This is a genomic window from Actinoplanes sp. G11-F43 (genome assembly GCF_050589265.1).
Lineage (GTDB): Bacteria > Actinomycetota > Actinomycetes > Mycobacteriales > Micromonosporaceae > Actinoplanes.
The window spans coordinates 282887-339824 of record NZ_JBNZCE010000003.1; the positions used below are offsets into that span (position 1 = coordinate 282887).

Annotated in this window: 55 protein-coding genes and 1 riboswitch (2 of these 56 cut by a window edge); of the genes, 47 read left to right on the plus strand and 8 right to left on the minus strand. The window is 71.0% G+C overall.

Going from position 1 to position 56938, the window contains the following annotated elements; genetic code table 11:
* The 7 genes from alaS to ACQ0O7_RS03215 all read left to right on the plus strand — a co-directional run.
* Positions 1 to 290 carry the end of an alanine--tRNA ligase gene (gene alaS / locus ACQ0O7_RS03185; protein ID WP_430780208.1) on the plus strand. Its footprint begins 2392 nt before the window's first position, so the window shows 290 of its 2682 coding nt (coding positions 2393–2682); the start codon falls outside the window, past its left edge; the stop codon is at positions 288 to 290.
* 226 nt (positions 291 to 516) lie between these two features.
* Positions 517 to 978 carry a Holliday junction resolvase RuvX gene (gene ruvX, locus ACQ0O7_RS03190; protein WP_430780209.1) on the plus strand — a complete coding sequence of 154 codons (462 nt, stop codon included), beginning with the start codon at positions 517 to 519 and terminating at the stop codon, positions 976 to 978.
* Between the two features lie 12 nt (positions 979 to 990).
* The gene (gene mltG / locus ACQ0O7_RS03195; RefSeq protein ID WP_430780210.1) at positions 991 to 2157 is read left to right on the plus strand and encodes an endolytic transglycosylase MltG; all 1167 of its coding nucleotides are present in this window, start codon (positions 991 to 993) and stop codon (positions 2155 to 2157) included.
* Positions 2158 to 2298: 141 nt separating this feature from the next.
* Positions 2299 to 3480, plus strand: a complete 1182-nt coding sequence (gene mltG, locus ACQ0O7_RS03200) for an endolytic transglycosylase MltG (protein ID WP_430780211.1) — start codon at positions 2299 to 2301, stop codon at positions 3478 to 3480.
* Positions 3481 to 3533: 53 nt separating this feature from the next.
* Positions 3534 to 4433: a shikimate dehydrogenase gene (locus ACQ0O7_RS03205; protein ID WP_430780212.1), complete on the plus strand. Its 900-nt coding sequence runs from the start codon at positions 3534 to 3536 to the stop codon at positions 4431 to 4433.
* A gap of 66 nt (positions 4434 to 4499) precedes the next feature.
* Entirely contained in the window at positions 4500 to 5678 is a 1179-nt protein-coding gene (aroC, locus tag ACQ0O7_RS03210; protein WP_430780213.1) for a chorismate synthase, read from the plus strand.
* The gene (locus ACQ0O7_RS03215) at positions 5678 to 6181 is read left to right on the plus strand and encodes a shikimate kinase (protein WP_430780214.1); all 504 of its coding nucleotides are present in this window, start codon (positions 5678 to 5680) and stop codon (positions 6179 to 6181) included. The genes aroC and ACQ0O7_RS03215 overlap by 1 nt, the downstream gene beginning before the upstream one ends.
* Positions 6182 to 6334: 153 nt before the next feature.
* Here the strand turns inward: ACQ0O7_RS03215 and ACQ0O7_RS03220 are convergent, their stop codons facing one another.
* The gene (locus ACQ0O7_RS03220; protein WP_430780215.1) at positions 6335 to 7045 is read right to left on the minus strand and encodes a Clp protease N-terminal domain-containing protein; all 711 of its coding nucleotides are present in this window, start codon (positions 7043 to 7045) and stop codon (positions 6335 to 6337) included.
* 43 nt (positions 7046 to 7088) lie between these two features.
* On the opposite strand from ACQ0O7_RS03220, the gene aroB reads away from it, so the two are divergent.
* The 4 genes from aroB to nusB all read left to right on the plus strand — a co-directional run bounded on the left by aroB (position 7089) and on the right by nusB (position 9688).
* On the plus strand, positions 7089 to 8189 hold the full coding sequence (gene aroB / locus ACQ0O7_RS03225) for a 3-dehydroquinate synthase (RefSeq protein ID WP_430780216.1): 1101 nt from the start codon (positions 7089 to 7091) through the stop codon (positions 8187 to 8189).
* A complete protein-coding gene (gene aroQ, locus ACQ0O7_RS03230) occupies positions 8186 to 8605 on the plus strand; it encodes a type II 3-dehydroquinate dehydratase (RefSeq protein ID WP_430780217.1) in 420 nt (139 codons plus the stop codon). The genes aroB and aroQ overlap by 4 nt, the downstream gene beginning before the upstream one ends.
* Before the next feature lie 91 nt (positions 8606 to 8696).
* Positions 8697 to 9254, plus strand: a complete 558-nt coding sequence (efp, locus tag ACQ0O7_RS03235) for an elongation factor P (protein ID WP_430780218.1) — start codon at positions 8697 to 8699, stop codon at positions 9252 to 9254.
* Positions 9254 to 9688 carry a transcription antitermination factor NusB gene (gene nusB / locus ACQ0O7_RS03240; RefSeq protein ID WP_430780219.1) on the plus strand — a complete coding sequence of 145 codons (435 nt, stop codon included), beginning with the start codon at positions 9254 to 9256 and terminating at the stop codon, positions 9686 to 9688. The genes efp and nusB overlap by 1 nt, the downstream gene beginning before the upstream one ends.
* A 140-nt stretch (positions 9689 to 9828) precedes the next feature.
* On the opposite strand, the gene bldD is transcribed toward nusB, so the two are convergent.
* Positions 9829 to 10317, minus strand: coding sequence for a transcriptional regulator BldD (gene bldD / locus ACQ0O7_RS03245; RefSeq protein WP_014446326.1), 489 nt, complete (start codon positions 10315 to 10317; stop codon positions 9829 to 9831).
* Positions 10318 to 10630: 313 nt separating this feature from the next.
* Between bldD and pyrR the strand changes: the two genes are divergently transcribed.
* From pyrR to ribH, 24 genes are all read left to right on the plus strand, one after another.
* Positions 10631 to 11191 carry a bifunctional pyr operon transcriptional regulator/uracil phosphoribosyltransferase PyrR gene (gene pyrR, locus ACQ0O7_RS03250; RefSeq protein ID WP_430780220.1) on the plus strand — a complete coding sequence of 187 codons (561 nt, stop codon included), beginning with the start codon at positions 10631 to 10633 and terminating at the stop codon, positions 11189 to 11191.
* The gene (locus ACQ0O7_RS03255) at positions 11188 to 12096 is read left to right on the plus strand and encodes an aspartate carbamoyltransferase catalytic subunit (protein ID WP_430780221.1); all 909 of its coding nucleotides are present in this window, start codon (positions 11188 to 11190) and stop codon (positions 12094 to 12096) included. The genes pyrR and ACQ0O7_RS03255 overlap by 4 nt, the downstream gene beginning before the upstream one ends.
* Positions 12093 to 13364, plus strand: coding sequence for a dihydroorotase (locus ACQ0O7_RS03260; protein ID WP_430780222.1), 1272 nt, complete (start codon positions 12093 to 12095; stop codon positions 13362 to 13364). The genes ACQ0O7_RS03255 and ACQ0O7_RS03260 overlap by 4 nt, the downstream gene beginning before the upstream one ends.
* Positions 13361 to 14467 (plus strand): glutamine-hydrolyzing carbamoyl-phosphate synthase small subunit, encoded by a 1107-nt coding sequence (carA, locus tag ACQ0O7_RS03265; protein ID WP_430780223.1) that lies wholly within the window; start codon positions 13361 to 13363, stop codon positions 14465 to 14467. The genes ACQ0O7_RS03260 and carA overlap by 4 nt, the downstream gene beginning before the upstream one ends.
* Before the next feature lie 5 nt (positions 14468 to 14472).
* Positions 14473 to 17790, plus strand: a complete 3318-nt coding sequence (gene carB / locus ACQ0O7_RS03270) for a carbamoyl-phosphate synthase large subunit (RefSeq protein ID WP_430780224.1) — start codon at positions 14473 to 14475, stop codon at positions 17788 to 17790.
* Positions 17787 to 18815 (plus strand): quinone-dependent dihydroorotate dehydrogenase, encoded by a 1029-nt coding sequence (locus ACQ0O7_RS03275; protein ID WP_430780225.1) that lies wholly within the window; start codon positions 17787 to 17789, stop codon positions 18813 to 18815. Before carB ends, ACQ0O7_RS03275 begins: the two co-directional genes overlap by 4 nt.
* Positions 18812 to 20086: an adenosylmethionine--8-amino-7-oxononanoate transaminase gene (locus tag ACQ0O7_RS03280; protein ID WP_430780226.1), complete on the plus strand. Its 1275-nt coding sequence runs from the start codon at positions 18812 to 18814 to the stop codon at positions 20084 to 20086. Before ACQ0O7_RS03275 ends, ACQ0O7_RS03280 begins: the two co-directional genes overlap by 4 nt.
* A 48-nt stretch (positions 20087 to 20134) precedes the next feature.
* Positions 20135 to 20965 carry an orotidine-5'-phosphate decarboxylase gene (pyrF, locus tag ACQ0O7_RS03285; protein WP_430780227.1) on the plus strand — a complete coding sequence of 277 codons (831 nt, stop codon included), beginning with the start codon at positions 20135 to 20137 and terminating at the stop codon, positions 20963 to 20965.
* A 184-nt stretch (positions 20966 to 21149) separates the two neighbouring features.
* A complete protein-coding gene (gene mihF / locus ACQ0O7_RS03290; RefSeq protein ID WP_043528493.1) occupies positions 21150 to 21467 on the plus strand; it encodes an integration host factor, actinobacterial type in 318 nt (105 codons plus the stop codon).
* 32 nt (positions 21468 to 21499) lie between these two features.
* Entirely contained in the window at positions 21500 to 22087 is a 588-nt protein-coding gene (gmk, locus tag ACQ0O7_RS03295; protein WP_430780334.1) for a guanylate kinase, read from the plus strand.
* 13 nt (positions 22088 to 22100) lie between these two features.
* Positions 22101 to 22364 (plus strand): DNA-directed RNA polymerase subunit omega, encoded by a 264-nt coding sequence (gene rpoZ, locus ACQ0O7_RS03300; RefSeq protein WP_430780228.1) that lies wholly within the window; start codon positions 22101 to 22103, stop codon positions 22362 to 22364.
* Between the two features lie 138 nt (positions 22365 to 22502).
* Positions 22503 to 23708 (plus strand): bifunctional phosphopantothenoylcysteine decarboxylase/phosphopantothenate--cysteine ligase CoaBC, encoded by a 1206-nt coding sequence (gene coaBC / locus ACQ0O7_RS03305; protein WP_430780335.1) that lies wholly within the window; start codon positions 22503 to 22505, stop codon positions 23706 to 23708.
* Between the two features lie 60 nt (positions 23709 to 23768).
* Positions 23769 to 24959 carry a methionine adenosyltransferase gene (metK, locus tag ACQ0O7_RS03310; protein ID WP_430780229.1) on the plus strand — a complete coding sequence of 397 codons (1191 nt, stop codon included), beginning with the start codon at positions 23769 to 23771 and terminating at the stop codon, positions 24957 to 24959.
* 128 nt (positions 24960 to 25087) lie between these two features.
* On the plus strand, positions 25088 to 25651 hold the full coding sequence (locus ACQ0O7_RS03315) for a histidine phosphatase family protein (protein WP_430780231.1): 564 nt from the start codon (positions 25088 to 25090) through the stop codon (positions 25649 to 25651).
* Between the two features lie 352 nt (positions 25652 to 26003).
* The gene (locus ACQ0O7_RS03320; RefSeq protein WP_430780232.1) at positions 26004 to 28526 is read left to right on the plus strand and encodes a primosomal protein N'; all 2523 of its coding nucleotides are present in this window, start codon (positions 26004 to 26006) and stop codon (positions 28524 to 28526) included.
* A gap of 91 nt (positions 28527 to 28617) precedes the next feature.
* Positions 28618 to 29190 carry a peptide deformylase gene (gene def, locus ACQ0O7_RS03325; RefSeq protein ID WP_430780233.1) on the plus strand — a complete coding sequence of 191 codons (573 nt, stop codon included), beginning with the start codon at positions 28618 to 28620 and terminating at the stop codon, positions 29188 to 29190.
* Between the two features lie 4 nt (positions 29191 to 29194).
* Positions 29195 to 30121 (plus strand): methionyl-tRNA formyltransferase, encoded by a 927-nt coding sequence (gene fmt / locus ACQ0O7_RS03330; RefSeq protein WP_430780234.1) that lies wholly within the window; start codon positions 29195 to 29197, stop codon positions 30119 to 30121.
* On the plus strand, positions 30118 to 31587 hold the full coding sequence (locus ACQ0O7_RS03335) for an RsmB/NOP family class I SAM-dependent RNA methyltransferase (RefSeq protein WP_430780235.1): 1470 nt from the start codon (positions 30118 to 30120) through the stop codon (positions 31585 to 31587). Before fmt ends, ACQ0O7_RS03335 begins: the two co-directional genes overlap by 4 nt.
* A 52-nt stretch (positions 31588 to 31639) precedes the next feature.
* The gene (rpe, locus tag ACQ0O7_RS03340; RefSeq protein ID WP_430780236.1) at positions 31640 to 32311 is read left to right on the plus strand and encodes a ribulose-phosphate 3-epimerase; all 672 of its coding nucleotides are present in this window, start codon (positions 31640 to 31642) and stop codon (positions 32309 to 32311) included.
* A 57-nt stretch (positions 32312 to 32368) separates the two neighbouring features.
* Positions 32369 to 33364 (plus strand): GGDEF domain-containing response regulator, encoded by a 996-nt coding sequence (locus ACQ0O7_RS03345; RefSeq protein WP_430780237.1) that lies wholly within the window; start codon positions 32369 to 32371, stop codon positions 33362 to 33364.
* A 74-nt stretch (positions 33365 to 33438) separates the two neighbouring features.
* Positions 33439 to 33613: riboswitch (FMN riboswitch) on the plus strand.
* 134 nt (positions 33614 to 33747) lie between these two features.
* Entirely contained in the window at positions 33748 to 34800 is a 1053-nt protein-coding gene (ribD, locus tag ACQ0O7_RS03350; RefSeq protein ID WP_430780238.1) for a bifunctional diaminohydroxyphosphoribosylaminopyrimidine deaminase/5-amino-6-(5-phosphoribosylamino)uracil reductase RibD, read from the plus strand.
* Positions 34801 to 34845: 45 nt separating this feature from the next.
* Positions 34846 to 35445: a riboflavin synthase gene (locus tag ACQ0O7_RS03355; RefSeq protein ID WP_430780239.1), complete on the plus strand. Its 600-nt coding sequence runs from the start codon at positions 34846 to 34848 to the stop codon at positions 35443 to 35445.
* Positions 35438 to 36643 carry a bifunctional 3,4-dihydroxy-2-butanone-4-phosphate synthase/GTP cyclohydrolase II gene (locus ACQ0O7_RS03360; RefSeq protein ID WP_430780240.1) on the plus strand — a complete coding sequence of 402 codons (1206 nt, stop codon included), beginning with the start codon at positions 35438 to 35440 and terminating at the stop codon, positions 36641 to 36643. Before ACQ0O7_RS03355 ends, ACQ0O7_RS03360 begins: the two co-directional genes overlap by 8 nt.
* Positions 36644 to 36688: 45 nt before the next feature.
* Positions 36689 to 37165: a 6,7-dimethyl-8-ribityllumazine synthase gene (gene ribH, locus ACQ0O7_RS03365; protein ID WP_430780241.1), complete on the plus strand. Its 477-nt coding sequence runs from the start codon at positions 36689 to 36691 to the stop codon at positions 37163 to 37165.
* Positions 37166 to 37216: 51 nt separating this feature from the next.
* Here the strand turns inward: ribH and ACQ0O7_RS03370 are convergent, their stop codons facing one another.
* From ACQ0O7_RS03370 to ACQ0O7_RS03380, 3 genes are read right to left on the minus strand one after another with little or no spacing between them, the layout of a single operon-like run.
* Entirely contained in the window at positions 37217 to 37957 is a 741-nt protein-coding gene (locus ACQ0O7_RS03370) for an amino acid ABC transporter ATP-binding protein (RefSeq protein WP_430780242.1), read from the minus strand.
* The gene (locus ACQ0O7_RS03375; protein ID WP_430780243.1) at positions 37958 to 38797 is read right to left on the minus strand and encodes an amino acid ABC transporter permease; all 840 of its coding nucleotides are present in this window, start codon (positions 38795 to 38797) and stop codon (positions 37958 to 37960) included.
* A complete protein-coding gene (locus ACQ0O7_RS03380) occupies positions 38794 to 39672 on the minus strand; it encodes an ABC transporter substrate-binding protein (protein ID WP_430780244.1) in 879 nt (292 codons plus the stop codon). The genes ACQ0O7_RS03375 and ACQ0O7_RS03380 overlap by 4 nt, the downstream gene beginning before the upstream one ends.
* Positions 39673 to 39749: 77 nt before the next feature.
* Between ACQ0O7_RS03380 and ACQ0O7_RS03385 the strand changes: the two genes are divergently transcribed.
* The 9 genes from ACQ0O7_RS03385 to pheT all read left to right on the plus strand — a co-directional run bounded on the left by ACQ0O7_RS03385 (position 39750) and on the right by pheT (position 47647).
* On the plus strand, positions 39750 to 40013 hold the full coding sequence (locus ACQ0O7_RS03385; protein ID WP_430780245.1) for a phosphoribosyl-ATP diphosphatase: 264 nt from the start codon (positions 39750 to 39752) through the stop codon (positions 40011 to 40013).
* 43 nt (positions 40014 to 40056) lie between these two features.
* The gene (gene hisG, locus ACQ0O7_RS03390) at positions 40057 to 40899 is read left to right on the plus strand and encodes an ATP phosphoribosyltransferase (protein ID WP_430780246.1); all 843 of its coding nucleotides are present in this window, start codon (positions 40057 to 40059) and stop codon (positions 40897 to 40899) included.
* 1 nt (position 40900) lies between these two features.
* A complete protein-coding gene (locus tag ACQ0O7_RS03395; protein ID WP_430780247.1) occupies positions 40901 to 41344 on the plus strand; it encodes a PH domain-containing protein in 444 nt (147 codons plus the stop codon).
* A 388-nt stretch (positions 41345 to 41732) separates the two neighbouring features.
* Positions 41733 to 42347 (plus strand): translation initiation factor IF-3, encoded by a 615-nt coding sequence (gene infC, locus ACQ0O7_RS03400; RefSeq protein WP_430780248.1) that lies wholly within the window; start codon positions 41733 to 41735, stop codon positions 42345 to 42347.
* A gap of 54 nt (positions 42348 to 42401) precedes the next feature.
* Entirely contained in the window at positions 42402 to 42596 is a 195-nt protein-coding gene (gene rpmI, locus ACQ0O7_RS03405; protein ID WP_043528306.1) for a 50S ribosomal protein L35, read from the plus strand.
* 40 nt (positions 42597 to 42636) lie between these two features.
* Positions 42637 to 43029: a 50S ribosomal protein L20 gene (rplT, locus tag ACQ0O7_RS03410; protein ID WP_183226626.1), complete on the plus strand. Its 393-nt coding sequence runs from the start codon at positions 42637 to 42639 to the stop codon at positions 43027 to 43029.
* 68 nt (positions 43030 to 43097) lie between these two features.
* Positions 43098 to 43871 carry a TrmH family RNA methyltransferase gene (locus ACQ0O7_RS03415; RefSeq protein ID WP_430780249.1) on the plus strand — a complete coding sequence of 258 codons (774 nt, stop codon included), beginning with the start codon at positions 43098 to 43100 and terminating at the stop codon, positions 43869 to 43871.
* A gap of 229 nt (positions 43872 to 44100) precedes the next feature.
* Entirely contained in the window at positions 44101 to 45162 is a 1062-nt protein-coding gene (locus tag ACQ0O7_RS03420; RefSeq protein ID WP_430780250.1) for a phenylalanine--tRNA ligase subunit alpha, read from the plus strand.
* Between the two features lie 4 nt (positions 45163 to 45166).
* A complete protein-coding gene (gene pheT, locus ACQ0O7_RS03425; RefSeq protein WP_430780251.1) occupies positions 45167 to 47647 on the plus strand; it encodes a phenylalanine--tRNA ligase subunit beta in 2481 nt (826 codons plus the stop codon).
* 134 nt (positions 47648 to 47781) lie between these two features.
* Here pheT and ACQ0O7_RS03430 read toward each other — a convergent pair whose 3' ends face one another.
* From ACQ0O7_RS03430 to ACQ0O7_RS03440, 3 genes are all read right to left on the minus strand, one after another.
* Complete coding sequence (locus tag ACQ0O7_RS03430; protein ID WP_430780252.1) at positions 47782 to 48525, minus strand: DUF4253 domain-containing protein; 744 nt, start codon at positions 48523 to 48525, stop codon at positions 47782 to 47784.
* Between the two features lie 10 nt (positions 48526 to 48535).
* Positions 48536 to 48937 (minus strand): hypothetical protein, encoded by a 402-nt coding sequence (locus tag ACQ0O7_RS03435; protein WP_430780253.1) that lies wholly within the window; start codon positions 48935 to 48937, stop codon positions 48536 to 48538.
* Positions 48938 to 49166: 229 nt separating this feature from the next.
* A complete protein-coding gene (locus ACQ0O7_RS03440) occupies positions 49167 to 49922 on the minus strand; it encodes a GNAT family N-acetyltransferase (RefSeq protein WP_430780254.1) in 756 nt (251 codons plus the stop codon).
* Between the two features lie 356 nt (positions 49923 to 50278).
* On the opposite strand from ACQ0O7_RS03440, the gene ACQ0O7_RS03445 reads away from it, so the two are divergent.
* The 3 genes in view from ACQ0O7_RS03445 to ACQ0O7_RS03455 are tightly spaced (each overlapping or abutting the next) and all read left to right on the plus strand, a layout consistent with a single transcriptional unit that may run on beyond the window.
* Positions 50279 to 53536 carry a DUF4132 domain-containing protein gene (locus ACQ0O7_RS03445; RefSeq protein ID WP_430780255.1) on the plus strand — a complete coding sequence of 1086 codons (3258 nt, stop codon included), beginning with the start codon at positions 50279 to 50281 and terminating at the stop codon, positions 53534 to 53536.
* Positions 53533 to 54657 carry an ATP-binding protein gene (locus ACQ0O7_RS03450; protein WP_430780256.1) on the plus strand — a complete coding sequence of 375 codons (1125 nt, stop codon included), beginning with the start codon at positions 53533 to 53535 and terminating at the stop codon, positions 54655 to 54657. Before ACQ0O7_RS03445 ends, ACQ0O7_RS03450 begins: the two co-directional genes overlap by 4 nt.
* Positions 54654 to 56938, plus strand: the 5' portion of a protein-coding gene (locus ACQ0O7_RS03455; protein WP_430780257.1) for a DUF5682 family protein. Its footprint extends 157 nt past the window's final position; the window shows 2285 of its 2442 coding nt (coding positions 1–2285); it begins with the start codon at positions 54654 to 54656; its stop codon lies off the right edge, out of view. Before ACQ0O7_RS03450 ends, ACQ0O7_RS03455 begins: the two co-directional genes overlap by 4 nt.

A 56938-nucleotide genomic window follows, 5' to 3' on the forward strand; every position in this document is an offset into this window, starting at 1 on the left:
CGGCCGGCAACGACGTGCGTACCCTCGCGCAGGAGATCCGCGGCAAGATCGACGCCGCGCGTCCCGCGGTGGTCGCGGTGACCGCCCGGTCGAACGGCAAGGCGTCGCTGATCGTGGCGATCAACGCGGCGGCCAGGAGCCGGGGGGTGTCGGCGCAGGATCTGGTGAAGTCGGCGCTGTCCGGCCGGGGTGGCGGCAACGCCGATCTGGCGCAGGGCGGCGGTGTCCCGGCGGATCAGGCGCCGGTTCTGCTGGCCGCGATCGAGAAGGCGATCGCGGATCTGTCCTGAGGACTATTATCGAAGGGCGCTCCGGTTTTCCGGGGCGCCCTTGTTTTTCACCCGAAGTGATCATCCGATTCGTTTGTGTGTGCCGTTTCTTAGCGGAGCTTTAGGCCTTGACCGGGCTGCGGCGGCACCGTGGATGATGCGGTTAAGCTCTTGGCGCGATCGGCTGGGGCGATCATCCAAGCGTTGGGTACGGGAGGCGCGTGTTGGTGCTGTGCGGGTTGAAGGCGTGACTCAGCGTTTCGCTCGGGGCGTCCGCCTGGGGGTGGACGTGGGGCAGGTGCGTGTCGGGGTGGCCAAGTGCGACCCGGACGGCATTCTGGCGAGCCCGGTGGTGACCGTGCCGCGGGACCGGGAGACCGGTGACGACGGCACGCCGAAGGACATGACGGAGCTGGCCCGGCTGGCCGCCGAGTACGAGGCGGTCGAGGTCGTGGTCGGTTTGCCGGTGGCGCTCAACGGGCGTGAGGGTGTGGCGGCCGGCCACATCCGGGCGTATGTGGAGCGGCTCGGCCCGGTGCTCGCGCCGGTGCCGGTGCTGCTGACCGATGAGCGGATGTCGACCGTCGTGGCCAGCCGGAGACTGTCCGAGCGAGGCGTCAAGGGAAAGCGTCAGCGTGCGGTCGTGGACCAGGCGGCGGCCGTGGAGATCCTGCAGAGCTGGCTCAACGCGCAGCGGAGGCAGACTTAATTGATCGGCGAGATGGAAGATCTCAAGTACGAGGACAACCCGGATCCGGGCCGCTGGCGACATCGGAAGAAGAGCGCCGGGCGTACGGCTCTGGTGTTCGTCATGGTGTTGGTGCTGTTCGGGGTGCTGGGTGGCGGCGGATGGTTCGCCTACGACCGGTACGGCTCGAAGTTCCTCGCCGCGGACTGGGACGGCCCGGGCTCCGGCGAGGTGGTGGTCGAGGTCAAGCCGGGTGACGGCGGCTCGGCGATCGGCGCCACGCTGGAGTCCAAGGGCGTGGTGAAGAGCGCGCAGGCCTTCGTCAACGCTGCAAAGGACAACTCCGACAGTCAGAACATTCAGGTTGGATCGTACAAGCTCCGCAAGGAGATGAAGGCGACCGACGCGCTGGCGATGTTGCTGGACCGCAAGAACATGACCATCAACGGGGTGACCATCCCCGAGGGCTGGACCAAGATGCAGGTCTTCGACGCGTTCGCGAAGGCGACCGGCATCGAGTACGAGGAGTTCGAGAAGGCCGCCAAGGACATCTCGAAGCTCGGGGTCGGCGCCGAGTGGCTGAAGCGCAAGGACGGCAAGAAGGTCGACAAGTCCAACATCGAGGGCTTTCTCTACCCGGCCACCTACGAGCTGCAGGACGGCTGGACCGCGACCGACATCCTCAAGGCGATGGTCAAGAACTTCAACGCCGAGATGAAGAAGCTGAACTTCGCCGAGACCGCCGAGGAGAAGTTCAACATCTCGCCGTACGAGGCACTGGTCGCCGCGTCGATCACCCAGGTCGAGGCGCTGCTGCCGGAGGACATGGGCCCGGTGTCCCGGGTGCTCTACAACCGGGCGTACTCCGGCAACTTCCCGTGCGGCTGCCTGCAGCTGGACAGCACCGTCAACTACTGGCTGCGGCTGCAGGGCAAGGAGGGCAAGTCCTCCGAAAAGCTCACGATCGACGAGATGCACGGCGAGGACAACCCGTACCGGTACAACGCGCCCGGCATGTCGATCGGCCCGATCAGCAACCCCGGCGAGATCGCCCTCAAGGGTGCGCTCGACGCCAAGAAGAGCCCGTACTTCTTCTTCGTGACGGTCAACGAGAAGGGCGCCATGGCGTACGGGAAGACGTTCGACGAGCACAACAAGAACATTCAGGAAGCGTGTAGAAACGGCATCCCGATCTGTTAGCACCCCGGATGGGTGCCGGTGGTCGGCCGGAGTTGCTCCGGTCGGCCGCCGCCGTTAGGCAGGTTCAGGGGTGGGCGGCGAGGCATCGATGTGGGTATCGTGCCCGTCAGTGCTGATGCGGCCGCGTCGGAGGCAGGCGACATGATCGATGAACTGGACGTGGCGTTCGAAGAGGACGCCGAGCGTGGTGGGGCGGAGCGTGATCGCCGCCCGAAGAAGGGCCGTGGCCGGTCCGCGATCGCCATGGTCATGACGCTGCTGTTGTTCGGCGTTCTGGGCGGTGGTGTCTATTTCGGCTACACCAAGGTGGCCGGGTTCTTCGTCGCCGCCGACTACGACGGTGGCGGCAGCGGCCCGGTCGAGGTGACCATCGCCAAGAACTCGTCGCTCACCGAGATCGGCAACACGCTGGTCGAAGCGGATGTGGTGAAGAGCACGAAGGCGTTCCTGAACGCCGCCGACGCCGAGCCGCGCGCCAAGAACATCCAGTCCGGGACGTATGTGTTGCGCCGTCAGATGGCCGCAGCCCAGGCCGTGACGCAGCTGCTCGACCCGAACACCCGGCTGATCAAGGGCGCCACCGTGCCGGAGGGAAAGACCGCCAAGCAGACCTACGAGCTGCTGGCCAAGGCCACCGGGATCCCGGCGAAGGACTTCGAGGAGGCCGCGAAGGACCCGGAGGCGCTCGGCGTGCCGGACTGGTGGTTCAAGCGCAACGACGGCAAGCAGGTGGCCAAGAGCGCGGAGGGCTTCCTCTTCCCGGACACCTACGAGTTCGACCCGAAGGCCGACGCCAAGCAGGTGCTGCGCACGATGGTGGAGCACTTCCTCACCGTCACCGGCGAGATCGGGTTCGCCGACGAGGTGCAGAAGAACCTGGGCGTCTCGCCGTACGAGGCTCTGATCGTGGCATCGCTGGCACAGGCCGAGGCCGGCACCGCCAAGGACCTGCCCAAGGTGGCCCGGGTCGCCTACAACCGGGCGTACAAGAAGAAGATGCCGTTGCAGTTCGACGTCACCACGAACTACTGGCTGGAGCTCAACGGCAAGAAGGCCAAGCACTCCGGCAAGCTGACGCTGGACGAGATGCGGGACCCGAAGAACCCGTACAACTCGGAGACCCAGATCGGCCTGCCGATCGGCCCGATCAACAGCCCCGGCAAGGCGGCCCTGTCCGGCGCGATGAAGCCGCCGACGGCGTCCTGGCTGTTCTTCGTCGCGGTGGACAAGAAGGGCAACTCGGCGTTCGCCACCACCGATGCCGAGCACGAGAAGAACAAGGACAAGGCCTGCGACAACGGGATCCCGCTGTCCGACTGCTGACCCCGGGGTGTGGGTGAGGGCACCGGACGGGCGTCCACCCGTAGAGTGAGGCCGTGCAGAAGCCCGAGGAGACTTTGCCGACCGCCGGCACGCAGCCGGCCGCGAGGAAGGCCGCCGTGTGCGGCAAGCCGATCGCGCACTCGCTCTCGCCCTTCGTCCACACCGCCGGATTCGCCGCGGCCGGCCTGACCGGCTGGACCTACACCTCGATCGAGTGTGCCGAGTCCGAGCTGCCCGATCTGGTCGCCGGTCTCGGCCCGGAGTGGGCCGGCCTGTCGCTGACCATGCCCCTCAAGGAGGCGGCGCTGCGGCTGGCCGGCTCCGCCTCGCCCCTGGCCATCGCGGTGGGCTGCGCCAACACCCTGGTCCACCAGCCGGACGGCTCGTGGCACGCGGACAACACCGACGTCCCCGGCATGGTCCACGTGCTGCGCGACGCCGGGCTCGGACTGAGTCGCGGCCGGCACGCGGTCAAGGAGGCGCCGCCACGGATCACCGTGCTCGGCGGGGGCGGCACGGCGCGCGCCGCGCTGGCCGCCGCGGCCGAGCTGGGCGCCGAGACGGTCAACGTGGTGACCCGCCGGGCCGAGGCCCGGGAGGAGCTGGGCCCGGTCGCGGTGGCCCTCGGGCTCACCCTGGTCGGGGTGTCCTGGCCGGAGGCGGCCGGGGCCTTCGACGCCGACGCGGTGATCTCCACGGTGCCCAAGGGGGTCGCCGACGACCTGGCCGGCCGGGTCACCTGGAAACCCGGGAGTGTGTATTTCGACGCCCTCTACGACCCGTGGCCCACCCCGCTGGCCGCCTCGGCGCTCCAGCACGCGGTCACCGTGGTCTCCGGGCTGGACCTGCTGCTGGCCCAGGCGCTCGGCCAGTTCCAGCAGTTCACCGGTCTGCCCGAGGCACCCGAGGAAGCCATGCGCGCGGCGCTGGAACAGGCGGCCCGCAACAGGTGACGTCCGCTGGGCGGGATGGTGGCGGCCACCCGCCGGCCGGCCGGGACGCCGTGCCAGACTGGTGCCGTGTTGCGCTGGCTGACTGCAGGTGAATCCCACGGACCGGCGCTCGTCGCGATGCTGGAGGGTGTTCCCGCCGGTGTCGAGGTGACGAGCGCGGACATCACCCGTGATCTCGTACGCCGCCGTCTCGGCTACGGCCGCGGCGCCCGGATGAAGTTCGAGCAGGACGAGCTCGAGATCATCGGTGGTATCCGGCACGGGGTGACCCTGGGCTCACCGGTGGCGCTGCGGGTCGGCAACAGCGAGTGGCCCAAGTGGGAGACCGTGATGGCGGCCGACCCGGTGGACCCCGGCGTGCTCGCCGCCCAGTCGCGCAACGCCGCCCTGACCCGGCCCCGGCCCGGCCACGCCGACCTGGCCGGCATGCAGAAGTACGGGCATGCCGACGCCCGCCCGGTCCTGGAGCGCGCCAGCGCCCGGGAGACGGCGGCCCGGGTCGCCGTCGGGGTGGTCGCCAAGCAGCTGATCAAGCAGGCGCTCGGCATCGACATCGTGTCGCACGTGATCGAGCTGGGCTCGGTCGCCGCCAAGCCCGGTGTCATCCCGGTGCCGGACGACTTCGACCGGATCGATTCCGACCCGCTGCGCTGTCTGGACCCGGAGGCCAGCGCGCGGATGGTGGCCGAGGTGGACGCCGCGAAACAGGACGCGGACACCCTCGGCGGCATCGTGGAGGTGCTGGCGTACGGCGTACCGCCGGGTCTCGGATCCCATGTCCAATGGGACCGCAAGCTCGACGCCCGCCTGGCCACCGCCTTGATGTCGATCCAGTCGGTCAAGGGTGTGGAGATCGGTGACGGGTTCACCCAGGCCCGCTCGCGCGGCTCGGTCGCCCACGACGAGATCGTCCCGACCGACGCCGGCGTCAAGCGGGTCACCGACCGGGCCGGCGGCCTGGAGGGCGGCATCACCAACGGTGAGCCGCTGCGGGTGCGCGCCGCCCTCAAGCCGATCTCCTCGCTGAACCGGGCGCTGCAGACCGTCGACATCACCACCGGCGAACCGGCCACCGCGATCAACCAGCGCTCCGACGTCTGCGCCGTCCCGGCCGGCGCGGTGGTCGCCGAGGCGATGGTCGCCCTGGTGCTGGCCGAGGCGGCGACCGAGAAGTTCGGTGGTGACTCGGTCGCCGAGATCCGCCGCAACCTCGCGTCGTACCTCGACCACCTGATCATCCGCTGATGGCCCCGGTCGCGGTCTTCGTCGGCGTGATGGGCGCCGGCAAGACCACCGTCGGCCAGGCCGTCGCGGCGGAGCTGGGCGTCGAGTTCGCCGACACCGACCTGATCATCGAGGCGCGGGCCGGCAAACCGATCCCGGAGATCTTCGTCGACGAGGGCGAGGACGCGTTCCGCGCGATGGAACGCGAGACCGTCGCGTCGCAGCTGGAGACGTTCGGCGGGGTGCTCGCGCTGGGCGGCGGCGCCGTCCTCGACGAGGGCACCCGAAAGCTGCTCGCCGCGCACACGGTCGTGTACCTGTCGGTGGAGTTGACCGACGCGATCAAGCGGGTGGGGCTGGGCGCCGGCCGTCCGCTGCTGGCCCTGAACCCGCGGGCCACCCTGAAATACCTGCTGGACCAGCGCCGCCCTCTCTATCTGGAGGTGGCCACCCACACGGTGACCACCGACGGCCGCACCGAGCCGGACGTCACCGCCGAGGTCGTACGCCTCCTCAAGACCTGACCCGGTTCGGTGTGGTCGTCGTGGAGTTCGACGTCTTCGCTCCGTCCCACTCGTGTCGGCCCGCTCGCGCCGTAATGCGCCACGCCGGCGGATTCCGGGCCGATTGTGGTGACGTGCGGTTCGATCCGCGCCGGAAGGCGGCACGCGCACTGGTCAGTTGACCTTGCTCTCCAGGGCGTCCAGGCGTTCGAGGATCGAGGCGAGCAGGGCGGCGGGGGAGTTCGCGTCGTTGGGGCCGTTCGTGTTCGCCGCCCGGAGGTGGGCGTATCCCTCCAGGGCCGCCGCCACCGTGCGCCGGGCGGACTTGCCGTCGACGGCGCGGGAGCGGAGCAGGGCGCCGGCCGCGCCGTCCGGTTCGGCGGCCAGGCCGATCAGCAGGTGTTCGCAGCCGACGTAGTTGTGGCCCAGGCCGATCGCCTCGCCGACCGCCAGTTCCAGCGCGACCGCGGCCGGGTCGCTGAACCGCAGCGTGCCGTCGGTGACAGACGGTTCGGACGTGGCCGGTGCGGTGAGTGACGACGGGGCCACGTCCATCGCGGTGAGCAGCCGCAACGAGAGGTTGTGGCCCTCGGCCAGCATGCCGTGCAGCAGGTCCCCGGTGGTGACCGGGCCGGTGGTGGCCGAGCCGGCGGCCCGGTCGGCGGCCAGGGTGATCGCGGTGACCAGACGTGCGGTGAAACTGGGCAGTTGTTCGGTCAGCCGGTCCGGGTCGAGGTCGAGGTCGGTGAGGACCGCCTGGCGGATCGTGGTGATCCGGCGGACCGCCTGCTCCAGGGCGCGCTGGCAGATCGGCGAGACGGGCAGCCCGGTGTCGCGGACCGCTTCGGCGAGATCGTCGGGCAGGTAGACGTTGATTTTCGGCATGCCATCATGTGTAACCCTGATGGGGTTATCTGTCTATAACCCCATGAAGCCCGACTGTCGTACGAATAGGGTGTATCCCGTGGTGACGCGGATTCCGGTGACGGGTGACCGTCCATATGACGTGGTCGTGGGCCGAGGGCTCGCCGACGAACTGCCCGTGATGATCGACGGCGCGGCCCGGGTGGCGGTCCTGCACCCGCCGACGCTGCGTGAGCGCGCCGAGGCGGTGGCGAAGTCGGCGGGGGCGGCGACGGTGGTGCCGATCGAGGTGCCGGACGCCGAGGCGGGCAAGACGGTCGAGGTCGCGGCCCGGTGCTGGGACGCGCTGGGCGCCGCCGGATTCACCCGGACGGATGTCGTCGTCGGTGTCGGCGGCGGCGCGACCACCGACCTGGCCGGTTATGTCGCGGCCGCCTGGCTGCGCGGGGTGCGCTGGGTGCCGGTGTCCACGTCGGTGGCCGGCATGGTCGACGCGGCGGTCGGTGGCAAGACCGCGGTGAACATCGCGGCCGGCAAGAACCTGGTGGGCGCCTTCCACCCGCCGGCCGGGGTGATCTGCGATCTGGACGCGCTGGACACACTGCCCGCCGAGGACGTGGCGGCCGGCCTGGCCGAGGTGGTGAAGGGCGGTTTCATCGCCGATCCGCGGATCCTGGAGCTGGTCGAGGCGGATCCGGCGCGGGCCCTCGATCCGCGCGGTGACGTGCTGCGGGAGCTGATCGAGCGCAAGATCCGGGTCAAGGCGGACGTGGTCGGGGTGGATCTCAAGGAGTCCGGGCTGCGGGAGATCCTGAACTACGGGCACACCCTGGGGCACGCGATCGAGCGCCGCGAGCGGTACTCCTGGAAGCACGGGCACGCGGTCGCGGTCGGCATGATCTTCGCGGCCGAGCTGGGCCGGCTCGCCGGGCGGCTGGACGCGGCCACCGCCGATCGGCACCGGGCCGTTCTCGCGGCGATCGGCCTGCCCACCTCGTACGACGAGGATGCCTGGGAGGAACTGCTGCCCGCGATGCGCGTCGACAAGAAGGCGCGGGCGGCGACCTTGCGGTTCGTGGTCCTGGACGGCCTGGCGAAGCCGGGTGTGCTGACCGGGCCGGACGAGGAGCTGTTGCGCGAGGCGTACGCGGCGGTGGCCCGGTGATCTACGTGCTGAACGGGCCGAACCTGGGCCGGCTGGGTCTGCGGGAGCCGGGTGTCTACGGTTCGGCGACCTATCAGGACCTGGTGGACATGTGCCTGGGGGTGGGCGAGGCGCTGGGTGTGACCGTGGAGGTGAAGCAGACCAACGCCGAGCACGAGATGCTGGAGTGGCTCTACCAGGCCGCCGACGAGGGTGCCGACGTGGTGCTGAACCCGGGCGCCTGGACCCATTACAACTACGCGGTCCGGGACGCCTGCGCGATGCTGCGGGGCAAGCTGGTCGAGGTGCACATCTCGAACGTGCACACCCGGGAGGAGTTCCGGCACCACTCGGTGATCTCGGCGGTCGCCACCGGGGTGATCGCGGGTCTCGGTTTCGACGGTTATCGGCTTGCTCTGGAGCACATCGCGCGGTAGGCCCGATTCGCTCCGGGTGCCGTCACGCCGGTAGAGTGGTTCGGTCACCGATTCGCGTCACGATCGTCGCTCTGGATTAAAAAGGTAGGACATGGCTTCCACCAACGACCTGAAGAACGGCCTGGTTCTCAACCTCGACAAGGAGCTGTGGTCCGTCGTTGAGTTCCAGCACGTCAAGCCGGGTAAGGGACCTGCCTTCGTCCGGACCACGCTGAAGCACGTGCTGTCCGGCAAGGTGGTCGACAAGACCTTCAACGCCGGCACCAAGGTCGAGACGGCGACCGTGGACAAGCGGACGATGCAGTACCTGTACCAGGACGGCGAGGACTACGTCTTCATGGACCTGGACACCTACGAGCAGATCCACGTCCCCGGCGCGACCGTCGGTGACAACGCCAACTACCTGCTGCCCGAGGCCGAGGTCACGGTCGCGCTGCACGAGGGCGTGCCGCTCTACATCGAGCTGCCGACCAGCGTCTTCGTCGAGGTCACCTACACCGAGCCGGGTCTGCAGGGCGACCGCTCCACCGGCGGCACCAAGCCGGCCACCATCGAGACCGGCGCCACGGTCAACGTCCCGCTCTTCATCACCACCGGTGAGAAGATCAAGGTCGACACCCGCGACGGCCGCTACCTCGGCCGCAGCTGATGGCCGAAGGTCCCAAGAAGGAACGGCTCGCGCGGCGTAAGGCCCGCAAGCGTGCGCTCGACGTCCTCTTCGAGGCCGACCTGCGTGACCTGCCGCCGAGCCAGGTCCTTCTCACGTACCTGGACCGGATCGCCAAGCCGCACCCCGAGCACCTGGAGTACTCGAAGACTCTGATCGACGGTGTCGCCAAGCACCTCGACCGGATCGACGAGCTGATCGCCAGTTACGCCGAGGGGTGGACCATCGACCGGATGCCCACCGTCGACCGCAACCTGGCCCGGATCGCCGTCTACGAGCTGCTGTTCGAGGCGGATGTGGACGACCCGGTGGCGATCACCGAGGCGGTCGAGCTGGCCCGGGAGATGTCGACCGACGACAGCCCGCGCTTCCTCAACGGACTGCTGGACCGGATCGCCGCGTTCGCCACCCGCTGACTACTCGCTGACAGGCCCGAAAAGGCCCGCTCAGCCCTCCGAAGAGGCCCGAATCTGTTGGTTCGGGTCTCTTTGCATACACGAAAGCCCGCGTCGGGAGACGCGGGCTTTGCGGGGGGCGCTACTGGGTGTTGCTGAACTCAGCTGGCGAAGAACGCGCGCGGGTCGGCCACCAGGACGCCCTGCTCGGTCAGGCGCTCGATGAGGCCGGACGGCGAGATGTCGTAGACGATGGCGAGCGCGCGCAGGTCGTCGGCCCGGATGGACAGCACGCGACCGTTGTAGTCACCGCGCTGCTGCTGGATGGCCCGGGCGTAACGAGCCACGTAGGCGAGGTCCTCGCCGGTGGTGTCGTACAGCTTCTCCAGGTCCAGAACGATCTTGTTGGTGGCCTCGAGCCGGATGCCACTGCCGTCGGGCAGCAGCTCGGAGACGGGGACACGGTAGAAGTCGGCCAGTTCGGCCAGACGGGACACGGTTACCGCGCGGTCACCACGCTCGTACGAGCCCACGACGACCGCCTTCCAGCGGCCGTTGGACTTCTCTTCGACGCCCTGCAGGGACAAGCCCTGCTGCTGGCGGATGGAGCGCAGGCGAGCGCCCAGCGACTTGGCGTACTCAGACGGCATATGGACACTCCCGGTACTGTGGCTGGACCGTGAAGGTTCTTTCCTCACGGATCGCTACGCTGCGTGACGGTACGGAGTTTGCGACCGCCGGTCAAGTGTTGGTTACCGATGAGTCGCGCGGTCCCGCACCAAAGTTACCGGCTGTATCCCTAGTCGCGTTGATTTGTCCGCTCTGCTCCAGTCAGCCACGTCACCATGGTCAACGCCGGGGCCGCTGGTAACGTAGCGTCAGCCATCGGGTCTTCCTCTCACCGAGTGACCCGACCGACATCCTTTAACGACCCGTCCCGTGAGGCGGGGAAGGAGGTCCGCCGTGGCGCAGCCACGCGCAGACGCGCCCAGCAAGATCATTCTGGAGGGGTCCGACCTGCATCGGGTCGTCGACCGCATCGCACACCAGATCCTGGAGAAGACCTCCGGCGCCACCGGCACCGTGCTGCTCGGCATCCCCACCCGGGGTGTTCCGCTCGCGCACCGGCTCGCCGCCCGGATTCACGCGTTCGAGGGCGTCGAGGTCCCGGTCGGCTCCCTCGACATCACGCTCTACCGCGACGATCTGCGCCTCAAGGCCACCCGCGCGCTCGGCCGCACCGAGCTGCCGCCGGGCGGCATCGACGGCCTGCGGGTCATCCTGGTCGACGACGTGCTCTTCTCCGGCCGCTCGGTGCGCGCCGCGCTGGACGCTCTGCAGGACCTCGGCCGGCCCAGCTCGGTGCAGCTCGCCGTGCTGGTCGATCGCGGTCACCGGCAGTTGCCGATCCGCGCCGACTACGTGGGCAAGAACATCCCCACCGCGCTCAGCGAGAGTGTCAAGGTCGGCCTCACCGAGACCGACGGGGCCGACGAGGTCCGCCTGATCGGAGGCCTCGGATGATCAAGCACCTGCGCTCCGCCGCCGACCTCGACGCGGCCACCGCCACCCTGATCCTGGACACCGCGGGGGAGATGGCGGCGCTCTCCGGGCGGGAGGTCAAGAAGCTTCCCGCGCTGCGCGGGCGGACCGTGGTCAACCTCTTCTACGAGGACTCCACCCGCACCCGGATCTCGTTCGAGGCGGCGGCCAAGCGGCTCTCCGCCGACGTGATCAATTTCTCCGCCAAGGGCTCCAGCGTCTCGAAGGGCGAGAGCCTCAAGGACACCGCGCTGACCCTGCAGGCGATGGGCGCCGACGCGGTGGTCATCCGCCACTCGGCCAGCGGCGCCCCGCACCGGCTGGCGAACTGGGTGGAGGGCTCGGTGGTCAACGCCGGCGACGGCACCCACGAGCACCCGACGCAGGCTCTGCTGGACGCGTACACCATGCGGTCCCGCCTGGGCCGTCTCGACGGTCTCAAGGTCGCCGTCGTCGGGGACGTGCTGCACAGCCGGGTGGCCCGCTCCAACATCCTGCTGCTGTCGACGCTCGGCGCGCAGGTGACCGTGGTCGGCCCGCCCACCCTGATCCCGCTCGACCTCACCGAGAAGGCCCAGGTCAGCTACGACCTGGACGCGGTGCTGCCGGACAGCGACGTGGTGATGATGCTGCGCGTGCAGACCGAGCGGATGCAGGACTCCTACTTCCCGTCGGCCCGGGAGTACAGCCGCCGGTACGGGCTCGACGCCCCCCGGCTGGCGAGGATGCCCGAGCACGCGATCGTCATGCACCCCGGTCCGATGAACCGGGGCATGGAGATCGCGCCCGAGGTCGCCGACTCACCCCGTTCCACCATCGTCGAACAGGTCGCCAACGGCGTCAGCGTCCGGATGGCCGTCCTCTACCTGCTGCTGGGAGGCAAGTGATGGCGTACCTGCTCAAGGGCGTCTCGATCCTCGGCGCCGCGCCGACCGATCTCTTCATCAAAGACGGCGTGGTCGCCGCTTATGACGAAAAATCCGACAACCAGGTCATCGATGCCACCGGCCTGGTCGCCCTGCCCGGACTGGTGGACGTGCACACCCACCTGCGCGAGCCGGGCCGCGAGGACGCCGAGACCGTCGACACCGGCTCCCGGGCCGCGGCCCTCGGCGGCTACACCGCGGTCTGCGCGATGGCCAACACCTCGCCGGTCGCCGACACCGCCGGCGTGGTCGAGCAGGTCTGGCGCCTGGGCCGGGAGGCCGGGCTGGTCGACGTGCAGCCGATCGGCGCGGTCACCGTCGGCCTGGCCGGCAAGCAGATGGCCGAGCTGGGCGCGATGGCCACCTCCGCGGCCAACGTGCGGATCTTCTCCGACGACGGCTTCTGCGTCGCCGACCCCAAGCTGATGCGCCGTGCCCTGGAGTACGTGAAGGCGTTCGACGGGGTCATCGCCCAGCACGCCGAGGAGCCCCGGCTCACCGAGGGCGCCCAGATGCACGAGGGCGAGGTCAGCACCCGCCTGGGCCTGACCGGCTGGCCGGCCGTCGCCGAGGAGGCGATCATCGCCCGGGACGTGCTGCTCGCCGAGCACGTCGGCAGCCGTCTGCACGTCTGCCACGTCTCCACCGCCGGGTCGGTCGAGGTGCTGCGCCAGGCCAAGGCCCGCGGCGTCCGCGTCACCGCCGAGGTCACCCCGCACCACCTGCTGCTCACCGACGAACTCGCGGCCGGCTACGACCCGGTCTTCAAGGTCAACCCACCATTGCGTACGCGTACCGACGTCGAAGCCCTCCGCCAGGCGCTGCGCGACGGGGTGATCGACGTGGTGGCCACCGACCACGCCCCGCACGCCGTGCAGGACAAGGAGTGCGAGTGGTCGTACGCCCGTCCCGGCATGCTCGGCCTGGAGACCGCCCTGCCGATCGTGCTGAGCGTCTTCGGCCCGGACTGGGACCTGATCGCCGACCGGATGTCGATCGCACCGGCCCGCATCGCCGGGCTGACCGGGCACGGCGGTGACCTGACGAAGCCGGGCACCCCGGCCAACCTCACGCTGGTGGACCCCTCGGTGCAGCGGGTCGTCGACCCGTCCGAGCTGGCCAGCCGCAGCCGCAACACGCCGTACGCCGGCATGACCCTGCCCGGTCGCATCGTCGCGACCTTCCTGCGGGGCGAGGCCACGGTTCTGGACGGAAAGGCAGTCAAGTGACCAAGGCGATCCTCGTCCTCGAAGACGGTCGCACGTTCCACGGCACCTCCTACGGCGCCGTCGGTGAGACGTTCGGCGAGGCGGTGTTCACCACCGGCATGACCGGCTACCAGGAGACACTGACCGACCCGTCGTTCCACAAGCAGGTGGTGGTGCAGACCGCACCGCAGATCGGCAACACCGGCGTCAACGCCGAGGACGACGAGTCGGACCGGATCTGGGTCTCCGGCTACGTGGTCCGCGACCCGGCCCGCCGCCCGTCCAACTGGCGCTCCACCGGTGACCTCGGTGACCGGCTGGCCGCCGAGGGGATCGTCGGCATCAGTGGTGTGGACACCCGCGCCCTGACCCGGCACCTGCGCGAGCGGGGCGCCATGCGGGTCGGCATCTCGTCGCTCGATCTTGATGGTGCGGCGCTGCGGCAGCGGGTCCTGGCCCAGCCGCAGATGCTCGGCGCCGACCTGTCCGCCCAGGTCACCACGGGTTCGCCCTATGTGGTCCAGGCCGAGGGCGAGCACCGCTACACGGTCGCCGCGCTGGACCTGGGCATCAAGCGCAACGTCTCCCGCCGCCTGGCCGCCCGCGGTGTCACCACGCACGTCTTCCCGGCCTCCTCCTCGATCGAGGACCTGCTCGCGGTCAGCCCCGACGCGGTGTTCTTCTCGCCCGGCCCGGGTGACCCGGCCACCGCCGACGGCCCGGTCGCGCTGGCCCGCGAGGTGATGCGCCGCCAGGTGCCGCTGTTCGGCATCTGCTTCGGCAGCCAGATCCTCGGCCGCGCCCTCGGCTTCGGCACCTACAAGCTGGGTTACGGTCACCGCGGCATCAACCAGCCGGTGCTCGACAAGACCACCGGCAAGGTCGAGGTGACCAGCCACAACCACGGGTTCGCGGTGGACGCCCCGATCGGGCAGCGCGTCGACACCGAGTTCGGTGGCGTCGAGGTCTCGCACGTCTGCCTCAACGACGACGTGGTCGAGGGGCTCCGGGGCCTGGAGGTCCCGGCGTTCACCGTCCAGTACCACCCCGAGGCCGCCGCCGGCCCGCACGACGCCGACTACCTGTTCGACCGCTTCGTCGAGCTCGTCGAGAAGAAGGGCTGAGTTCAGTGCCGAAGCGCGAGGACATCAAACACGTGATGGTGATCGGGTCCGGCCCGATCGTCATCGGCCAGGCCTGCGAGTTCGACTACTCCGGCACCCAGGCCTGCCAGGTGCTGCGCTCCGAGGGCATCCGGGTCTCGCTGGTCAACTCCAACCCGGCCACCATCATGACCGACCCGGAGTTCGCCGACGCCACCTACGTCGAGCCGATCACGCCCGAGTTCGTCGAGCTGGTCATCGCCAAGGAGCGGCCGGACGCGATCCTGCCGACGCTGGGCGGGCAGACCGCGCTGAACACCGCGATCGCCCTGCACGAGGCCGGCGTCCTGGAGAAGTACGGCGTCGAGCTGATCGGCGCCAACGTCGAGGCCATCCGCAAGGGCGAGGACCGGCAGCTCTTCAAGGACATCGTGGCGCTGGCCGGTGGCGAGACCCCGCGCTCGCGGGTCTGCCACTCGATCGAAGAGGTCCGCGACACGGTCGCCGAGATCGGCCTGCCGGTCGTCGTCCGGCCGTCGTTCACCATGGGCGGCCTGGGCTCCGGCATGGCGCACACGCCTGAGGACCTGGAGCGGATCGCCGGCGCCGGCCTGGCCGCGTCCCCGGTCACCGAGGTCCTCATCGAGGAGAGCGTGCTCGGCTGGAAGGAGTACGAGCTCGAGCTGATGCGCGACAAGCACGACAACGTCGTGGTCGTCTGCTCGATCGAGAACATCGACCCGATGGGCGTGCACACCGGCGACAGCGTGACGGTGGCCCCGGCCATGACGCTCACCGACCGGGAGTACCAGAAGCTGCGCGACCTGGGCATCGCGGTGCTGCGTGAGGTCGGCGTGGACACCGGTGGCTGCAACATCCAGTTCGCGATCAACCCGGACGACGGCCGGATGATCGTGATCGAGATGAACCCGCGGGTGTCCCGCTCGTCGGCGCTGGCGTCGAAGGCCACCGGCTTCCCGATCGCCAAGATCGCGGCGAAGCTGGCCATCGGCTACACCCTGGACGAGATCCCGAACGACATCACCCTCAAGACCCCGGCCGCCTTCGAGCCGGCGCTGGACTACGTGGTGGTGAAGATCCCGCGGTTCGCGTTCGAGAAGTTCCCCGGCGCGGACAAGGAACTCACCACCACGATGAAGTCGGTCGGTGAGGCGATGAGCCTGGGCCGCAACTTCGCCGAGGCGCTGAACAAGGCGATGCGCTCGATGGAGACGTCGGCGGCCGGTTTCTGGACTCATGCGGATGATTCGGATTCTCTGCCGGAGGTTCTCGAAGCGCTCCGGACGCCGCACGACGGCCGCCTCTACACCGTGGAGAAGGCGCTGCGGCTGGGCGCCACCGTCGAGCAGGTGCACGAGGCGTCCGGGCGGATCGACCCCTGGTTCCTGGACGAGATCAAGGCCCTGGTCGACCTGCGGGCCGAGATCCTGGCCGCGCCGGTCCTCGACGAGGAGCTGCTGCGCCGGGCCAAGCGCTCCGGGCTCTCCGACAAGCAGATCGCCGGGCTGCGCCCGGAGTTCGCCGGCGAGGACGGGGTCCGCGCGCTGCGGCACCGGCTCGGGATGCGGCCGGTCTACAAGACCGTCGACACCTGCGCGGCCGAGTTCCAGGCGAACACCCCGTACCACTACTCGTCGTACGACGAGGAGACCGAGGTCGCGCCGAGCGACCGTCCGAAGGTGATCATCCTGGGCTCCGGCCCGAACCGGATCGGCCAGGGCATCGAGTTCGACTACTCGTGTGTGCACGCGGTCCAGGCGCTGCGGGGCGTCGACTACGAGACCGTCATGGTCAACTGCAACCCGGAGACGGTGTCCACCGACTACGACACCGCCGACCGGCTCTACTTCGAGCCGCTGACCTTCGAGGACGTCCTCGAGGTGTTCCACGCCGAGGACAGCTCCGGCAAGGCGGCCGGCGGTCCCGGTGTGATCGGCGTGATCGTCCAGCTCGGCGGGCAGACCCCGCTCGGCCTGGCCAACCGGCTCAAGGCGGCCGGCATCCCGATCGTCGGCACCAGCCCCGAGTCGATCGACCTGGCCGAGGACCGTGGCCTGTTCGGCGCCCTGCTGGCCGACAACGATCTGCGCTCGCCGGACCACGGCACCGCCACCAGCTTCCCCGAGGCCAAGGCGATCGCCGACACCATCGGCTACCCGGTGCTGGTCCGCCCGTCGTACGTGCTCGGCGGCCGGGGCATGGAGATCGTCTACGACGAGCCCACCCTCCAGGGCTACATCGAGCGGGCCACCGAGATCTCCCCGGACCACCCGGTGCTGGTCGACCGGTTCCTCGACGACGCCATCGAGATCGACGTGGACGCGCTCTGCGACGCCACCGGCGAGGTCTACCTGGGCGGCGTGATGGAGCACATCGAGGAGGCCGGCATCCACTCCGGCGACTCGGCCTGCTCGCTGCCGCCGATCACCCTGGCCGCCTCGCACATCGCCGAGGTCCGCCGGTACACCGAGTCCCTCGCCCGGGGGATCGGCGTCCGCGGCCTGATGAACGTGCAGTACGCCCTCAAGGACGAGACCCTCTACGTCCTGGAGGCCAACCCGCGGGCGTCGCGGACCGTGCCGTTCGTCTCCAAGGCGACGGCGGTCCCGCTGGCCAAGGCGGCCGCCCGGATCATGCTCGGCGCCACCATCGCCGAACTGCGCGCCGAGGGCATGCTGCTGCCCGAGGGCGACGGCGGGCACGTCCCGGCCAACGCGCCGATCGCGATCAAGGAGGCGGTGCTGCCGTTCAAGCGGTTCCGCACCCTCTCCGGCAAGAACGTGGACAGCCTGCTCAGCCCGGAGATGAAGTCGACCGGCGAGGTGATGGGCATCGACGCCGGCTTCGGCCACGCGTTCGCCAAGTCGCAGGCCGCCGCGTACGGCTCGCTGCCCACCGGCGGCAAGGTCTTCGTCTCGGTCGCGAACCGGGACAAGCGCTCGATGATCTTCCCGGTGAAGCGGCTCGCCGACCTGGGCTTCGGCATCGTCACCACGGCCGGGACGGGCGAGGTGCTGCGGCGGTACGGCATCGACTGCGAGATCGTGCCCAAGCACTACGAGGACCCCTCGAAGAAGAACGCGGTCGAGCTGATCCTGGCCGGCGAGATCTCGCTGATCATCAACACCCCGCAGGGCTCCGGCGCCAGCGCCCGCCTGGACGGCTACGAGATCCGCAGCGCCGCGGTCACCGCCGACGTGCCGAGCATCACCACGGTGCCGGGTGCCGCCGCCGCGGTGATGGGCATCGAGGCGCTGCGGGCCGGGGACATGAGCGTCCGGCCGCTGCAGGAGCTGCACAAGGTCCTGCGGGGTGACAAGTGAGCCTGTTCACCAACCTGGCCCGGCCGGCCCTGTTCCGGCTGGGCGGAGGGGACGCCGAGCACGCCCACGAGTGGACCCTCCAGCAGCTCTCCCGGCTGCCCGCCCCGGCGCTGGCCGCGATGCGCCGGTGGTACGCCTTCTCCAACCCGGTCGAGGTCTTCGGCGTCCGCTTCCCGAACCGGGTCGGCCTGGCCGCCGGCGTCGACAAGAACGGCGTGGCCCTGCCCGCGTGGCCGGCGCTCGGCTTCGGTTTCGTCGAGGTCGGCACGGTCACCGCGAAGCCGCAGCCGGGCAACGACAAGCCGCGCCTGTTCCGGGCCAAGGCCAGCGAGGGCATCGTCAACCGGATGGGCTTCAACAACGCCGGTGCGGCGGCCCTGGCCGGCCGGCTGGCCGAGCTGGGCCCGCTCGACGTGCCGCTGGGGATCTCGCTCGGCAAGTCCAAGGTCACGCCCCTGGAGGACGCGGTCGAGGACTACCTGACGTCCTACCGGCTGCTGCATCCGTTCGCCGACTACATCGCGGTCAACGTCTCCTCACCCAACACCCCCGGCCTGCGTACGCTGCAGGACAAGGCCGCGATCGGGGCGCTGCTGACGGCGCTGGCCGGGCCGGTGCCGGTGCTCGTCAAGATCGCCCCGGACCTGACCGAGCCGGCCATCGCCGAGCTGCTGGAGGTCTGTCTGGCACACGGCGCGGCCGGGATCATCGCGACCAACACCACCCTGTCCCGGGACGGGCTCGCGCCCGAGGACCGGCACCTGGCGCACGAGGCGGGCGGGCTCTCCGGGGCGCCGCTGACCGCCCGGGCCCGCGAGGTGGTGAGGTTCGTGCACGACGAGACCGGCGGGCGCCTGCCGATCATCGGGGTGGGCGGGATCATGTCGGCCGACGACGCGTCCCGGATGCTGGACGCCGGGGCGGCGCTGGTCCAGCTCTACTCCGGCTTCATCTACCGGGGCCCGGACCTGGTCCTCGAAGTCGCCCGGGGCGCCCGCCCGGCACGGGCCGCAGCAGCACGATGAGCCCGGCCGAGCGCGAGCTGATCGCACTCGACCGGGCGCACGTCTGGCATCCGTACGGCCCGATGCCCGGCCGCAGCGACCCCTATCTGGTGGCGAGCGCCGAGGGGGTCCGGCTGCGGCTGGCCGACGGCCGGGAACTGGTCGACGGCATGTCGTCGTGGTGGGCGGCGATCCATGGCTACCGCAATCCGGTCCTGGACGCCGCCCTCGCCGAGCAGGCCGGGCGGATGAGCCACGTGATGTTCGGCGGGCTCACCCACGAACCGGCGATCCGGCTGGCCACCGAGCTGGTCGAGATCACCCCGCCCGGCCTGGAACACGTCTTCCTCTGCGACTCCGGCTCGGTCGGGGTCGAGGTGGCGATCAAGATGGCGTTGCAGGCCCAGCTGGCGCTCGGCCGGCCGGGCCGGCGCCGGCTGGCGACCTGGCGTGGCGGCTATCACGGCGACACGTTCCACCCGATGAGCGTCTGCGACCCGGTCGGCGGCATGCACTCGCTCTGGACGGGTGTGCTGCCCGCCCAGGTCTTCGCCGGCCTGCCGCCGGCCGAGTACAGCGAAGACTACGCCGCCGAGCTGACCCGGACGGTGGAGCAGCACGCGGACGAGATCGCCGCGGTGATCGTCGAGCCGGTGGTGCAGGGCGCCGGGGGGATGCGGTTCCACCATCCGGAGTACCTGCGGGTGCTGCGGGAGGCCACCGCGGCGCACGGCATCTTCCTGATCTTCGACGAGATCGCCACCGGGTTCGGCCGGACCGGGCGGTTCTTCGGCGCCGATCATGCCGGGGTCAGCCCGGACATCATGTGCCTGGGCAAGGCGCTCACCGGCGGGTACCTGACGCTCGCCGCGACCCTGTGCACCACCGAGGTGGCCGGGGCGGTCTCCGCCGGTGCCGGTGGCGGGCTGGCACACGGGCCGACCTTCATGGGCAACCCGCTCGCCTGCGCGGTCGCCGGAGCGTCTCTGGGACTGTTGCGCGACGGTGGGTGGGCCGAACCCGTACGAAAGATCGAAATCGGCCTCCGGGACGGCCTGGAGCCGCTTCGCGGGGCGCCCGGGGTCGCCGACGTGCGGGTCCTGGGCGCGATCGGCGTCGTCCAGATGGAGCGCGACGTGGACGTGCCCCGGGCGACGGCCGCCGCGGTGGCCCGGGGCGTGTGGCTGCGGCCGTTCCGGGACCTGATCTACACCATGCCGCCGTTCGTGACGGACGAGGCGGACGTGGCCCGTATCGCCGCCGGCATAGCCGCCGCGGTGGCGGCCGGTTGACTCGGCCGCCGCGGTGGCTGCCGGCTGACTCGAAAGTAGGAATTGTTGATGGAAACCTTCGGCGAACGACTCCACGCGGCGGTTGCGGAGCGTGGTCCCCTGTGCGTCGGCATCGACCCGCACGCCGCTCTGCTGTCTCGGTGGGGCCTCCCGGACGACATCTCCGGCCTGGAACGCTTCGCCCGTACGGTGGTCGAGGCGCTGGCCGATCGGGTGGCTGTTCTGAAGCCACAGTCCGCATTTTTTGAGAGATTTGGGTCACGTGGAGTCGCGGTTCTAGAGTCAACTATCCGACAGTCCAAAGAGGCCGGTGCTCTTGTCCTGCTCGATGTGAAGCGTGGCGATATCGGCTCGACGATGGCTGCGTACGCCGACGCGTACCTCAATCCGGATAGCACTCTCTGTGCTGACGCGATTACTGTGAGTCCCTATCTCGGAGTCGGTTCGCTGCGTCCCGCGTTCGAATCCGCGACCGCTCACGGGGGTGGTGTCTTCGTCCTGGCGCTCACCTCGAACCCCGAGGGGCCGGCCGTCCAGCACGCCGTCGGGCCCGGCGGCAAAACCGTCGCGCAAACTGTGATCGATGAGATTTCCCAGCTCAACGCGGGTGCGGAGACGCTCGGAAGTTTCGGGCTGGTCGTCGGAGCGACGATCGGCGAGACCGGCCACGACCTCTCCGCGGTCAACGGCCCGCTGCTCGCGCCGGGCCTCGGAGCGCAGGGCGGAACCCCCGATGACCTGCGCGCGGTCTTCGGTGAGGCCCTTCACAACGTGTTGCCGTCGTACTCACGCGAAGTTCTCGCCGCGGGCCCGGAAATCGCGGATCTGCGGGCCGCCGCGGAGCGCGTCCTGGACGGCTGCCGCTCCGCGCTCGGGTGAAACGGCCTGCTTAGCAGGGTTCCGATCAGGCGGTTCGGGGGTACCCCCACGTTGCCGAAAGCGGTTTTGACCGCTAGTTTTCCCGGCGCTAGGGAACCACATGCCCCTTTGGTTCCTTGGCACACCACGTTTCACAGAAGCGCCGGTATTGAACTACCGCCGCTCAGGGACCTGAGGAGAACTGGTGCCGCTCCCGTCATTGAGCCCCGAACAGCGTCAGGCTGCGCTGGAGAAGGCCGCGGAAGTTCGCAAGGCTCGGGCTGAGCTGAAGGAACAGCTCAAGTCCGGCAAGACCACCCTCGCCGCCGTGCTCGAGCGCGCGGAAGGCGACGAGGTCGTCGGCAAGCTGAAGGTCTCGGCCGTGCTTCAGGCACTGCCGGGCATCGGCAAGATCCGCGCGACGCAGATCATGGAGAAGCTGAAGATCGCCGAGAGCCGCCGGCTCCGGGGTCTCGGCGACCAGCAGCGTAAGGCCCTCCTGGGGGAGTTCGCTGCGAACTGACTCATCGGCTCGTGTAGGAATGAGCCGTGAGCATGGATGACGACGCGCAGCCGGCAGCCCGCCTCACTGTCCTCTCCGGCCCCTCCGGGGTCGGGAAGGACAGTGTGATCGAGCTGATCCGGCTGCGCTCGCCGTGGATCAAACTCTCGGTGTCGGTGACAACACGCAAGAAGCGCGACTACGAGACCGACGGCGAGCACTACCACTTCGTGACCCGGTCCGAGTTCCAGCGACTGGTCGACGGTGACCAGCTCCTGGAGTGGGCGGAATTCGCGGGCAACCTCTACGGCACGCCCCGCGCGCAGGTCGAGGGCTGGCTCCGTCAGGGCCGACCCGTTCTCTTGAAGATCGACCTCCAGGGCGCACGACAGGTCCGTGCCGCCATGCCGGAGGCCCAGCTGGTCTTCCTGGCCCCGCCGAGCCTCGAGGAGCTGCAGCGGCGGCTCATCGGCCGGGGGACCGACGACGAGGAGACGATCAAGCGCCGCCTCGCCCACGCGGACGAGGAGATGGCCGCGCAATCCCTGTTCGACTGCACCGTCGTCAACGACTACGTCGAGCGTGCCGCCGATGAGCTGGTAGGATTGCTCGGTTCGTTATACCTCGCCCACGAGCATTAAGGACTTCACCACAGTGGGAACCATCGCGAATCCCGAAGGCATCACCAACCCGCCGATCGACGAGCTGCTCGACAAGACCTCGTCGAAGTACTCGCTGGTGATCTTCGCGGCCAAGCGCGCCCGCCAGGTCAACGCCTACTACAGCCAGCTCGGTGAGGGTCTGCTGGAGTATGTCGGCCCTCTGGTGGAGACCACTCCGCAGGAGAAGCCGCTGTCGATCGCGATGCGCGAGATCAACGCCGGCCTGCTGACCGCCGAGGCCACCGACGCTCCGTAACACTTTGTTCCTGGGTGCCCTCTGTTCGCGGAAAGCGCGAACCGGGGGCACTCCGCATATCTGTCCCGGGGGCCGAGCCCCGGACCCCGCGTGACGGTGGTCACGGTTGAATCTGGTGTTGAGGCGGGAGTGCGTGACGTGACCGAGATCGTGCTGGGCGTGGGCGGGGGCATCGCCGCCTACAAGGCCTGTGAGCTGCTGCGGCTGTTCACCGAGTCCGGCCACGGCGTCCGGGTGGTGCCGACCGCCTCAGCGCTCAAGTTCGTCGGTGAGCCCACCTGGTCGGCCCTCTCCGGGCGGCCGGTCGCCACCGAGGTCTGGCACGACGTGCACGAGGTGCCGCACGTGCGGATCGGGCGGGCCGCCGAACTGGTGGTGGTCGCGCCGGCCACCGCCGACCTGCTCGCCAAGGCCGCCCACGGGATCGCCGACGACCTGCTCACCAACACGCTGCTCACCGCCACCTGCCCGGTCGTCTACGCGCCGGCCATGCACACCGAGATGTGGGAGAACCCGGCGACCCGCGCCAACGTGGCCATCCTGCGCGAGCGCGGCGCCATCGTCATCGAGCCCGCGGTGGGCCGTCTGACCGGGGCGGACACCGGCAAGGGCCGGCTGCCGGACCCGGCGTCGATCTTCGAGGTGGCGGTACGCGTACACCGCAGGGGTGGTCTTGACCGTGATCTGGCCGGACGGCACGTGGTGGTGACCGCGGGCGGGACCCGGGAACCACTCGATCCGGTCCGGTTCCTGGGCAACAGGTCGTCCGGCAAGCAGGGTTACGCGCTGGCCCGGGTCGCCGTCGCGCGCGGTGCCCGGGTGACGCTGGTCTCGGCCAACGTCGGACTGCCTGACCCGGCCGGCGTCGATCTCGTCCGGGTCGGCACCACCGAGGAACTGCGCGAGGCCACCGTGCGGGCGGCCGGCTCGGCCGACGTCGTGGTGATGGCCGCGGCGCCCGCCGACTTCCGGCCGGCGTCGATCGCCGAGCAGAAGATCAAAAAGACCGACGACGGTACGCCCGGCCCGATCGCCCTGGTCACGAACCCGGACATCGCGGCCGAACTGGGCGCGGCCAAACGTCCCGGGCAGGTGCTCGTCGCGTTCGCGGCGGAGACCCACGACGCCCTGGAGAACGCCCGCGGCAAGCTCGCCCGCAAGCGCGCGGACCTCATCGTGGTCAACGAAGTGGGGGCGGCGAGAGTGTTCGGCCAGGACAGCAACACCGTTACCCTTCTGGGGGCGGACGGCTTCACCGCCACCCATGGGGAACTGCCCAAAGACGATGTGGCCGATATGATTTTCGACCAAGTGGTGAGCCGCCTGGAAGCCCAGGTCGGCTGAGCTGGAGCCACTCTGGCTAGACTTCCGCGTTACGTTTATTCGACAAATCTGAGGAGCACCGTGGCACGCCGCCTGTTCACCTCCGAGTCGGTCACGGAAGGCCACCCGGACAAGATCGCTGACCAGATCAGCGACGGGATTCTCGACGCCCTGCTGGCCCAGGACCCGCGCAGCCGCGTCGCGGTGGAGACCCTGATCACCACCGGTCAGGTGCACGTGGCGGGTGAGGTCACCACCCAGGCCTACGCCGACATCCCCAAGATCGTGCGCGACACCATCCTGGGCATCGGCTACGACTCGTCGAAGAAGGGCTTCGACGGCGCCTCCTGCGGCGTCAGCGTCTCGATCGGCTCGCAGTCGCCGGACATCGCCCAGGGTGTCGACAGCGCCATCGAGCTGCGCTCCGGCGACAGTGAGCACGTGCTCGACTCGCAGGGCGCCGGCGACCAGGGCATGATGTTCGGTTTCGCCTGCTCGGAGACGCCCGAGCTGATGCCGCTGCCGATCGCCCTCGCGCACCGGCTGGCCCGCCGCCTGTCCACGGCGCGCAAGGACGGCACCATCCCGTACCTCCGCCCGGACGGCAAGACCCAGGTCACCATCGAGTACGACGGCCTGCGCCCGGTCCGCCTCAACACCGTCGTGGTGTCGTCGCAGCACGCCGCGGACATCTCGCTCGAGTCGCTGCTCACGCCGGACGTCCGCGAGCACGTGATCGCGCCCGAGCTGGAGGGCCTCGGCCTGGAGACCGACGGCTACCGGCTGCTGGTCAACCCGACCGGCCGCTTCGAGATCGGCGGCCCGATGGGTGACGCCGGCCTCACCGGTCGCAAGATCATCGTGGACACCTACGGCGGTTACGCCCGCCACGGTGGCGGCGCGTTCTCCGGCAAGGACCCGTCCAAGGTCGACCGGTCCGCGGCGTACGCCACCCGCTGGGTCGCCAAGAACGTCGTCGCCGCCGGCCTCGCCGAGCGCTGCGAGGTCCAGGTCGCCTACGCCATCGGCAAGGCCCACCCGGTCAGCCTGTTCGTGGAGACCTTCGGCACCGAGAACGTGGCGGTCGAGAAGATCGAGAAGGCCATCAACGACGTCTTCGACCTGCGCCCGGCCGCGATCATCCGCGACCTCGACCTGCTGCGCCCGATCTACCAGCAGACCGCGGCGTACGGCCACTTCGGCCGGGAACTCCCCGACCTCAAGTGGGAGAGCACCGACCGCGCCCAGGACCTGAAGAACGCCGCGTCCTGACCGCAGTCCCTCCGAACGGCCGGCGACCCCCGACGGGTCACCGGCCGTTCGTGTTGATCCGGCGGGGCTCGGTTCGCGTGTTCGTCCGCATGAGTCTCGTGGGTGGTTCCGGCGGCTACGCTCCGGTGATGGCGGCTGTCCAGGGTGAACGGGTGATCGTCGTCCGCCACGCCATGCCGGCGGTCGATCCGGACGTGCCGGCCGAGCAGTGGCAGCTCGCACCGGAGAGCCGGGTCGCCGCCCGCCTGCTCCGATTGCACGTCCGCCATCCGGCGTACTACGTGGCCAGCACCGAACCCAAAGCCGCACAGACCATCCAGGAGATCGCCGGCGCCCAGCGGGTGGTCCGCGACGCCGGCCTCGCCGAAGTGCACCGGCCACACGTGTGGTTCGCCGACGGGGGCTACCACTCGGCGGCCCTCGCCTACACCCGCGGCGAACGCCCCGACGGCTGGGAACCCCACGACCAGGTGATCGGCCGCTTCGACGCCGCGGTGGTGCGGCACGCGGCCGAAGCCGTCGCTCAGAACCGCACCCTCGTCATCGGCACCCACGGCCTCGCCCTGACGGTGTGGATGGCCAGCCGCTACCAGCTGGCCACCGATCCGGCCCGGTTCTGGGCCGGCCTGCGCTCCCCGGACATCGTCGAGATCGATCTCCGGGCCGCGACGGTGAGCTGCCTGACCCACTGACCGCCAGCGGTCCGTCTCCCCGTCGTGTCGCGGGTCCGCCGGTCCGGTTCCCGTAACCTGCCTTCCGGCCGTTCCGGCCGTTCCGGGCGGCCGGTCCGGCCCTCCCCGCTCTGGGAAGCCTCCCGCATCGGCTCGTCCGGCCTTGCGGCTCCGGAGCCGAAAGGTTCCTTCCCCGGCCCCGGCCTCTACGCGGGGCCGGTCATGCCCCTCCCCGCTTGCGCGCCTTCCCTCTCGCGTGGCGCCAGCGCGCGCCCGGCTTCTCTCCGGCGGAATCGGCCGCGCCCCGGTTCCCTCTCCTTGCCGGGGAGAGCCGGGGAGGAAGTGTCATACCCGGCGGGCAGAATGTTCGGCGATGACCAGTAAGGGAGTGCGCGGGGAACGGGAGCCGGCTGAGCGGCTACCCGTCGCCAGGGTGTGCGTCGATGTGGCGCTGGCGCATCTCGACCGGCCGTTCGACTATCTGGTCTCCAGCGCCGACGACGCGGCGGCCCAGCCGGGCGTCCGGGTGAAGGTGCGGTTCGCCGGGCAGCTGGTCAGCGGGTTTCTGCTGGCCCGGGTGGAGAGTTCGGAGCACGGCGGCAAGCTCTCCTACCTGGAGAGGGTGGTCTCCGCCGAGCGTGTGCTCGACCCGGAGATCGCGCGGCTGGCGCGGGCGGTCGCCGACCGGTATGCCGGCAATCTGGCCGACGTGCTGCGCCTGGCAGTGCCTCCACGCCATGCCCGGGTCGAGTCACAGAGCCCCACACCGCGAGCGACACCACCATCACCATTACTGACGCCATCGCCATCGCCATCGCCGACGCCGACGCCGACGGACGAGCCGATCGGGGCTGGTGCCGATGAGATACCGGGCGGCACCGGGTCGGCCACCGCGTTGCCGGATTCCGCAACGTCGGGTGATGCAACGTCGGGTGATGCGATGTCGGGTGATGCGGCGTCGGGCAATTCGGCGTCGGGCGTTATCGGCGTGGGCGACGCCACGCCGGGCGGGCTTGTCCCCGGTGACACGGAGCCGGGCGACGTGGTCGCGTTTGGCGCGGCGTCGGGTGAAGCGCTCCCGGATGATGCGGCGGTGGGTGACGCGGCTCCGGGTGGCGGTGTGTCACGTGGCGCGGCTCCGGGTGGCGGGGTGCTGCGTGGCGTGGTCGCGGGTGGCGGGGCGTCGGGTGAAACGCTCGCGGATGACGCGGCGCTGGGTGACCTGGCTCCGGGTGATGCGGCGCTGGGTGACCTGGCTCCGGGTGATGCGGCGCTGGGTGACCTGGCTCCGGGTGATGCGGCTCCGGGCGGTGGCGGGCTGGATCTTTCCGCGATTCGGGAGGCGGCTGCCGGTGGGTGGGACGCCTATCCGACCGGGAGCGCGTTTCTCCGGGCTCTCCAGGACGGGCGGGCTCCCCGGGCCGTCTGGTCGGGCCTGCCGGGGGAGGACTGGCCGGCCCGGATCGCCGAGGCGGCGGCGGCGACCGTGCGGGGCGGGCGCGGGGTGGTGATCGTGGTCGCCGACGCCCGGGATCTGGACCGCGTGGACCGTGCGTTGCGGCACACCCTCGGGGACGGGCTGCACGTGGCGCTGAACGCGGCTCTCGGCCCGGCCGAGCGCTACCGGCGGTTTCTCGCGGCGAGTCGTCACCGGGTGCCGGTGGTGGTGGGGACGCGGGCCGCGATGTGGGCGCCGGTGGCCGATCTCGGGCTGGTGGTCATCTGGGACGACGGTGACGATGTGCACGCCGAGCCGCGCGCGCCCTACCCGCACGCGCGGGACGTCCTGTTGACCCGGGCGCGGCTGGCGGACTGCGCGGCGCTGGTGGCGGGCTTCGCGCGTACCGGTGAGGGGCAGTTGCTCCTGGAGACCGGGTGGGCCCGGGAGATCGCCGCGGACCGTGCGGTGCGCCGGGCCCGGATTCCGTTGATCATGCCGACCGGTGACGACTCGCAGCTGGCCCGGGACCCGGGTGCGGTGGTCGCCCGGCTGCCGAGTGTGGCGTGGCAGGCGGCCCGGCAGGCGTTGCAGGCGGGGCAGCCGGTGCTGGTGCAGGTGCCCCGGCGCGGTTACCTGCCGTCGGTGGCGTGCGCCGAGTGCCGTACCCCGGCGCGGTGTGCGCACTGCTCCGGCTCGCTGGGTCTGCAGGGTGCCCGGGACGTGCCGGTGTGTCACTGGTGCGGGCGGGCGGCGGCGGCCTGGGAGTGCCCGGTCTGTCACGACCGGCGGCTGCGGGCCTCGGTGATCGGTGCGCGCCGGACGGCGGAGGAGATGGGGCGGGCGTTCGCCGGGTTCCCGGTGCGCACGTCGGGGCGGGACGAGGTGCTGGCCACGGTTCCGGCCGAGCCGGCGCTGGTGGTGGCGACGCCGGGGGCGGAGCCGGTGGCCGACGGCGGTTTCGGGGCGGTGCTGCTGCTGGACACCTGGGCGCTGCTGAGCCGGGCCGATCTGCGGGCGGCCGAGGAGACGATGCGGCGCTGGCTGAACGCGGCGGCGCTGGCCCGCCCGGCGGCCGGCGGCGGGCGGGTGGTGGTGGTCGCCGACGGTTCGCTGGCCCCGGTGCAGGCGCTGCTGCGGTGGGATCCGGGCTGGTTCGCGGCCCGGGAGCTGGCCGAGCGACGTGATCTCGGGTTTCCGCCGGCGGCCCGGATGGCGAGTGTCACCGGGCAGACGGTGGCGGTCAACGAGCTGCTCGGGCTGGCCCGCCTGCCGGAGAACACCGAGGTGCTCGGCCCGGTGCCGGCCGGTGACGACCAGGAGCGGATGCTGTTGCGGGTGACCCGGTCGCGGGCCGCCGATCTGGCGCACGCGCTGCACGAGGCGGCCGGGGTGCGCAGTGCGAAGAAGGCCACCCTGCCGGTGCGGGTTCAGGTGGATCCGGCGGACCTGTTCTGAGTGGTCCGTCAGGGAAGAGGCGGGCCAGCGTTACCCGCGTCACTCCGTAGACTGGGTGGGTGCTGCCCACCAGAGTCAGGAGTCTCACCGCGTGACCGTTCAGCCCATCCGCCTCTTCGGTGACCCGGTGCTGCGCACGCCGGCCGATGACGTCGTCGATTTCGACAAGGAACTGCGCAATCTGGTGAAGGACCTGATCGAGACGATGCGTGACGAGGGCGGGGCCGGTCTGGCCGCGCCGCAGCTCGGTGTGGGCTTGCGCGTGTTCAGTTTCGACGTGGACGACGTGGTCGGGCACATCGTCAACCCGGTGCTGTCCTTCCCCGACGAGGAGGAGCAGGACGGCCCGGAGGGCTGCCTGTCCATCCCGGGGATCTACATCGACACCAAGCGCCGGCAGAACGTGGTGGCCAACGGCTTCACCGAGTTCGGCGACCCGGTCCAGCTGGTCGGCACCGGGCTGATGGCCCGCTGTGTCCAGCACGAGACCGACCACCTGGACGGGGTGCTGTTCCTGGACCGGCTGGACGCGGCCGCCCGCAAGGACGCGATGAAGCAGATCCGCAGTGCCGAGTGGTATGACGCCGCCAAGCCGCCCACGATCAAGGAGAACCCGCACGGCAGCGGGGTCTTCGGGTCCGGTCTCTTCAGCCCGGGGCGGTGAGCGGATGCGCCTGGTCTTCGCCGGCACTCCGGCGGTAGCGGTGCCCAGCCTGGACGCGATCGCCGCCTCCGGGCACGAGCTGGTGGCCGTGGTCACCCGCCCGGACGCCCCGGCCGGCCGGGGTCGCCGTCTGGTCCGTTCGCCGGCCGGCGCGTGGGCCGACGAGCGCGGCATCGAGGTGCTGACCCCGGAGAAGCCGCGGGATCCGGAGTTCCAGGAGCGGCTGCGGGAGATCGCGCCGGACTGTGTGCCGGTGGTGGCGTACGGCGCCCTGGTTCCGCCCTCGGCCTTGGAGATCCCGAAACGGGGCTGGGTCAATCTGCATTTCTCGCTGCTGCCCGCGTGGCGTGGCGCGGCGCCGGTGCAGCACGCGGTCCTGCACGGTGACGAGGTGACCGGGGCCAGCGTGTTCGAGCTGGAGGCGGGCCTGGACACCGGCCCGGTGTTCGGGACGCTGACCGAGCAGATCCGGTTCAACGACACCTCCGGCATGCTGCTGGAGCGGCTCGCCGTCGAGGGGGCCGGGCTGCTGGTGGCGGTGCTGGACGCGATCGAGGCGGGCACCGCGCGGGCGCACACCCAGCCGCACGACGGGGTGTCGTTCGCGCCGAAACTGGGCGCCGACGACGCGCGGGTGCGCTGGGACGATCCGGCGTTCGCGGTGGACCGGCGGATCCGGGCGTGCACTCCGGCGCCGGGCGCGTGGACGACTCTGCGCGACGAGCGGCTGAAACTGGGGCCGGTGCGGCCGGTGGCCAACGCCCCGGCACTGCGGCCGGGTGAGCTGCTGGTGGAGCGCAAGCAGGTTCTGGCCGGCACGGCCACCACGCCGGTGCAGCTCGGCGAGGTCCGGGCGGCAGGTAAGAAACCCATGTCCGCGACGGACTGGGCCCGCGGTATGCGGATCGAAGCAGGGGAGAGACTGGCGTGACGGAACACAGGGCTCCACGGCCGCACGGTGGACGGCCGAGCCGCCCGAGCGGCCCGGGCCATCCCCGGGACGACCGCAGCGGCCGGGCTCCGCGCGCCGGGCGGCCACCGGCGGATCCGGCACGGCAGGCGGCGTATGAGGCGGTGGCCGCCGTGCACCGGGACGACGCGTACGCGAACCTGGTCCTGGCCGACATCCTGAACGGGATGGGCCTGCACGGGCGGGACGCGGCGTTCGCGACCGAGCTGACCTACGGCACGCTGCGGGCGGTCGGCACCCTCGACCTGATCATCGCGGCGGCCGCCGACCGGGAGGTCTCCCGGATCGACCCGCCGGCCCGGGACGCGCTGCGGCTCGGCGCCTACCAGCTGCTCTACACCCGGGTGCCGACGCACGCCGCGGTGAATCAGACGGTGGACCTGGTGCGTTCGGTGGCGCCCGGCGCGTCCGGGTTCGCCAACGCGGTGATGCGGACGATCTCCGAGACCCCGCTGGAGACGTGGCTGGAGCGGCTCGCGCCGCCGTACGAGGACGATCCGATCGCTCATCTCTCGGTGATCCACCACCACCCGCAGTGGGTGATCCGGTCGTTCGCCGAGGCGCTCGGTGGCGACCTGGAGGACACCGCCCGGCTGCTGATCGAGGACAACCAGCCGCCGACGGTGCACCTGTGCGCCCGTCCGGGCCGGGCCGACGCGGTCGAGCTGGCCGACGAGGTGAACGGGGTGCCGGGGGCGTTCTCGCCGTACTCGGTGTACCTGAACGGCGGTGCCCCGCGCGATCTGGCCGCGATCCGTCAGGGCCGCGCGCACGTGCAGGACGAGGGCTCCCAGCTGGTGGCGGCGGCGCTGCTGGCGGCGCCGGTCGAGGGGCGGGACACCCGCTGGCTGGACCTGTGTGCCGGCCCGGGTGGCAAGACCGGCCTGATCGGCGCGATCGCGGCCGGCCGGGGTGCCGAGGTGACCGCGGTCGAGGTGGCCGAGCACCGGGCCCGGCTGGTGGATCAGGCGACCGAGGGCATGCCGGTGACGGTGCTGCCGATGGACGGCCGTTCGGTGGGCCGGGATCCGGATCTGCCGGAGGAGGGCTTCGACCGGGTGCTGGTGGACGCCCCGTGCACCGGGCTGGGTTCGCTGCGGCGCCGGCCCGAGTCGCGGTGGCGCCGGCAGCCGGCCGACCTGCCGCCGCTCACCCGGCTTCAGCGGGAGCTGCTGGTGGCGGCGCTGCGGGCGGTCCGGCCGGGTGGTGTGGTGGCGTATGTGACGTGCTCGCCGCACATGGTGGAGACGCAGGTGACGGTCAGCGAGGGGGCCCGGCGCAGTGGCGTCGAGGTGGACTTCGTGGACGCCCGGCCGCTGTTGCCGCCGGGCATGCCGAGTCTGGGTCCCGGGCCGACGGTGCAGCTCTGGCCGCACAAGCACGGGACGGACGCGATGTTCCTGGCCGTGTTGCGCCGGACCAGCTGACGACGTGGTGCCGGGGCGGGAGCGCCCCGGCCGCACGTCATAGACTCGGCCCGTGGAACCCATCATCGCGCCGAGCATCCTCGCCTCCGACTTCTCCCGGCTGGGGGAGGAGGTGCGGGCCATCGAGGGCGCGGCCGACTGGGTGCACGTGGATGTCATGGACAACCACTTCGTGCCGAACCTGACGATCGGCCTGCCGGTGGTGACGAGCCTGCGCAAGGCCACGACGATCCCGTTCGACGTGCACCTGATGATCACCGACCCGCAGCGGTGGGCTCCGGCCTACGCCGAGGCCGGGGCGTACAACGTGACCTTCCACGCCGAGGCGTGCGACGACCCGGTGGCGCTGGCGAAGACGTTGCGCGCGGCCGGGGCGAAGGCCGGGCTGGCGATCGACCGGGACACCCCGGTCGAGCCCTACCTGGAGTTGCTGCCGCACTTCGACACCATCCTGATCATGACGATCAAGGCGGGTTTCGGTGGGCAGGCGTTCATGCCGGAGCTGCTCGGCAAGGTGAGTGACGTGCGCCGCCGGGTCGCCGTCAACGACCTGGAGATCCGCATCGAGGTGGACGGCGGGATCGCCGCGGACACCATCGAGCGGGCCGCCGAGGCGGGTGCCGACGCGTTCGTGGCGGGCACCGCGGTCTACGGCGCGGCCGACCCGGCGGAGGCGATCCGGAAGCTTCGGGCTCTGGCCGCGGGGCGTATGGGACTGGCGTGACGGGCGGTTCGGGGACCATTATCGAGCCTTACGCTTCGGTGCTGGCTGGAAGGTGCGATGAGCAAGGCTGAGCCGCTTCCCGATATCGATCCCGAGCTGGACCCCGAGGAGGGGCCGAGTCTCATCCTGGTGGTCGACGACGATCAGGACATCGCGGGTTTCGTCGAGTTCAATCTCAAGCTGCGTGGTTTCGAGGTGATCCGGGCCCGGGACGGGCAGGAGGCGCTCGACCTGCTGGAGACGCATCTGCCGGAGCTCGCGGTGATCGACTGGATGATGCCGAGGATGGACGGTGTCGAGCTGATCCGGCAGATGCGGGCCGAGCCGCTGACCTCGTCGATCCCGGTGATCATGCTGACCGCGATGGGGCTGACCGGTGACAAGGTGCACGGGTTGCAGGCCGGTGCCGACGACTATCTGGTGAAACCGTTCGACCTGGAGGAGCTGATCGCCCGGGTCACCAACACGTTGCGCCGGCACAAGGACGCGCGTGAGGTGTCGCCGCTGACCAGTCTGCCGGGTAACGCCCGGGTGCGCCGGGAGATCAGCGACCGGATCCGGTCGGGCCGGGACTACTCGGTCGGTTACATCGACGTGGACCGGTTCAAGAGCGTCAACGACGTGTACGGGTTCGACCGTGGCGACGAGTTCATCATCGCGCTGGCCCGTAGCCTGCAGCGGGCGTCGAGCCAGACCGGGAAGCCGTCGATCTTTCTCGGGCACATCGGCGGCGACGATTTCGTGTTCATCTGTGAGCCGACCCAGGTGCTGCCGCTGACCCAGCGGACGGTGACCGATTTCGAGACCGCCGCGGACCGGCTGTACGAGCCGAAGGACGCCCAGCGCGGCTACATCGAGGTGCCCGACCGGCGTGGCAACAAGCAGAAGGCCGCGCTGGTCACGCTCTCGATCGGGGTGGCGCAGGCGACCGAGGACGGGCGCCGGTTCACCGATCCGCGGGCGGTGATCGCGGTGGCGTCGGAGATGAAGAAGGTGGCCAAGAGCCAGCCCGGTTCGTACGTGGCGATCGATCGCCGTCGCGAAACCGAGTAATTCCCGGTAGTGAGGTAGGTCCCCCGGTGGGTGGCAAAATCGCGATCCCGTGCAAGACTCGGGGGTGACCCACCACGCGCTGGCGGGACTCGGTGAAATTCCGAACCGGCGGTGATCCGACGCGAGAGCGACGGTAAGCCCGCGACCCGGTTGCCCTGACCAAGGGCAAGCGGTGGACCTGGTGAGACTCCAGGGCCGACGGTTGATCAGCTGATGCTGGTCAGACAGTCCGGATGGGAGACAGCGCGCGGATTCGGACGGGTCGTGCCCTCAGTGGGGCGCGATTCAGCCGGGGTGCGCGAAGCGTACCCTAAATGTCCGTTTCCTGGCGTTTCTCCCACCTTTCTCTCAGCGCGTGACCGTTCCGCGCGAGAGGATCCGTCATGGTGACCGAGGACGAGGCGATGCGCCGCGCTGTCGCGCTGGCCGCCCGGGGCCTCGGCACGACCAGCCCCAACCCGGTGGTCGGCTGCATCCTGCTCGGCCCGGACGGCGACGTGGTCGGGGAGGGTTTCCACGCCTACGCGGGCGGCCCGCACGCCGAGATCGTGGCGCTGGCCCAGGCCGGTGAGCGGGCCCGCGGCGGGACCTGCGTGGTCTCCCTGGAGCCGTGCAACCACACCGGCCGGACCGGCCCGTGCTCGGACGCCCTGATCAACGCCGGGGTCCGCCGGGTGGTGATCGCCGTCGACGATCCGACCCCGGTCGCCGCGGGTGGCGCGGCCACTCTGCGGGCGGCCGGCATCGAGGTGACCACCGGCGTCCGGCGGGCCGAGGCCGAGTTGGGCAACGTCGCGTGGCTGACCGCGGTCCGGCGTGGCCGGCCCTACGTGACCTGGAAGTTCGCGGCCACCCTGGACGGGCGGTCGGCCGCCGCCGACGGCACCAGCCAGTGGATCTCCTCGGCCGAGTCGCGGGCCGACGTGCACGTGCTGCGCAGCACCGTCGACGCGATCGTCGCCGGGGCCGGGACCGTGCTCGCCGACGATCCGCAGCTGACCGTCCGGGATCTGCGGGACGGGACACTCGCCATCAAGCAGCCGCTGCGGGTGGTGGTGGACTCCTCCGGGCGTACCCCGGAGGGTGCCCGGGTCCGGGACGCCGCCGCGCCGACCTGGATCGTCACCACCGCCGAGGCCGGCGCCGGGCCGGACGGCCGGGTCGACCTGACCGCCATGCTCACCGCGTTGTTCGCCCGCGGGGTCCGCAACGTGCTGCTGGAGGGCGGCCCGACGCTGGCCGGCGCGTTCCTGGCGGCCGGGCTGATCGACCGGGTGATCGGCTACGTGGCGCCGAAGCTGCTGGGCGCCGGCCGGACCGCGATCGTCGACGCCGGGATCGGCACCGTCACCGACGCCGTCGACCTGGACTTCCTGGAGATCACGCAGATCGGTGGCGATCTGCGGTTCACCGCAACACTCCGTCCAAAGCCATAACGCCCCGCCCACCACCCGTAATCGGAAAGAAGGGACATCCCCGCGATGTTCACCGGAATCATCGAAGAACTGGGCGAGATCGTGAGCCTCACCGAAGGAGCCGGGGACTCCGCCGTGATCGCCGTGCGCGGTCCGCTGGTCACCTCGGACGCACGGCATGGCGATTCGATCTCGGTGAACGGCTGTTGCCTCACCGTGATCGACAATGTCGACGGGGTGTTCACCGCCGATGTGATGGGCGAGACGCTACGGCGTACCTCACTCGGGGCTCTGCGGGCCGGGAGCAACGTCAACCTGGAGCGGGCCGCCGCCCTGGGCAGCCGCCTCGGCGGTCATCTGGTGCAGGGCCACGTGGACGGGGTGGCGCGGATCATCGCCCGGGAGCCGGCCGACCAGTGGGAGGTGGTGCGTTTCTCGCTGCCGCCCGAGCTGGCGCGCTACGTGGTGGAGAAGGGTTCGATCACCGTCGACGGGGTGTCGCTGACGGTGATGGAGGTCGACGGGGACGGCTTCGCGATCGGGATGATCCCGGCCACCTCGAAGCTGACCGTGCTGGGCGGCAAGGCCATCGGCGATCCGGTCAACCTCGAGGTCGACGTGATCGCCAAGTATGTCGAGAAGATGTTGGGGAGCCGCAATGTTTGAGGACATCGAGCGCGCCATCGCGGACATCGCGGCCGGTAAGGCGGTGATCGTGGTGGACGACGAGGACCGGGAGAACGAGGGCGACCTGATCTTCGCGGCCGAGCACGCCACGCCGGAGCTGGTCGCCTTCATGGTCCGCTACACGTCGGGCTACATCTGCGTGGCGATCCCGGAGGCCGAGGCCGACCGGCTGGATCTGCCGCCGATGGTCCAGACGAACCAGGACACCCTCAAGACGGCGTACGCGGTGACGGTGGACGCGAGCCACGGCATCACCACCGGCATCTCGGCCGCTGACCGGGCCCACACGATCCGGCTGCTGGCCTCGGCGGACAGCGGCCCGGAGAGCTTCAACCGGCCGGGTCACGTGGTCCCGTTGCGGGCCCGCCGGGGTGGCGTGCGGCGCCGCCCGGGGCACACCGAGGCCGCCGTCGACCTGGCGGCGCTCGCCGGGGCGCGCCCGGCCGGGGTGCTCTGCGAGATGGTCAACGACGACGGCACCATGCAGCGCCGCCCGGACCTGGAGCGGTTCGCCGCCGAGCACGGCGTCGCCCTGATCACCATCGCCGACCTGGTCGCCTACCTGGGCCGGGACCACGCTCAGGTGGAGCGGGTGGTGGAGACGGTGATGCCGACCGAGCACGGCGTCTTCACCGCTGTCGGCTACCGCACCGAGGCCGATCACGGCGAGCACGTGGCGCTGGTCTTCGGTGATCTGAGCGACGGTGAGGACGTGCTGGTCCGGGTGCATTCGGAGTGCCTGACCGGTGACGTCTTCGGTTCCCGGCGCTGCGACTGCGGGCCGCAGCTGGACGCCGCCCTGGAGCGGGTCGCGGCGGCCGGTCGCGGTGTGGTGCTCTACATGCGCGGTCACGAGGGCCGGGGGATCGGCCTGCTGCACAAACTCCAGGCCTACCAGTTGCAGGACCGCGGGTTCGACACCGTGGACGCGAACCTGGAACTGGGTCTGCCGGCCGACGCCCGGGACTACGGCACCGGTGCGCAGATCCTCGCCGACCTGGGTGTCCGGTCGATGCGCCTGCTGACCAACAATCCGGCGAAACGGGCCGGGCTGGAGGGGTACGGGCTGCGGGTGACCGGCCGGGAGGAGTTGCCGGTGCGGCTGCACCCGGAGAACGTCAGGTACCTGCGGACCAAGCGCGACCGGATGGGTCACCTGTTCGCCGAGTTGGCCTGACCGTCCCCCGTTCGGGGTGAACAATGACGATGAAGGGGGATTCTCATGGCCGGCTTCGGTGATCCACACATGCAGACCGTCGACGCCGCCGGGCTACGGCTCGGCATCGTCGGCTCCCGGTGGCACAGCGACCTGGTCGACCACATGATCGACCGGGCGACGGCCGCCGCCGAGGCGTGCGGGGTGACCGAGGTGGTCATCGCGCGGGTGGCCGGTTCGGTCGAGCTGCCGGTGGTGGCCCAGGCGATGGCCCGCAAGTTCGACGCGGTGGTCGCTCTGGGCGTCGTGATCAAGGGCGAGACCCAGCATTTCGAGTATGTGTGTGACGCGGTCACCGCGGGCCTGACCCGGGTGGCGCTGGACGAGGGCACCCCGGTCGCGCACGGGGTGCTCACCGTGCAGAGCCTGGGCCAGGCCCGGGACCGGGCCGGCCTGGAGGACTCGATCGAGGACAAGGGCTGGCAGAGCACGGTCGCCGTGCTGGACGCGGCGATCGCCATCCGTGAGGTGGAGAAGCAGTAACCCACGTTCGTGTGGTGATCTCCGGTGCGTGCCGGAGATCACCACACGGGCTCAGAGGCGGCCGGCTTCGATGATCCGGGCCAGGAACTGCCTGGTCCGGGCCTCGACGGGGTCGCCGAGCACCTGCTCCGGCGGCCCCTGTTCGAGCACCTTGCCGCCGTCCAGGAACGCCACCCGGTCGGCGACCTGCTTGGCGAACCCCATCTCGTGGGTGGCCAGCACCATCGTCATGCCCTCGCCCTTGAGGTCACGGATCATGGTGAGGACCTCGCCGACCAGCTCCGGGTCGAGCGCCGAGGTGACCTCGTCGAGCAGCAGCAGCCGCGGATTGTTGACCAGCGCGCGGACGATGGCGACCCGCTGCTGCTGGCCGCCGGAGAGCCGGTCCGGATAACTGCCCGACTTGTCGGCCAGGCCGACCCGGTCCAGCCACTGCATCGCCTGCTCACGAGCTTCCTTCACAGGCTTCTTGTGTACGCGTACCGGCGCCAGGGTGATGTTGTCCAGCACGGTCATGTGCGGGAACAGGTTGTAGCTCTGGAACACCAGCCCGATGCGCTGGCGCACCTCGTCGGGATCGGCGCGCGGGTCGGTGATCTCGTCACCGTCCAGGTGGATGGTCCCGTCGTCGATCTCGGTGAGCAGGTTGACGCAGCGCAGCAGGGTGGACTTGCCCGAGCCGGAGGCGCCGATCAGGGCCACCACCTCGTGTTCGCCGACGTCCAGGCTGAGCCCGTCCAGGATGACGTGGTCGCCGAAGACCTTGCGGACCTGTTGGCAGGAGAGCAGCACCTAGTTCCCCGCGTTCTGGCGACGGGCCGCCCGCAGGGTCACCCAGTCGGTGACCGCGATCAGCGGCAGGGCGAGAAGGACGAACAACACCCCGGCGACGATGTACGGGGTGAAGTTGGCGTCCTGGGCGACGCCGATCTGGGCCGCCCGGATCGCGTCGATCGGTCCGGCCAGCGAGATCAGGCCGACGTCCTTCTGCAACGCCACGGTGTCGTTGAGCAGGGGCGGTGACACCCGGCGGATGGCCTGGGGCAGCACCACGTGCCGCATCGCCTGCCGGTAGCTGAGCCCGAGCGAGCGGGCCGCCGCGATCTGGCTGGGGTGCACCGACTCGATGCCGGCCCGGAACACCTCGGCCAGGTAGGCGCCGTACGTCACGATGATCGCCGCCGCGCCCAGCCACAGCACGTCCGGGGTGCCCTGCAGCCGCAGTCCGGGGATGCCGAAGGCGAACAGGTAGATCACGATGATCAGCGGGAGACCGCGGAACGAGTACGTGTAGCCGGTGGCCAGCGCCCGGACCGGGAAGAAGACCGGCCCGCGCAGGGTGCGCAGCACCGCGATGATCAGGCCCAGGCTGAGTGCCAGGGTCGCGCAGACCACCAGCAGTTTCAGGTTGAGCCAGAGGCCCTCCAGGATGTCCGGGAGGTATTTGACGGCGGCGTCCGGGTCGAAGAACGAGGTCTTGACCCGGTCCCAGCCGGGTGCCCCGGTGACACCGAGGGCGAGTGCGGTTCCGACGACGGCCGTCGATGCGGCGGCCAGCAGAACGGAGCGGATCGCCCGTCCGCGACGGTAGGCGATCCGCTCCAGTTGCCTGGTGCTGGGCTGGTGCTTCACGAGAGTTCAGGGGCTCCGGCGGTGTCGGCGAGCCAGGTCTTCTCCAGCACGGCGAGGGTGCCGTCCTGGCGGAGCTGGTCGACCGCCTTGCTGACGCAGCCGGTCAGCGGCGAGCCCTTGTCCAGCACCATGCCGAACTGCTCGGGCACCCCGACCTGGGCCAGCTGGCCGATGATCACGCCGTCCTCCAGCTCGGCCGCGGTCATGTAGAACGCGGTCGGCAGGTCCACCACGATGCCGTCGACGGTGCCGTTCTCCAGCGCCTTCTTGGCGTCGTCGTTGTTGTTGAACACCGACGGGGCGGCATCCGGCTTGATCAGGTCGGTGATCGCGGTGTAGCTGGTGGTGCCGACCTGGCCGCCCAGCTTCGCGCCCTTCAGGTCGGCGAGCGACTTGGCGCCGGCGATCTTCGAGCCCTTGGTGGTGATCACCGTCTGGCGGACCAGGTAGTACGGCGAGGAGAAGTCGACGGCCTGCTTGCGCTCGTCGGTGATGGAGAACTGGTTGATGTCGATGTCGAACTTCTTCGGGCCCGGCGCGATCGCGTTGTTGAACGTCACACTGGTCCAGACCACGTCGGACTTCTGGTACCCGAGACGCTCGGCCAACTGGTAGGCCACCGCGGACTCGAAGCCCTTGCCGTTGTCCGGCTTGTTGTCGCTGAACCATGGCTCGTACGCCGGGGTGTCGGTGCCGATGGTGAGCTTCCCGGCGGCGAGGGTCTTCAGTGACGCCGGCTCACACGTGTCGGCGGCGGAGGCCGACGGGGCGGAGGCGTTGTCGGTGCTCTCCTCGTCCACGGGGGAGCAGGCCGTCAGGGTGGCGAGCAGCACGGCTGCGCCACCGACGGCGAGGGAGGGGAAACGGCTGACCATGCCCGGAGCTTAGAAGACGTCCCACGGGCTGGGGGCGTTCGTCGTCAAGACGTGATGAGCTGCCACAATCGCTACTCGTGAAGACCTTCGAAGAACTGTTTGCCGAGTTGCAAAGCAAGGCGGCCGACAAGACACCCGGTTCGGGCACGGTCGCGGCACTCGAGCGAGGGGTGCACTTCATCGGCAAGAAGGTCGTCGAGGAGGCGGCCGAGTCGTGGATGGCCGCCGAGCATGAGGGACCGGAGCGCACCGCCGAGGAGATCTCCCAGCTGCTCTACCAGGTCCAGTGCCTGATGATCGCGTCCGGTCTGGAGCTGAAGGACGTCTACCGACATCTGTGAACGCGCGTCCCGCCGACCCGTTCACAGATCGAAGGAGCACGTCATGCTACGCATCGCCATTCCGAACAAGGGCACCCTCTCGGCACCCGCGTCACAGATGTTGCGGGACGCCGGGTACCGCCAGCGCACCGATCCCAAAGACCTGATCTGCCGTGACGAAGCCAACAACGTCGAGTTCTTCTACCTGCGGCCGAAGGACATCGCGACGTACGTCGGCTCCGGTGATCTGGATCTCGGCATCACCGGCCGGGACCTGCTTGTCGATTCCGGGGTGCCGGCCGCCGAACTGCTCGACCTGAACTTCGGCCGGGCCACCTTCCGCTGGGCCGCCCCGGCCGGGACGATCACCGGTGTCGAGGAGTTCGGTGGCCGCCGGATCGCCACCGCGTACCCCGGTGTGGTCGGCAGCTACCTGGCCGAGCACGAGCTGAAGGCGGACGTGGTGCGCCTCGACGGCGCGGTGGAGAACGCGGTCCGGCTCGGCGTCGCCGACCTGATCGCCGACGTGGTGGAGACCGGCGCGACGCTGCGCCAGGCGGGCCTGGTCACCATCGGTGAGCCGATCATGCAGTCGTCGGCGATCCTGATCGGGCGGGACGAGGAGGCCGCCGGGCCGGCCGCGCAACTGCTGCGCCGGCTGCACGGCGTGCTGGTGGCCCGCAGTTTCGTGATGCTGGCGTACGACGTCCGGGCCGACCTGCTCGACCAGGCCACCGCCCTGACCCCCGGCATCGAGTCGCCGACCGTCTCGCCGTTGCACCGGGAGGGCTGGGTGGCCGTCCAGGCGATGGTCCAGCGCAGTGAGGTGCACCGGATCATGGACGAGCTGTACGACCTCGGCGCCCGTGCCATCCTGGTGACCGCCATCGCGAATTGCAGGCTCTGAGATGACCGCTGTGCTGTACCGCCCGAAGAAGATCCGCTGGGTGGCCGTGCCCCTGGCGATAGCGCTGGCGCTGTTCTTCACCGTGATCAGTTTCGGCCTGACCGGCTCGGCCGGCTTCCAGAACTCGAACGCCAGCTTCCAGCGCGGCGACCAGCTCGCCATGATCGGCCTGGGCATCCTGCTCGGGCTGGGGGTGCTGGCGTTCTGCCGGCCGCGGGTCACCGCCGACGACGACGGCGTGCACGTGCGTAACGTGATCGGCGGCTACGACCTGCCGTGGAACGTGGTGCGCGCGGTCCGGTTCGACCGGAACTCGGCGTGGGCGCACCTGGAGCTGGAGAACGACGACCAGGTGCCGATCCACGCCCTGCAGGCGGTCGACAAGGACTACGCGGTGGACGGCGTCCGTGCCCTGAGGGCTCTGCATTCGGCTTCGCACGCCTGACCGGTCGCACCGCCGCGAGGCGAGGGCCGGGAGGGCAGGCTGATCCAGCTCAGCGGGCTGATAGACTTGCGGGCAGTCGACCACGTCCTCTCTTCGGGGAGGACGCGAAAGAGGAGCCCGCTGGTTCCCACCCGAGTCACTGGAGTGGCTGGGTCCGGTCTCCCTGGCAGGGGTTTTCCTTTGCCGGGTGTGCGTCTCCTCGTGGACGCCGATGACCGGTCGAGCGGGCCCCGGCATGCGCTTTTTCACCAGCGCGTGCGGGGCCTTCTGCTTTCCCGGCGTCCCGCGGCCAGCGGGACACTCGGGGCCGACCGACATTGGCAGCGCCCAGCCTCAACGGCCGGGTGAGGTATTCAACTGAGGAGGCCCCATCAGCGTCGAACCACGCGTGAACGAACAGATCCGGGCCCGTGAGGTCCGCCTGGTCGGTCCGGAGGGTGAGCAGGTCGGCATCGTGCCGCTCGAGCGCGCTCTCCAGCTGGCCGCGGACGTCGATCTGGATCTGGTCGAGGTTGCTCCGATGGCGCGGCCGCCGGTGTGCAAGCTCATGGACTTCGGCAAGTTCAAGTACGAGAGCGCACTCAAGGCCCGCGAAGCACGGCGCAACCAGCAGCAGACCGTCATCAAGGAAATGAAGCTGCGGCCGAAGATCGACCCGCACGACTACGAGACCAAAAAGGGTCACGTGGTGCGGTTCCTCAAGGCGGGCGACAAGGTCAAGGTGACGATCATGTTCCGCGGCCGTGAGCAGAGCCGCCCCGAACTGGGTTTCCGGCTGCTGCGCCGGCTCAGCGAGGAGATCTCCGAACTCGGTTTCGTCGAGGCGAGCCCGAAGCAGGACGGTCGAAACATGATCATGGTGCTTGCTCCGCACCGGGCCACCAAGGCCGCTGCCGTTGCTGCCGTCGCCGCTGGCGCCAAGCCCGCCCGTGAGCCGCGCGAGGGCGATGGTGCCGCCGCCGAAGAACCGGCAGCGACCCCTGCCGACACCACCGCACAGTAGTCCAGCTTTTCCCCGCACCCCCGGTCGTGGGGAAAGATCAGAAAGAGGCGTCAAGTGCCGAAGATGAAGAGCCACACCGGCATGGGTAAGCGGGTGAAGGTCACCGGCAAGGGCAAGATCGTGCGTGAGCAGGCCGGCAAGCGCCACCTGCTCGAGCACAAGAGCTCGCACGTCACCCGCCGGATGACCGGTACGGTCGTCGTGGCCAAGGCCGACACCGCTCGTGTGAAGAAGCTTCTGGGCCGCTGACGCGCGCCTGACCCGGTTTTTCCTGAAGGAGTAACTAGAAATGGCACGCGTCAAGCGGGCGGTAAACGCCCAGAAGAAGCGCCGCACCCTGCTCGAGACCGCGAGCGGCTACCGCGGTCAGCGCTCCCGCCTGTACCGGAAGGCCAAGGAGCAGGTGCTGCACTCGATGCAGTACTCGTACCGTGACCGCCGTGACCGGAAGGGCGACTTCCGTCAGCTGTGGATCACCCGTATCAACGCGGCTGCCCGGTCGAACGGCATGACCTACAACCGCCTGATCCAGGGCCTCAAGCTGGCCGAGGTCGAGGTCGACCGCAAGATCCTGGCCGACCTCGCGGTCAACGACGCGGCTGCCTTCGCGGCCATCGTCGAGATCGCTCGTGCGGCCGTCGCGGCCGAGGGCACCGGCGGCGCCGCCGCTCAGGCTGCCTGAGTTTCTGCGTAGCACGTTTCACGACGCCTCCCGATCTGCTGATCGGGAGGCGTCGTCGTGAGGAGACCATGTTCACGCCCCGTACCCCCCGCATCGTCGCCGCCCGCCGCCTGCAACGCCGCCGGGACCGGGACCAGAGCGGCCGTTTCCTCGCCGAGGGCCCACAGGCCGTCCGCGAGGCCCTGGCCGCCGACGCGGTGATCGAGCTGTTCGCCACCCCGTCCGCGCTGGAGCGGAACGCCGACCTGGCCGCGCTGGCGCCGGAGGTGTCGCCGGTCACCGACGAGGCGCTGGCCGCGCTCGCCGAGACGGTCCAGCCGCAGGGCCTGGTCGCGATCTGTGAACAGAACGACGTCTCGATCGGCGAGGCCCTGGCCAAAGAACCGCGGCTGGTGGCGGTGGTGGCCGAGATCCGTGATCCGGGTAACGCCGGGACGGTGCTGCGCACCGCGGACGCGGCGGGGGCCGGGGCGGTCGTCTTCGCCGGCGACGCCGTCGACCCCTACAACGGCAAGTGTGTACGGGCTTCGGCCGGCTCGCTGTTCCACGTGGACGTGGTCCGCTCTCCGCTGAGCGTGGTCGACCTGCTGCAGGACAACGGGCTCCAGGTCCTCGCCACCAGTGGCACCGGCGAGGACGACGTGGACTCGCTGCTCGACGGCGGGCACCTCTCCGCCCGTACCGCATGGTTGTTCGGATCTGAGGCACACGGCCTGCCGTCCGGCCTGTCGCAGGCCGCCGACCGCAGGGTCCGCGTGCCGATCTACGGCGGAGCCGAGAGTCTCAACCTGGCCGCCGCGGCCGCCGTCTGTCTATATGCCTCGGCCCGCGCGCAACGCTGAGAGTATGCTGGGCCGGTGAACACGGAGAGGTCTCTGTTTATCCGGCCCGCTGGTCGCGGGCGCCGGATCTGACTCTCCTGCGCGCAACTCCCTGACCGGCGGGCCGCGGCTCAGCCGTGCCTCCGTAGACTGTTCTCGCTTTGTCGCCACTTCGCGGCCCTCGCTGCGCTCGGTGCACTCAGTAGCGACGGCCCGATGGCAAATCCGGTGTGAGGGAGTTCGCCCTACCATGTCCTACCGCAACGATCCGTACGATCCGAAGCAGGCCGTCCTGCTGGCGCCTGAATCTCTCGAAGGCGCCGTGGCGGAGGCCGAGAAGGCGTTCGCCGCCGCCACCGACCTCGACGCGCTTACCGCTCTGAAGCCCGCGCACCTCGGCGACCGCTCGCCCATCTCGCTGGCCCGGCGGGAGATCGGCTCACTGCCGCCGGCCGCCAAATCCGACGCCGGCAAGCGGGTCAACATCGCCCGTCAGGCCGTGCAGGGCGCCTACGACGCCCGCCAGGCCGAGCTGGAGGCCGACCGCGCCGCCCGGGTGCTGGTCGAGGAGCGGGTCGACGTCACCCTGCCGTGGGCCCGCCGCCCGCGCGGCGCCCGGCACCCGCTGACCACGCTGATGGAGCACATGGGCGACATCTTCATGGGCATGGGCTACGAGATCGTCGACGGCCCCCAGCTGGAGCTGGAGTGGGCCAACTTCGACGCGCTCAACATCGGCCCGGACAACCCGGTCCGCGGCGCCTCGGACACCTTCTTCGTCGACCTGCCCGGCCTGGTCATGCGCACCCACACGTCGCCCGGCCAGGTCCGCACCATGCTGGACCGGCAGCCGCCGATCTACGTGGTCAGCCCCGGCCGGGTCTACCGGACCGACGAGCTGGACGCCACCCACAGCCCGGTGTTCCACCAGATCGAGGGCCTGGTCATCGACGAGGGCATCACCATGGCGCACCTGCGCGGCACCCTCGACCACTTCGCCAAGGCGATGTTCGGCCCGGACGCGAAGACCCGCTGGCGGCCGCACTACTTCCCGTTCACCGAGCCGTCCGCCGAGTTCGACGTGTGGTTCGCCGAGCACCGCGACGGCCCGCGCTGGGTCGAGTGGGGTGGCTGCGGCATGGTCAACCCGCGGGTGCTCACCGCCTGCGGCATCGATCCGGCCGTCTACTCCGGCTTCGCCTTCGGCATGGGCGTCGAGCGGACCCTGATGTTCCGCAACGGGGTCTCCGACATGCGCGACATGGTCGAGGGTGACGTGCGGTTCACCACGAACTTCGGAATGGAGTCCTGACGCGATGAAGACGTCACTGTCGTGGCTGCGCGAGTACGTCGAGCTGCCCGCGGGGATCAGCGCTTCGGAGCTGGACGCGGCACTCACCAACCTCGGCATGGAGGTCGAGGGCATCGTCGACCAGGCCGGCACGATCCTCGGTGACCTGGTCGTCGGCCGGGTGCTGACGATCGAGGAGCTGACCGGTTTCAAGAAGCCGATCCGGTTCTGCACCGTCGACGTCGGCCGGGGCACCCCGCAGGAGATCGTCTGCGGCGCCCGGAACTTCGCCGAGGGCGACCTCGTCGTGGTCATCCTGCCCGGTGGCGAGCTGCCCGGCGGATTCAAGATCGGGGCCCGCAAGACGTACGGCCGGAACTCGCACGGCATGATCTGCTCGGCCGCCGAGCTGGGCCTGTCCGGTGACCACGACGGCATCATCGTGCTGCCGCCGTCGGACGCCACCGTGCCCGGCGTGGACGCGCGCCCGGTCGTCGGCCTGGACGAGGTGCTGATCGAGGTCGAGATCACCCCGGACCGCGGGTACGAGATGAGCGTGCGCGGCATCGCCCGGGAGCTCGCCACGTACTTCGGCGTGCCCTTCACGGACCCCGCCTCGATCGCCGCGCCGGGAGCCACCACGGACGCCCCGCACCCGGTGACCATCGACGACGTCGTGGGCTGTGACCGGTTCGCCGCCCGCGTCGTGCGCGGCATCGACCCGGCCGCGCAGGCGCCCGAGTGGATGCAGCGCCGGCTGATCCAGGCCGGCATCCGGGCCATCTCGCTGCCCGTCGACATCACCAACTACCTGATGCTCGAATTCGGCCAGCCGATGCACGTCTTCGACCTGAACCGCCTGCACGGCGGGCTGGTCGTGCGGCGGGCCCGGGCCGGGGAGAAACTGACCACCCTGGACGGTGTCGCCCGCGCGCTCGACGCCGAGGACATGGTGATCTGCGACGAGACCGGGCCGATCTCGCTGGCCGCGGTGATGGGCGGCGAGACCAGCGAGTGGCAGGAGGGCACCGTCGACGTGCTCCTCGAAGCCGCCCACTGGGACCCGGTGATGGTCGGCCGCACCGCCCGCCGGCACAAGCTGTTCTCCGAGGCCGCCAAGCGCTGGGAGCGGGGTGTCGACCCGGCACTGCCGCTCGCCGCCCTGCAGAAGGCCGTCGACATCCTGACCGGGCACGCCGGCGGAACCGTCGACGAGCGGGTGCTGGACATCGACAACGTGGCCGCACCGGTCGCGCTGACCCTGCCCGCCTCCGCGCCGGCCCGGATCATCGGGCTGCCGTACACCCCGGAACAGATCACGGCGTTCCTGGTGAAGATCGGCTGCCAGGTCACCGGCGACGAGGTGCTCAGCGTCGTGCCGCCGACCTGGCGTCCCGACCTGGCCGCCCCGATCGACCTGATCGAGGAGGTGGCACGGCTCGGCGGATACAACGAGATCCCCAGCGTGCTGCCGCCCGCCGGAGCCAGCCGTGGGCTCACCCCCGCGCAGAAGCGGCGCCGGTCGGTCGGCCGCGCGCTCGCCGAGAACGGTTACGTCGAAGTCCTGTCGTACCCGTTCGTCGCGCCCGGCACCGCCGACGCCCTCGGCCTGCCGCCGGAGGACCCCCGGCGCAGCGCCGTCCGCCTGACCAACCCGCTGTCCGAGGAGGAGCCGCTGCTGCGCACCACACTCCTCGGCCCGCTGCTCGGCACCCTCAAGCGCAACATCGGCCGGGGCCGCCGGGACGTGGCGCTCTTCGAGGCGGGCACGGTTTTCCTGCCGCACCTGACCTCGACTGCCCCGCCGGTGCTCGGGGTGGACCGCCGGCCGACCAACGCCGAATGGGCGGCCGTCAACGCGATCGTCCCGGAACAGCCGTGGCACCTGGCCGTGGTCCTGGCCGGCGACATCGAACCGGCCGGCTGGTGGGGCGCGGGACGGGCCGCGAGCTGGGCGGACGCCATCGAGGCGGCGCGCGTCGCGATCTCCGCGGCGGGCGTCGCCGAGGACCGGATCTCGGTACGGGCGGCGGAACGCGCACCGTGGCACCCCGGCCGGTGCGCGGCCGTCCTGGTCGACGGGGAGGTCGTCGGCCACGCCGGTGAGCTGCACCCGGCCGTGCTGGCCACGCTGGAACTGCCGAAGCGCACCTCGGCGGCGGAGATCGACCTGGACGCCCTGCCGGACGCCCCGGTCGTCGAGGCCCCGAAGATCTCCACCTTCCCGCCGGCGCTGCTCGACGTCGCCCTGATCCTGGACGACACGGTCCCGGCCGCCGAGGTCCAGGCCGCCCTCGCCGAGGGTGCCGGTGACCTGCTGGAGTCGGTGGCGCTGTTCGACGTCTACGAGTCGGCGCAGCTGGGCGAGGGCAAGCGGTCGCTGGCCTACAAGCTGACCTTCCGCGCCTCCGACCGCACCCTCACCTCGGAGGAGACGATCACGGCCCGCGACGCCGCGGTCGCCGTGACCGCCGCCCGCTTCGGAGCCACCCTCCGCGGCGCGTAGGCGCCCCGCCGAAGGCCGGGCCGGTAGCGGGCCCGGCCTTCGGCGTCTCCTCCACCGGCGCGGCCCCATCGCCGGCCACCCGGCTGGCGCCGCTGTCATCCACCGGCCGGTGCCTCCCACCGCTGTCCACCGGATCAGTCCCACCAGAACGACCAGGTCGGCGTGCCGACCAGGCTCTCCGCGTAGTCGTCCAGCGAACCGCAACCCTGCCAGACGTTGTCCGGGCAGAAGGCCAGGTGCTCGGCGGCCACCTCCCGGGCGTGATCGAAACCAGTCGGCGGGGCGGCGACACTCAGGTGCAGGGTGTCGAAGCCGACACCCACCACCCGGGCCCCGAACCGCTCCTCCCAGTTACGCACCACACAGGAGATCCGGGCGGTGTCACCCTCGTGGTTGGTCGGGCCGGTCCACGCGGCGTCGGTCAGGGTGTCGGCGCCCCGGGCCGACCGCACCAGACCCAGCCGGGGCGCGACCAGCACACCCTCCGCCAGCAGCAGATCGGCCGTCGCGGCGGCGTGCTCGTCCGGATCGGTGCCGGACTCACCGCGACGGGCCAGCCCCGACCAGCCCTCCGAGCCGCCGGCCGAGGCCCACCAGCGGCCCAGGAGGACGCCCGGGTAGTGATCCCCGGGACGGCTGCGGATCTGCTCCGGCCGGAGATCACCCGCCTCGATCCAGGGGCGCTCCGGGTCACCGGCGGACAGGCCGCCCAGCAGCAGCGGCCACCACCCGGTCCCGGGGTGCCGCGCCCGCAACGCCGCCCACCAGCCCGGCCGGGGCGGACCCGCGCTGATCCACAGCAGATCCTGGGACGGCAGCCAGCCGCCATCGGTCGGATCGTCGCTGAGGTCAAGGGGCACGAGGCGGTTGGCTGACATGCCCGGAAAGCTAGACCGGGGGTACGACACTTTCCGCTTTCGCCGGTGACTTCCGCACCGGAGCGGTTCGGGCGGCGCGGAGCAGCAGCCGGCCGTGCGGGCGGTCGGCCGGCTCGATGCGGGCGCACCCGGAACCGGTCAGCTGCCAGGGCCCACCGGCCAGAGCGTTGTCGATGAGGCCACGGATCTCCTCGACCCGGCCGGGCTCGGCCGCGAACAGGATCCGTAACCGCGACTCGCTCTCGTTCCCGGTGGCCGTGCGCTCCACGCTGGTGTGGTGCGGCGCCGGCGGGCACGGCGGCCCGTGCTCCCGGTGACCGCGGAGCGCGGCGGTGATCGCGGCGCCGGGCGCGCCCGGATCGGTTCCCGGCGTGAGGACGAGTGTCGCCTGATGGGCGTAGACCTGCCGCATCAGTGAAGTCTAGGCAGGCCCGAGCCGATCGGAACCAGCCGATGCGGGTGCGCCACGGTCTGTGGCGCACCCGTCGGACGTCTCCGGAACGTTCGGTCAGGCCCGGGGCCTTCAGCCAGTTCCGGGTTGTTCGGTCGGTTCCGGGTTGTTCGGTCGGTTCCGGGCTGTTCGGTCGGTTCCGGGTTGTTCCGTCGGTTCCGGGCTGTTCGGTCAGCTCCGGAGTGCCCGGTCAGCTCCGGGACATGTAGAGGCGATGGCCGGACGGCACGAAGCCGATCCGTTCGTAGACCCGCCACGAGTCGTCGCCGGAGGCCTCCAGCCAGGCGAAACCGGCACCCCGGTCGAAGAGGCGGCGAGCGATGCCGGAGCTGATCGCGGCGCCGAGCCCACGCCGCCGGAACTTCTCCCGCACCGCGATCCCGGCCACCTCGCTCAGCCCGTCGTCCGGGGGAGTGGCCTGCCCGCCACCGGCCCAGACACCGTCGGCGGTGCGGGCGCCCAGGACCACGCCACCGCGCTCCTGGCACCGGCGCAACCGGGCGATCGCGGCCGGCGACGGATCGTCGGCGAAGTCACCGAAGGCCTCGTTCTGCGCGGCCACGATGCCGGCCCGGTCACCGTCCGTCTCCGGTTCCAGCAGGACCAGACCTTGCGGTACGGGCGGGGCGAGCAACGTCGACGGGGAGCAGATCAGGTACTGGTTGCGTTCCTCGACGGTGAATCCGGCGCCGAGCAGCAGCGCCTCCAACTCCGGCGAGCAGCTGGTGACGTACTCGAGGCGGGGTTTGCGGCCGGCCCCGGTGAAGGCCGCGACCAGACCGGTGACGTCCGCCTCGGTGATCGGCAGCCCGGGGACCGGGGAGGCGTAGTTGATGTAGGGGCTCTCGGTCTCCGGGTCGAGCCCGGCCACGAACGGGCCGGTCTCGATGACCCGGGGCCGGGAGCGGAGGTTGGACACGACGGAGCGCTGGATGCGCAGATCCATGATGGGTGAAGCCTTTTCGCCAGATGAACGGTTGCCTACGAGAGGGCCGCCGCGGGCGGGATGCGGCTCAGCGGCGGCTGGAGGGCCGGGCCGGGATCACAGGCGTCACTCTTTCGAGAATTCGGGGATCGTGCGCTGTCGCACGACCGGCCCCGGAAGGCTGTCACGAACGCGATGGTCGCGCAAGCATCGGCGCGGGCCGGCCGCCTGCACGGCCCGCGCCGATGCCCCCACTCTGACCCATCCCGGGCGGGAAGTCCATGACTGTCGATGTCCGTACGTCCGGGCCGGGATTTTGTCGGAGGGGGTCGCTATGGTTCTGCCGACCGATGGAACGATCCCTGGGAGAGTGAGCCGTGTCTTTCGTCGTTCCGTCCGGATGGAAACGGTTCGTGCTGCCCCGTCGTGCCGGGGCGCCGCCGTTCCCGCGGGTCAGGGCCGCTGACGTGACGGCCGCCGAGGAGATGCTGACCGCGTTCGACGGTGACGTGCGCGCCTCGCTCGGCAACCCGCGCACCCCCGGCGACCTGTCCGAGGCGGGGCACGCTTATCTGTCCGGCGGTTCCGGCGCGACACCGCTCGGCGCCGCGGTCGTCGCCCAGGCGGTGGCCAACGTGCTGCAGTGGGCCCGGCGGGAGGAGCTGGCCGCATTCACCGAGCTGTGGCGCTCCCGGCACGGTCTGCCCTTCGCCGCCGCCGCGGTCACCGAGACCTCCGGGCTCTTCCTCAGGTCCTACGAGCCCGGCCGGCAGATCACCCGGGCCGTGCCGGACCGGGACGCCGACGACTACGACACGACGGTGGACGTCCGGATGGCGTTCCGCCTGCGCCGGGCCGTGGTGGCCGCCGCCCCGGGGGAGTATGCCGCGGTGGTGGCCGCCCTCGGCGCGGTGCGCGGTGCCGCGCTGCTGCCCCGGGTGATCACCTCGATCATGGTCCCCGACGAGACGGCGTGGGCGGACGACATCGCCGAGGCGCTGCTGGCCCGGCCCGGCCGCGACGGGCTGCGCACGCTGATGCTCACCGTCGTCGCCGACGGGGCCCTCGCGTCCCGCCTCACCGAGCGGCTCGATCACTGGGCGGTGATGAACTGGCCGGAGGTCCTCTACACCTTCACCGCCACCCTCGGCCCGGCCGCCACCCCGGTGCTGGCCGGGTGGACCGATTCGGCGGCCACCGACGCCCAGTCCCGGCAGCGGCTGCTCGGCATGCTTGCCGCGATCGGCGGTGACGACGCGTTCACCGCCCTGCTCGGCCGGCTCGGTCAGCCGGACGTGACGGCCGCCGTGGCCGACGCGTCCACCCGCCATCCGGCGCTCGCCCTGCGCCTGCTCGCCGAGTCGCCGGCCGGCGACCGGCTGCTGCGCAACCACCTGGCCAACCACCGCGATCTGGCCGATGAGGTCCGGCCGCTGCTGACCGGGGTGGCGGCGGAGCGGTTCGACGCCGCCCACACGCTGCTGGCCGCCGCCGACGCCGACGTGGCCGATCCGTCCGACCTGCCGCCGATCCTGGCCGACCCGCCCTGGCTCACCCCGGTCGAGCGCAAGCCCCGGGTCGTCACCGGCCTGACCTGCGACGACCCGCCCCGGGTGGACTGGGCGCCGGGGGAGCGGGAGAGCTGGGGCGACGGCTCGTTCGCCGCCCGGCACGGCGGCCTGCGGGATTGGGCCCGGGTGGTGGCCGACTTCGGCACCGACCGGGCCGACCCGTGGGACGAGACGTTCTTCTTCCTGGTGGGCCCGGACGAGATGACCCGGCCCCTGGTGGCGTCCTGGCGGCCCGAGTGGACCTACTACCTCGACGACTGGGGCCCCGAGCTGCTCGCCCGCTACCAGGCCGACGCGGTCCCGGCGCTGGTGGAGTCGGCCCGTCGCAACCCGGTCGCCGGGGCGCCGGTGCTGCTGCCGGCCGCCACCACCGAGGTCGCGCGGCTGATGGCCGGGTGGCTGACCAGATCACGGGCGGTCCGGTCGGTCGCCGCGGCCTGGTTCGCCAGGCATCCCACCACCGCGGCCAGGGCCCTGGTGCCGGTCGCGGCCGGCAAGGCGGGCACCGCCCGCACCGAGGCGGAGACCGCGCTGCGCACCCTGCCCCGCGACACGGTGCGGGCCGCCGCCGAGGGGTATGGGCCGGACGCCCTCGCGGCGGTCGACGAGATCCTGGCCGTCGACCCGGTGACGGTGCTGCCCAGGACGATGCCGGTGGTGCCGGACTGGGCGAACCCGGCGGTGCTGCCCCCGGTCCGGCTCACCGGCGGCCGCGGCGCACTGCCGGCCGGCGCGGTCCGGCACCTGCTGACCATCCTCGCCCTGTCCCGCCTCGACGGCGTCTACGCCGGCCTGCCACCGGTCATCGCCGAGTGCGAGCCGGCCGATCTGGCCGAGTTCGCCTGGGCGCTGTTCACCGAGTGGCGGGAGGCCGGCCACCCGGCCAAGGCGAGCTGGCCGCTGGACGCCCTCGGCCTGCTCGGTGACGACGAGACGGTCCGGCGGCTGGCTCCGGTGATCCGCGCCTGGCCCGGCGCGGGCGGGCACGCCCGCGCGGTGGCCGGGCTCGACGTGTTCGCCGCGATCGGCACCGACGTCGCCCTGATGTATCTGCACGGCATCGCGGAGAAGGTCAAGTTCAAGGGCCTCAAGGAGCGGGCCGGGGAGAAGATCGCCGAGATCGCCGCCGGGCTCGGCCTGACCGGTGAGGAGCTGGCCGACCGCCTGGTGCCCGACCTGGGCCTCGGTGAGACCGGCAGCCTCACCCTGGACTACGGGCGGCGATCCTTCACCGTCGGTTTCGACGAGCAGCTCAAGCCCTACGTCACCGATGCCGCCGGCAGGAGACTCAAGAATCTTCCCAAACCGGGTTCGGCCGATGACCCGGTCCTCGCCCCGGAGGCCTACCAGCGGTTCACCGCCCTGAAGAAGGACGTCCGGGTCATCGCCGCCGACCAGGTGCGCCGGCTGGAGCGGGCGATGGCCGGTCAGCGACGCTGGAGCGGTGCCGACTTCCAGCGGTTCCTGGCCGGCCACCCGCTGCTGCGGCACCTGGTCCGGCGGCTCGTCTGGGTGCGCTTCGACGACAACGGGCAGCCGGCCGGTGGCCTGCGCCTGGCCGAGGACGGCACCCTCGCCGACGCCACCGACGAGACCGTCGTCCTGCCCGGCGACGCGGTGATCGGGATCGGTCATCCGCTGCATCTCGGTGACGAGCTGGCCACCTGGTCCGAGCTCTTCGCCGACTACGAGATCCTCCAGCCGTTCGACCAGCTCGCCCGGAGCACCGAGCCGCTCACGCCGGAGCGCGCCGCCGGTTTCGTCGGCCGGACCGTGCCGAGCACCACCCTGCTCGGGCTGGAACGGCGCGGCTGGCGGCGCGGCCGTCCCCAGGACGCCGGTGTCCAGAACTGGTTCGAGCGCCCGGTGCCCGGCGGCCGGGTCCTGATCGCCGAGATCTCCCCGGGGATCGCCGTCGGCGCCGTCGACGTGCTCGGCGACCAGACCATCCAGTCCCTGCATGTGGCCCCGGCCGGCAGCCGGCACCAGGCCGGCCCGGTCAGTGAACTCGATCCGATCACCGCGGCCGAGGCGCTGCGCGAACTATCCGAGGTGCTTCCGTGAGCCTGTCCCCCGCCTCCTCCGTCTCCGGCGGCCCGGCCCCGCACGTCCAGCGCCCGCCCGCCGAGGTGCGCTACGCCGATGAGCTGGCCCGCCTCCGGGCCGCCGACGACGCGCCCACCCCGCCCGGCTGGGCGCTCAGCCTGCGGGCCGCCCGCGCCTTCGTGGTCGGCGACGACAAGCTCGGCGTCACCCGCAAGTTCGTCGGCGACCCCTCGCTCATCGACCGGGCCCTGGTCAGCCTGGCCACCAGCCGGGGCCTGCTGCTGGTCGGCGAGCCCGGCACCGCCAAGTCGCTGCTGTCCGAGCTGCTCGCGGCGGCGGTCAGCGGCGACTCGACGCTCACCATCCAGGGCGGCGCGGCCACCACCGAGGACCAGATCAAGTATTCGTGGAACTACGCCCTGCTGGTCTCCGAGGGCCCCACCGAGCGGTCCCTGGTCCCGGCGCCGCTGCTGCACGGCATGGCCCAGGGCAAGGTGGTCCGGTTCGAGGAGATCACCCGCTGCCCCCTCGAAGTGCAGGACTGCCTGCTCTCCCCCCTCTCCGACCGGGTGCTGGCGGTGCCCGAGCTGCCCGGTGACGGGGGCATGGTGTTCGCCCGGGAAGGCTTCAACATCATCGCCACCGCGAACACCCGGGACCGCGGTGTCAATGACATGAGCTCGGCCCTGAAACGGCGCTTCAACTTCGAGACGGTCTTCCCGATCGGCGACTTCGACACCGAGCTGGCCCTGGTCGAAGCCGAGGCGAGCGCCCTGCTGCGGCGCTCCGGGGTCACCGCGCCACCCCGCCGGGACGTGCTGGAGGTGCTGGTCACCGCGTTCCGTGAGCTGCGCACCGGGCGGACCGGCCGCGGCGACGAGATGGAGCGGCTGTCCGCGGTGATGAGCACCGCCGAGGCGGTGTCCGTCGCGCACGCCGTCGGGCTGCGCGGCTGGTTCCTCAACGGCACCGCCGGCACCACCGCCGACCTGGTCTCCTGCCTGGCCGGCACGGCCGCCAAGGACAACCCGGAGGACCTGGCGAAACTACGCCGCTACCTGGAGCAGCACACCTCGTGGCGATCCGGCCCGCAGTGGCGTGAGCTGCGCGAGGCCCGCCGGGAACTGCCCGGCGGATGAACCTCACCGTCATCGGGGTCCGGCACCACAGCCCCGCCTGCGCCCGGCTGGTCGGTGCCACGATCGCCGCGCTCCAGCCGGCGTACGTGCTGATCGAAGGCCCCGCCGACATGAACGCGCGGATCGGCGAGCTGCTGCTCGGGCACGATCTGCCGGTGGCGGTCTTCACCAGCTATCTGGACGAGCGCCGGCGGCACGGCTCGTGGGCGCCGTTCTGCGAGTATTCGCCCGAGTGGGAGGCGCTGCGGGCCGGCCGGGCCGCCGGGGCCGAACTGCGCTTCATCGACCTGCCGGCCTGGCACGAGGCGTTCGCCGACCGTGACAACCGGTATGCCGACGCCGAACTGCGCTACGCCGAGGCCGTCGAACGGCTCTGCGCCGAGTTCGGGGTCGACAACAGCGACGCCCTCTGGGATCACGTCGTCGAGATGGGCCCGGCCGACGGGCTCGCCGACCGCCTGGCCACCTACTTCGAGGGCATCCGCGGCGAGACGGCGGCGGGGGCGTCGGACACCGCTCGTGAGGCGTACATGGCGGAGTGGATCCGGGCCGCCCGTGCCGGCGCCGGGGACCGCCCGGTGGTCGCGGTCGTCGGTGGTTTCCATCAGCCCGCGCTCCTCCGCCTGGCCTCCTCACCGCCGGCCCTGTCACCTCCAGTTCCCGCGGCTGCGGGCTCTTCCTCCGCCGTCGTCTGGCCGGAGATCCCGGCGCCACCGGACGGCGCCACCGCCGGCAGCTACCTGGTGCCCTACTCGTTCCGGCGGCTGGACGCCTTCGGCGGCTACCAGTCCGGGATGCCGTCACCGGAGTACTACCAGCGGCTCTGGGAGAGCGGGCCGGAAGAGGCCGCCCGCTACCTGGTCACCGCGGTGGCCGCGCGGCTGCGGAAACGGGGACAGCCGGTCTCCACCGCCGACCTGATCGCCGCGCGGGCCGGTGCCGAGGCGCTCGCCCGGCTCCGCGGCCACGACTGCCCGGCCCGGGTCGACGTGCTCGACGGGCTGGCGTCCGCACTGGTCAACGAGGCGCTCGACGTCCCGCTGCCGTGGGCCGTGCGCGGCACCGTCGGCGCCGGGCAGCATCCGGCGGTGCTGGAGATGACCGCCGCCCTGAGCGGGGACCGGGTCGGCCGCCTGCACCCGGACACCCCACTGCCACCACTGGTGCACGCCGCCACCGCCGACCTGGAACGGCACCGGCTGGACCAGCCCGGCGAACGCGCCGTCGACCTCACCGATCCGGACGGGCGTACCGTCAGCCGGATCCTGCACCGGCTGCGGATCCTCGAGGTGCCCGGCTTCCGGCGTGACGCCGGCCCGGCCACCGGCATCGACCCGGTGCCGCGGGAACACTGGACGCTCAGCCGCCACGAGCACCGGCTGGCCGCGCTGATCGAGGCCGGCGGCTACGGCCCCACCCTGGAGGCCGCCACCGCCGCCCGGATCACCCAGCGGGTCGCCGAGTCGGCCGGACAGCTCGGCGGGCTCGCCGACGCGCTCTTCGACGCCGCCCTGAGCGGTGTCAACGACCTCGGCGCCGACGTGCCCGGCCTGCTCGAACGCGGTGTCGCCGCGGCCGGTGACCTGGCCGAACTGGGCCGGGTCCTGGCCGTCACCCTCGCCCTGTGGCGGCACGACCGCCTCCTCGGCACGGCCGGCAGCGACACCCTGGGCGCGGTGGTCGCCGCGGCCGGCCGGCGCATCCTCTGGCTGGCCGAGGGCTGGCACGCGGCCGGGGCACCGGCCGACAAACCCCGCATCGCGGCGGTCGTGGCGGTCCGCGACGCGGTACTGCACGCGTCGTCGACGGGCGTCGACCGGACCACGGCGATCGAGGTCGCCGGCCGTATCGCCGCCGACCGGGCCGCCCCACCGGACCTGCGGGGCGCCTTCTACGGTCTGGGCCGCACCCTCCTCGCCACCGGTGCCGGCGCTCCTCCGGAGAACGACACCGTGCGGCTCTTCCCGGAACCGGAGCAGGCGGTTCGAGGCGCGTTCGCGGCCGGGACCGCGGGGGACTGGCTGGCCGGGCTCTTCGGGGTGGCGCGCGAGCCGGTGCTGGCCGGGGACGGGGTCCTCGTCCTGCTCGACGACCTGATCAGCGGGATGGGCGCGGACGACTTCCTGGTCGCGCTGCCGGCCCTGCGGCAGGCCTTCGAGTACTTCCCACCCCGGGAGCGGGAGACCATCGGCGACCGGCTGCTGGCCCGGCGCGGACTGGCCGGATCCGGGCGGGATCTGCTGCGGGCCACCGTCGATCCGCGGACGGTGGCGGCCGGCAT

Excerpts from the sequence above, each read along its gene's own strand:
- mltG (WP_430780210.1), top strand. The coding sequence starts at position 991 with ATGGAAGATCTCAAGTACGAGGACAACCCGGATCCGGGCCGCTGGCGA.
- mltG (WP_430780211.1), top strand. The coding sequence starts at position 2,299 with ATGATCGATGAACTGGACGTGGCGTTCGAAGAGGACGCCGAGCGTGGT.
- ACQ0O7_RS03215 (WP_430780214.1), top strand. The coding sequence starts at position 5,678 with ATGGCCCCGGTCGCGGTCTTCGTCGGCGTGATGGGCGCCGGCAAGACC.
- ACQ0O7_RS03220 (WP_430780215.1), bottom strand. The coding sequence starts at position 7,045 with ATGCCGAAAATCAACGTCTACCTGCCCGACGATCTCGCCGAAGCGGTC.
- aroB (WP_430780216.1), top strand. The coding sequence starts at position 7,089 with ATGAAGCCCGACTGTCGTACGAATAGGGTGTATCCCGTGGTGACGCGG.
- efp (WP_430780218.1), top strand. The coding sequence starts at position 8,697 with ATGGCTTCCACCAACGACCTGAAGAACGGCCTGGTTCTCAACCTCGAC.
- nusB (WP_430780219.1), top strand. The coding sequence starts at position 9,254 with ATGGCCGAAGGTCCCAAGAAGGAACGGCTCGCGCGGCGTAAGGCCCGC.
- bldD (WP_014446326.1), bottom strand. The coding sequence starts at position 10,317 with ATGCCGTCTGAGTACGCCAAGTCGCTGGGCGCTCGCCTGCGCTCCATC.
- ACQ0O7_RS03255 (WP_430780221.1), top strand. The coding sequence starts at position 11,188 with ATGATCAAGCACCTGCGCTCCGCCGCCGACCTCGACGCGGCCACCGCC.
- ACQ0O7_RS03280 (WP_430780226.1), top strand. The coding sequence starts at position 18,812 with ATGAGCCCGGCCGAGCGCGAGCTGATCGCACTCGACCGGGCGCACGTC.
- pyrF (WP_430780227.1), top strand. The coding sequence starts at position 20,135 with ATGGAAACCTTCGGCGAACGACTCCACGCGGCGGTTGCGGAGCGTGGT.
- gmk (WP_430780334.1), top strand. The coding sequence starts at position 21,500 with ATGGATGACGACGCGCAGCCGGCAGCCCGCCTCACTGTCCTCTCCGGC.
- ACQ0O7_RS03315 (WP_430780231.1), top strand. The coding sequence starts at position 25,088 with ATGGCGGCTGTCCAGGGTGAACGGGTGATCGTCGTCCGCCACGCCATG.
- ACQ0O7_RS03320 (WP_430780232.1), top strand. The coding sequence starts at position 26,004 with ATGACCAGTAAGGGAGTGCGCGGGGAACGGGAGCCGGCTGAGCGGCTA.
- fmt (WP_430780234.1), top strand. The coding sequence starts at position 29,195 with ATGCGCCTGGTCTTCGCCGGCACTCCGGCGGTAGCGGTGCCCAGCCTG.
- ACQ0O7_RS03345 (WP_430780237.1), top strand. The coding sequence starts at position 32,369 with ATGAGCAAGGCTGAGCCGCTTCCCGATATCGATCCCGAGCTGGACCCC.
- ribD (WP_430780238.1), top strand. The coding sequence starts at position 33,748 with ATGGTGACCGAGGACGAGGCGATGCGCCGCGCTGTCGCGCTGGCCGCC.
- ACQ0O7_RS03355 (WP_430780239.1), top strand. The coding sequence starts at position 34,846 with ATGTTCACCGGAATCATCGAAGAACTGGGCGAGATCGTGAGCCTCACC.
- ACQ0O7_RS03360 (WP_430780240.1), top strand. The coding sequence starts at position 35,438 with ATGTTTGAGGACATCGAGCGCGCCATCGCGGACATCGCGGCCGGTAAG.
- ribH (WP_430780241.1), top strand. The coding sequence starts at position 36,689 with ATGGCCGGCTTCGGTGATCCACACATGCAGACCGTCGACGCCGCCGGG.
- ACQ0O7_RS03380 (WP_430780244.1), bottom strand. The coding sequence starts at position 39,672 with ATGGTCAGCCGTTTCCCCTCCCTCGCCGTCGGTGGCGCAGCCGTGCTG.
- hisG (WP_430780246.1), top strand. The coding sequence starts at position 40,057 with ATGCTACGCATCGCCATTCCGAACAAGGGCACCCTCTCGGCACCCGCG.
- ACQ0O7_RS03395 (WP_430780247.1), top strand. The coding sequence starts at position 40,901 with ATGACCGCTGTGCTGTACCGCCCGAAGAAGATCCGCTGGGTGGCCGTG.
- rplT (WP_183226626.1), top strand. The coding sequence starts at position 42,637 with ATGGCACGCGTCAAGCGGGCGGTAAACGCCCAGAAGAAGCGCCGCACC.
- ACQ0O7_RS03415 (WP_430780249.1), top strand. The coding sequence starts at position 43,098 with ATGTTCACGCCCCGTACCCCCCGCATCGTCGCCGCCCGCCGCCTGCAA.
- ACQ0O7_RS03420 (WP_430780250.1), top strand. The coding sequence starts at position 44,101 with ATGTCCTACCGCAACGATCCGTACGATCCGAAGCAGGCCGTCCTGCTG.
- pheT (WP_430780251.1), top strand. The coding sequence starts at position 45,167 with ATGAAGACGTCACTGTCGTGGCTGCGCGAGTACGTCGAGCTGCCCGCG.
- ACQ0O7_RS03430 (WP_430780252.1), bottom strand. The coding sequence starts at position 48,525 with ATGTCAGCCAACCGCCTCGTGCCCCTTGACCTCAGCGACGATCCGACC.
- ACQ0O7_RS03435 (WP_430780253.1), bottom strand. The coding sequence starts at position 48,937 with ATGCGGCAGGTCTACGCCCATCAGGCGACACTCGTCCTCACGCCGGGA.
- ACQ0O7_RS03440 (WP_430780254.1), bottom strand. The coding sequence starts at position 49,922 with ATGGATCTGCGCATCCAGCGCTCCGTCGTGTCCAACCTCCGCTCCCGG.